The sequence below is a fragment of the Streptomyces sp. NPDC111516 genome (assembly GCF_055635345.1).
In genome coordinates, this window is sequence record NZ_JBVKBV010000020.1 from 57,502 (window position 1) to 114,601 (window position 57,100).

The 57,100-nt window shown below is 70.4% G+C and carries 49 protein-coding genes, 1 tRNA gene, 3 pseudogenes and 1 riboswitch (2 of these 54 running past the window's edge); of the genes and pseudogenes, 16 read left to right on the forward strand and 37 right to left on the reverse strand.

Annotation, left to right across the window (positions count from 1 at the left end; translation table 11 throughout):
- Positions 1-866, forward strand: partial view of an oligopeptide:H+ symporter gene (locus tag ACZ7L9_RS29130; RefSeq protein WP_471419762.1) — the 3' portion only. Its footprint begins 625 nt before the window's first position; 866 of the gene's 1,491 nt are visible here — the last part of the coding sequence; the start codon falls outside the window, past its left edge; it ends in the stop codon at positions 864-866.
- 124 nt (positions 867-990) lie between these two features.
- Here the strand turns inward: ACZ7L9_RS29130 and ACZ7L9_RS29135 are convergent, their stop codons facing one another.
- From ACZ7L9_RS29135 to ACZ7L9_RS29160, 6 genes are all read right to left on the reverse strand, one after another.
- Positions 991-2,316, reverse strand: a complete 1,326-nt coding sequence (locus tag ACZ7L9_RS29135; RefSeq protein ID WP_471419882.1) for a hypothetical protein — start codon at positions 2,314-2,316, stop codon at positions 991-993.
- Positions 2,317-2,354: 38 nt separating this feature from the next.
- Positions 2,355-3,494 (reverse strand): hypothetical protein, encoded by a 1,140-nt coding sequence (locus ACZ7L9_RS29140; RefSeq protein ID WP_471419764.1) that lies wholly within the window; start codon positions 3,492-3,494, stop codon positions 2,355-2,357.
- Positions 3,491-4,513, reverse strand: coding sequence for a hypothetical protein (locus ACZ7L9_RS29145; RefSeq protein ID WP_471419766.1), 1,023 nt, complete (start codon positions 4,511-4,513; stop codon positions 3,491-3,493). The genes ACZ7L9_RS29140 and ACZ7L9_RS29145 overlap by 4 nt, the downstream gene beginning before the upstream one ends.
- Positions 4,514-4,601: 88 nt before the next feature.
- A complete protein-coding gene (locus ACZ7L9_RS29150; protein WP_471419768.1) occupies positions 4,602-5,270 on the reverse strand; it encodes a peptidase in 669 nt (222 codons plus the stop codon).
- Positions 5,271-5,432: 162 nt separating this feature from the next.
- Entirely contained in the window at positions 5,433-5,948 is a 516-nt protein-coding gene (locus ACZ7L9_RS29155; protein WP_471419770.1) for an ATP-binding protein, read from the reverse strand.
- 204 nt (positions 5,949-6,152) lie between these two features.
- Positions 6,153-6,521 (reverse strand): STAS domain-containing protein, encoded by a 369-nt coding sequence (locus tag ACZ7L9_RS29160; protein WP_471419771.1) that lies wholly within the window; start codon positions 6,519-6,521, stop codon positions 6,153-6,155.
- Between the two features lie 303 nt (positions 6,522-6,824).
- Here ACZ7L9_RS29160 and ACZ7L9_RS29165 point away from each other — a divergent pair, with 303 nt between their 5' ends.
- Positions 6,825-7,829, forward strand: coding sequence for an RNA polymerase sigma factor SigF (locus ACZ7L9_RS29165; RefSeq protein ID WP_471419883.1), 1,005 nt, complete (start codon positions 6,825-6,827; stop codon positions 7,827-7,829).
- Between the two features lie 133 nt (positions 7,830-7,962).
- Here ACZ7L9_RS29165 and hutI read toward each other — a convergent pair whose 3' ends face one another.
- From hutI to hutU, 4 genes are all read right to left on the reverse strand, one after another.
- Positions 7,963-9,135, reverse strand: a complete 1,173-nt coding sequence (gene hutI / locus ACZ7L9_RS29170) for an imidazolonepropionase (protein ID WP_471419773.1) — start codon at positions 9,133-9,135, stop codon at positions 7,963-7,965.
- Between the two features lie 113 nt (positions 9,136-9,248).
- On the reverse strand, positions 9,249-10,634 hold the full coding sequence (locus tag ACZ7L9_RS29175) for a formimidoylglutamate deiminase (RefSeq protein ID WP_471419775.1): 1,386 nt from the start codon (positions 10,632-10,634) through the stop codon (positions 9,249-9,251).
- Positions 10,625-11,833, reverse strand: a complete 1,209-nt coding sequence (locus ACZ7L9_RS29180; RefSeq protein ID WP_471419885.1) for an allantoate amidohydrolase — start codon at positions 11,831-11,833, stop codon at positions 10,625-10,627. The genes ACZ7L9_RS29175 and ACZ7L9_RS29180 overlap by 10 nt, the downstream gene beginning before the upstream one ends.
- A 140-nt stretch (positions 11,834-11,973) precedes the next feature.
- A complete protein-coding gene (gene hutU / locus ACZ7L9_RS29185) occupies positions 11,974-13,632 on the reverse strand; it encodes a urocanate hydratase (protein WP_471419777.1) in 1,659 nt (552 codons plus the stop codon).
- A 248-nt stretch (positions 13,633-13,880) separates the two neighbouring features.
- On the opposite strand from hutU, the gene ACZ7L9_RS29190 reads away from it, so the two are divergent.
- The 4 genes from ACZ7L9_RS29190 to ACZ7L9_RS29205 all read left to right on the forward strand — a co-directional run bounded on the left by ACZ7L9_RS29190 (position 13,881) and on the right by ACZ7L9_RS29205 (position 16,023).
- Entirely contained in the window at positions 13,881-14,303 is a 423-nt protein-coding gene (locus ACZ7L9_RS29190) for a hypothetical protein (RefSeq protein WP_471419779.1), read from the forward strand.
- Positions 14,300-15,076 (forward strand): winged helix-turn-helix domain-containing protein, encoded by a 777-nt coding sequence (locus ACZ7L9_RS29195; protein ID WP_471419781.1) that lies wholly within the window; start codon positions 14,300-14,302, stop codon positions 15,074-15,076. The genes ACZ7L9_RS29190 and ACZ7L9_RS29195 overlap by 4 nt, the downstream gene beginning before the upstream one ends.
- A gap of 38 nt (positions 15,077-15,114) precedes the next feature.
- The gene (locus ACZ7L9_RS29200) at positions 15,115-15,579 is read left to right on the forward strand and encodes a roadblock/LC7 domain-containing protein (RefSeq protein WP_471419783.1); all 465 of its coding nucleotides are present in this window, start codon (positions 15,115-15,117) and stop codon (positions 15,577-15,579) included.
- Between the two features lie 69 nt (positions 15,580-15,648).
- Positions 15,649-16,023, forward strand: coding sequence for a hypothetical protein (locus ACZ7L9_RS29205; RefSeq protein ID WP_471419785.1), 375 nt, complete (start codon positions 15,649-15,651; stop codon positions 16,021-16,023).
- 10 nt (positions 16,024-16,033) lie between these two features.
- Here the strand turns inward: ACZ7L9_RS29205 and ACZ7L9_RS29210 are convergent, their stop codons facing one another.
- Positions 16,034-16,570, reverse strand: a complete 537-nt coding sequence (locus ACZ7L9_RS29210; protein ID WP_471419887.1) for a hypothetical protein — start codon at positions 16,568-16,570, stop codon at positions 16,034-16,036.
- 173 nt (positions 16,571-16,743) lie between these two features.
- Positions 16,744-17,595, reverse strand: a complete 852-nt coding sequence (locus ACZ7L9_RS29215; protein ID WP_471419787.1) for a MurR/RpiR family transcriptional regulator — start codon at positions 17,593-17,595, stop codon at positions 16,744-16,746.
- Positions 17,596-17,920: 325 nt separating this feature from the next.
- Between ACZ7L9_RS29215 and ACZ7L9_RS29220 the strand changes: the two genes are divergently transcribed.
- Positions 17,921-19,366, forward strand: coding sequence for a purine-cytosine permease family protein (locus tag ACZ7L9_RS29220; RefSeq protein ID WP_471419789.1), 1,446 nt, complete (start codon positions 17,921-17,923; stop codon positions 19,364-19,366).
- A gap of 61 nt (positions 19,367-19,427) precedes the next feature.
- The gene (locus tag ACZ7L9_RS29225; RefSeq protein WP_471419791.1) at positions 19,428-19,847 is read left to right on the forward strand and encodes a hypothetical protein; all 420 of its coding nucleotides are present in this window, start codon (positions 19,428-19,430) and stop codon (positions 19,845-19,847) included.
- A gap of 398 nt (positions 19,848-20,245) precedes the next feature.
- Here ACZ7L9_RS29225 and ACZ7L9_RS29230 read toward each other — a convergent pair whose 3' ends face one another.
- Positions 20,246-21,652 carry a cystathionine beta-synthase gene (locus ACZ7L9_RS29230; protein ID WP_471419793.1) on the reverse strand — a complete coding sequence of 469 codons (1,407 nt, stop codon included), beginning with the start codon at positions 21,650-21,652 and terminating at the stop codon, positions 20,246-20,248.
- A gap of 155 nt (positions 21,653-21,807) precedes the next feature.
- On the opposite strand from ACZ7L9_RS29230, the gene ACZ7L9_RS29235 reads away from it, so the two are divergent.
- From ACZ7L9_RS29235 to ACZ7L9_RS29245, 3 genes are all read left to right on the forward strand, one after another.
- A complete protein-coding gene (locus ACZ7L9_RS29235) occupies positions 21,808-22,914 on the forward strand; it encodes an SGNH/GDSL hydrolase family protein (RefSeq protein ID WP_471419889.1) in 1,107 nt (368 codons plus the stop codon).
- A 130-nt stretch (positions 22,915-23,044) separates the two neighbouring features.
- Positions 23,045-24,265, forward strand: a complete 1,221-nt coding sequence (locus tag ACZ7L9_RS29240) for an acetyl-CoA C-acetyltransferase (protein WP_471419795.1) — start codon at positions 23,045-23,047, stop codon at positions 24,263-24,265.
- 687 nt (positions 24,266-24,952) lie between these two features.
- Positions 24,953-25,783, forward strand: coding sequence for a hypothetical protein (locus tag ACZ7L9_RS29245; protein WP_471419890.1), 831 nt, complete (start codon positions 24,953-24,955; stop codon positions 25,781-25,783).
- An 80-nt stretch (positions 25,784-25,863) separates the two neighbouring features.
- Here ACZ7L9_RS29245 and ACZ7L9_RS29250 read toward each other — a convergent pair whose 3' ends face one another.
- Positions 25,864-26,181: a hypothetical protein gene (locus ACZ7L9_RS29250; protein ID WP_383979803.1), complete on the reverse strand. Its 318-nt coding sequence runs from the start codon at positions 26,179-26,181 to the stop codon at positions 25,864-25,866.
- Between the two features lie 100 nt (positions 26,182-26,281).
- Between ACZ7L9_RS29250 and ACZ7L9_RS29255 the strand changes: the two genes are divergently transcribed.
- Positions 26,282-26,509: a DUF4287 domain-containing protein gene (locus tag ACZ7L9_RS29255; protein ID WP_471419797.1), complete on the forward strand. Its 228-nt coding sequence runs from the start codon at positions 26,282-26,284 to the stop codon at positions 26,507-26,509.
- An 89-nt stretch (positions 26,510-26,598) separates the two neighbouring features.
- Here the strand turns inward: ACZ7L9_RS29255 and ACZ7L9_RS29260 are convergent, their stop codons facing one another.
- Entirely contained in the window at positions 26,599-27,486 is an 888-nt protein-coding gene (locus tag ACZ7L9_RS29260) for a Bax inhibitor-1/YccA family protein (protein ID WP_471419799.1), read from the reverse strand.
- A 465-nt stretch (positions 27,487-27,951) separates the two neighbouring features.
- Positions 27,952-28,037 (reverse strand) — tRNA-Leu (locus ACZ7L9_RS29265).
- A 482-nt stretch (positions 28,038-28,519) separates the two neighbouring features.
- On the opposite strand from ACZ7L9_RS29265, the gene ACZ7L9_RS29270 reads away from it, so the two are divergent.
- Both ACZ7L9_RS29270 and ACZ7L9_RS29275 read left to right on the forward strand, forming a co-directional pair.
- Positions 28,520-29,290 carry an ABC transporter ATP-binding protein gene (locus ACZ7L9_RS29270; protein WP_471419802.1) on the forward strand — a complete coding sequence of 257 codons (771 nt, stop codon included), beginning with the start codon at positions 28,520-28,522 and terminating at the stop codon, positions 29,288-29,290.
- Positions 29,291-29,348: 58 nt separating this feature from the next.
- Entirely contained in the window at positions 29,349-31,877 is a 2,529-nt protein-coding gene (locus tag ACZ7L9_RS29275; protein ID WP_471419803.1) for an ABC transporter permease, read from the forward strand.
- An 88-nt stretch (positions 31,878-31,965) separates the two neighbouring features.
- Here the strand turns inward: ACZ7L9_RS29275 and ACZ7L9_RS29280 are convergent, their stop codons facing one another.
- The 17 genes and pseudogenes from ACZ7L9_RS29280 to ACZ7L9_RS29360 form a co-directional block, all read right to left on the reverse strand.
- A complete protein-coding gene (locus ACZ7L9_RS29280) occupies positions 31,966-33,270 on the reverse strand; it encodes a class I SAM-dependent methyltransferase (RefSeq protein WP_471419805.1) in 1,305 nt (434 codons plus the stop codon).
- Positions 33,271-33,565: 295 nt separating this feature from the next.
- The gene (locus tag ACZ7L9_RS29285) at positions 33,566-34,951 is read right to left on the reverse strand and encodes an NAD(P)/FAD-dependent oxidoreductase (RefSeq protein ID WP_471419807.1); all 1,386 of its coding nucleotides are present in this window, start codon (positions 34,949-34,951) and stop codon (positions 33,566-33,568) included.
- Between the two features lie 671 nt (positions 34,952-35,622).
- Entirely contained in the window at positions 35,623-36,564 is a 942-nt protein-coding gene (locus ACZ7L9_RS29290; RefSeq protein ID WP_471419810.1) for a Ppx/GppA phosphatase family protein, read from the reverse strand.
- A 99-nt stretch (positions 36,565-36,663) separates the two neighbouring features.
- Complete coding sequence (locus ACZ7L9_RS29295; RefSeq protein WP_471419811.1) at positions 36,664-37,197, reverse strand: DUF501 domain-containing protein; 534 nt, start codon at positions 37,195-37,197, stop codon at positions 36,664-36,666.
- A gap of 69 nt (positions 37,198-37,266) precedes the next feature.
- The gene (locus ACZ7L9_RS29300; protein ID WP_471419813.1) at positions 37,267-37,737 is read right to left on the reverse strand and encodes an FtsB family cell division protein; all 471 of its coding nucleotides are present in this window, start codon (positions 37,735-37,737) and stop codon (positions 37,267-37,269) included.
- Positions 37,738-37,953: 216 nt separating this feature from the next.
- Positions 37,954-39,243, reverse strand: a complete 1,290-nt coding sequence (gene eno / locus ACZ7L9_RS29305) for a phosphopyruvate hydratase (RefSeq protein ID WP_406381940.1) — start codon at positions 39,241-39,243, stop codon at positions 37,954-37,956.
- A 303-nt stretch (positions 39,244-39,546) separates the two neighbouring features.
- A complete protein-coding gene (locus ACZ7L9_RS29310) occupies positions 39,547-40,275 on the reverse strand; it encodes a transglycosylase family protein (protein ID WP_471419816.1) in 729 nt (242 codons plus the stop codon).
- Positions 40,276-40,278: 3 nt separating this feature from the next.
- Positions 40,279-40,450: riboswitch (cyclic di-AMP (ydaO/yuaA leader) on the reverse strand.
- Positions 40,451-40,750: 300 nt separating this feature from the next.
- Entirely contained in the window at positions 40,751-41,716 is a 966-nt protein-coding gene (locus ACZ7L9_RS29315) for a transglycosylase family protein (RefSeq protein ID WP_471419818.1), read from the reverse strand.
- Positions 41,717-41,821: 105 nt separating this feature from the next.
- Positions 41,822-43,111: a cytochrome P450 family protein gene (locus tag ACZ7L9_RS29320; protein ID WP_471419819.1), complete on the reverse strand. Its 1,290-nt coding sequence runs from the start codon at positions 43,109-43,111 to the stop codon at positions 41,822-41,824.
- 9 nt (positions 43,112-43,120) lie between these two features.
- Positions 43,121-44,095 (reverse strand): nucleoside triphosphate pyrophosphohydrolase, encoded by a 975-nt coding sequence (locus ACZ7L9_RS29325; RefSeq protein ID WP_471419821.1) that lies wholly within the window; start codon positions 44,093-44,095, stop codon positions 43,121-43,123.
- 57 nt (positions 44,096-44,152) lie between these two features.
- On the reverse strand, positions 44,153-44,809 hold the full coding sequence (locus ACZ7L9_RS29330; RefSeq protein WP_471419823.1) for a SurA N-terminal domain-containing protein: 657 nt from the start codon (positions 44,807-44,809) through the stop codon (positions 44,153-44,155).
- A 191-nt stretch (positions 44,810-45,000) separates the two neighbouring features.
- Positions 45,001-45,249 (reverse strand): annotated as a pseudogene (locus ACZ7L9_RS29335) (glycoside hydrolase domain-containing protein); the annotation flags it as partial.
- 15 nt (positions 45,250-45,264) lie between these two features.
- A complete protein-coding gene (locus ACZ7L9_RS29340) occupies positions 45,265-46,893 on the reverse strand; it encodes an IS200/IS605 family accessory protein TnpB-related protein (protein ID WP_471419825.1) in 1,629 nt (542 codons plus the stop codon).
- A gap of 168 nt (positions 46,894-47,061) precedes the next feature.
- Positions 47,062-47,472: pseudogene (locus tag ACZ7L9_RS29345) on the reverse strand (glycoside hydrolase domain-containing protein); the annotation flags it as partial.
- A gap of 152 nt (positions 47,473-47,624) precedes the next feature.
- Positions 47,625-49,157 carry a protein kinase domain-containing protein gene (locus ACZ7L9_RS29350; RefSeq protein ID WP_471419827.1) on the reverse strand — a complete coding sequence of 511 codons (1,533 nt, stop codon included), beginning with the start codon at positions 49,155-49,157 and terminating at the stop codon, positions 47,625-47,627.
- Positions 49,154-49,837, reverse strand: coding sequence for a hypothetical protein (locus ACZ7L9_RS29355; protein WP_471419829.1), 684 nt, complete (start codon positions 49,835-49,837; stop codon positions 49,154-49,156). The genes ACZ7L9_RS29350 and ACZ7L9_RS29355 overlap by 4 nt, the downstream gene beginning before the upstream one ends.
- Before the next feature lie 114 nt (positions 49,838-49,951).
- A complete protein-coding gene (locus ACZ7L9_RS29360) occupies positions 49,952-52,048 on the reverse strand; it encodes an N-6 DNA methylase (protein ID WP_471419831.1) in 2,097 nt (698 codons plus the stop codon).
- A gap of 229 nt (positions 52,049-52,277) precedes the next feature.
- On the opposite strand from ACZ7L9_RS29360, the gene ACZ7L9_RS29365 reads away from it, so the two are divergent.
- Positions 52,278-53,117: a DUF4190 domain-containing protein gene (locus tag ACZ7L9_RS29365; RefSeq protein WP_471419833.1), complete on the forward strand. Its 840-nt coding sequence runs from the start codon at positions 52,278-52,280 to the stop codon at positions 53,115-53,117.
- Positions 53,099-53,899: a hypothetical protein gene (locus tag ACZ7L9_RS29370; RefSeq protein ID WP_471419834.1), complete on the forward strand. Its 801-nt coding sequence runs from the start codon at positions 53,099-53,101 to the stop codon at positions 53,897-53,899. Before ACZ7L9_RS29365 ends, ACZ7L9_RS29370 begins: the two co-directional genes overlap by 19 nt.
- Before the next feature lie 78 nt (positions 53,900-53,977).
- Here the strand turns inward: ACZ7L9_RS29370 and ACZ7L9_RS29375 are convergent, their stop codons facing one another.
- The 4 genes and pseudogenes from ACZ7L9_RS29375 to ACZ7L9_RS29390 all read right to left on the reverse strand — a co-directional run.
- Positions 53,978-54,727 carry an N-acetyltransferase gene (locus tag ACZ7L9_RS29375; RefSeq protein WP_471419836.1) on the reverse strand — a complete coding sequence of 250 codons (750 nt, stop codon included), beginning with the start codon at positions 54,725-54,727 and terminating at the stop codon, positions 53,978-53,980.
- Between the two features lie 138 nt (positions 54,728-54,865).
- A complete protein-coding gene (locus tag ACZ7L9_RS29380; RefSeq protein ID WP_471419838.1) occupies positions 54,866-55,636 on the reverse strand; it encodes an HNH endonuclease family protein in 771 nt (256 codons plus the stop codon).
- A gap of 145 nt (positions 55,637-55,781) precedes the next feature.
- A pseudogene (locus ACZ7L9_RS29385) lies at positions 55,782-56,126 on the reverse strand (UTRA domain-containing protein); the annotation flags it as partial.
- 46 nt (positions 56,127-56,172) lie between these two features.
- A protein-coding gene (locus tag ACZ7L9_RS29390) for an aldo/keto reductase (protein ID WP_471419840.1) crosses the window boundary here: on the reverse strand, positions 56,173-57,100 show its 3' portion. Its footprint extends 122 nt past the window's final position; the window shows 928 of its 1,050 coding nt (coding positions 123-1,050); its start codon lies off the right edge, out of view; it ends in the stop codon at positions 56,173-56,175.

A 57,100-nucleotide genomic window follows, 5' to 3' on the forward strand; every position in this document is an offset into this window, starting at 1 on the left:
ACGAGCGCAGCCTCGTCGTCCCGAAGCCGCTGTCCGCCGCCGAGCGGACGAGCACGCTGCGCAAGGGCATGATCTGGCTGGCCGTCGCGGCCGTCTTCTACATCGTCACGGTCGTCACCGGCGTCTACACGCTCAACTGGATCCTGGTCCCCATCACCATCGCGGGCCTGGTCATCCCGGTCGTCGTCCTGGCGCGCATCAAGCGCGACAAGGAGCTCAGCGCCACCGAGCAGTCGAAGATGTCCGGCTACATCTGGTTCTTCGTCGCCGCCGCCATCTTCTGGATGATCTACGACCAGGGCGGTTCGACGGTCGCGATCTTCGCCAAGTCCTCGGCCAACAACAGCGTCTTCGGCTGGGACTTCCCGGTCTCCTGGTACCAGTCGGTCAACCCGGTCCTGATCATGGCGCTGGCCCCGCTCTTCGCCGCCTTCTGGCTGTCGCTGAACCGCCGCGGCAAGGAGCCCAGCACGATCGTGAAGTTCAGCTCCGGCCTGGTCCTGGTCGGTGCGTCGTTCTTCCTCTTCCTGATGCCGCTGACGATAGCGACCGACGGCCACAAGGCCGCCGCGATGTGGCTGGTCGCGATCTACTTCGTCCAGACGGTCGCCGAGCTGACGCTCTCCCCGGTGGGTCTCTCCGTCACCACGAAGATGGCTCCGGCCAAGTACGCCAGCCAGATGATGGGTGTCTGGTTCCTGGCCGTCACCGCCGGTGACTGCACCACGGGTCTGCTCTCCACCGCGGGCGTGGAGCTCAACGGCACCGGCGTGGTCACCCTGGAGGCCTTCCTCGCCGTTGCCGCGGGTGTCGCGGTCTTCATGTACCGCGGCAAGGTCAAGAAGCTCATGGGCAGCGTGCACTGACGCACCCGACCCGGCTCCGCGAAGGGCCGCCGCACACCGACGCTTCGGTGTGCGGCGGCCCTTCGCGTACGTCGAGCCGTTCGCCTGCGTCCGGCCCTTCCCGTGCGTCGGTCCGGCGCTCAGCTCACCTGGTGCCGCGCAGCCTGCGCCACGGAGTTAGGGTGAACACGGCGCCGCCGAGAAGGATCGCCGTCCCCGCGACCAGGCCGAGTGCGCGCAGGGTGCCGGTGCCCTCGGCCCCGGTGGCGGCCAGTCCGCCGCCGGAGTCCGTGCCACCGGCGGAGGAGCCGGTGGTGCCCGTGGAGCCCGTGGTCGTGGAACCGGAGGCACCGCCCTGCTGGGCGGTGGTGTCGAGTTCCAGCGACGGGGTCACCGAGCCCTTGACCTTGCAAGGGATGTTGATCTTCGAGGCCCCCAGGGTGACATCGATCGTCAGGGTGCCGGGGCTGAGCGTGGACTTCCCGGACGCGCCCGGCTTGTAGGTGCCGGTCATGTCGGAGAGGTCGACGGGCTTGCCCTGCTCCAGCGGTTCGGCGTTGGCGGGGCCGGTGACCTTCACCGAGCCCTTGTCGGCGCCTCCGATGACGACATCCATGGACGGCTTGAGCGCACCGGCGGGCAGCGCGGCCGGGCTGTCCATCACGCCCTTGGCCGTCTTGACCGTGAGCGCGTAACTCCCGCCGCTCTTCTTGGCGTTGATCGTCACCTTGGAGGATATGTCGGCCGGTCCCGGGGACGTACAGGTGAAGTGGACGGCGACCTCCTTCCCGGGGAAGTCGGTCTGGCCGCCGCCGGAGCCGGAGGTCGTACCGCCCGCGGTCGTGGATCCGGAGGTGGCGGAGCCGGAGGTCGTGCCGCCCGCGGTGGTGGAACCACCCGTGGAGCCGCTTGTCGTACCGCCCGCCGTGGAACCGGAGGTCGTACCGCCCCCGGTCGTGGATCCGCCGCCGTCCGTGACCTTGATGGTCGCGCCGGTCTTCACCGTCTCCTTCGGGCTGCACTTGGTGTCCGTGGAGATCGGCTTGGAGACGTTGATGTTGTACGCGTCCGGCGTCAGCGTGATCTCGCCGGCCTTCTCCAGCTTCAGCGTGCCCTTCATGTCGGGCAGCACCATGGCGCTGTTCTTCGGGATCGGCGGGTTCTGCCGCGGCCCTTCCATCTGCAGGGTCCCCGTGGCCGCGCCGCCCACCTTGATGGTGCCGGTCGGCTTGACCGTGTCCTTGTCGAGATCGAGTACGTCGGGGTTCTTCGAAGCGGCCTGGACCGTCTTCCAGACCACCTCGATGGTGTCCCCGACCTTGGCCTCGGCGGGCGCGGTCAACTGCACCACGGTGGTGCCCTCCACGGGCGGCAGTCCGGAGATGGCGGGGGGTATGCACTCCGTCTTGTACGAGGTGTCGGCGGCCTGGGCCGGACTCGCGGCCAGCAGCATGCCCGCGCCGCCGAGCATCATCGCGACTCCCGCCGCGACCGTCCTCCGTTGCGTACTCACGAATGTCCCTTCGTCGTCGGTCTGTTCTCTGACGGTGCGGAATCCGGTGTGAACCACGGCAGGGCGGCCGTAGTGGTGGGCGGGGGCGCGGCCGCGGAGCTCCCGGCGGGCCCCGCCGCGCCGCGCAGCTTCGGGAGCCGGGCCGTCGCCCCGGCCGGTTGCGGGTGTCGGTGGCGCCTGGTGCGGACCGGGGTGCGCGAGGTGCGGGGCCGTACCCTGTCGACGATCGCCATGCCGATCCGGAACACGGCGGCCGGCACGACGACGCACAGCAGGATCCAGAAGAGGGTGACGCCCCAGGGGCGGCCGACCCCCCACGGCTGCTCGGCCAGCACCTTGCTGCCGTACTTCAGCGAGACCTGGTAGTCGCCGTGGGCGCCCGCGGTCAGTTCGACCGGCAGCTTGATCTGCGCCTTGTGGCCGGACTCAATGGTGCCGCGCCACTGCCGTTCCTCCCACTGCGGGGCGAGGACGCCGTGCGCGGTGCCGACCCGGAAGACCGGGTCCTTGACCGGAGCGGACCCCAAGTTACCTACGGTGAAGACAAGTTGACGGGAGGGCGGAGCGCCGAACCAGGTGAGAATTCCGCTGTCGCCCTCCAGCCGGGTGGTGGCCAGCACCGCGAGCCTGCCGCCCTCGGTCTCCTTCGGCAGCGCGGCGACCGGGTGGCCCGCGACGACGAACACGGCGTCCGCGGTGGCCTGTTCCCCGGTGACGGTGGCGACATGCACCACGCAGGGGCAGGGTGCGGGCGGCTCGGCGACCGGCATCTTCTTGCCGAAGTCGCCCTTGGTACCGGTGGTGACGGCACGGCCCTCGGCGTTGGCGCAGGAGTTGGTGCCGCCGATCACTCCGCGGTCCGGGGTGGCCTGTCCGCAGATCAGCATCATCAGGAGCGTGTTGGGGCGCCAGCCGCTGCCCTTGACGGTGATCTCGCCACCCTTGCCCGCCTGCTGCCTGGAAAGGGTGACCACGGGCTTGGCGTCCGCGGCTGTCGGCCCCGCCGCGCCGGCACCGGTCGCGGAGAGCATCAGCAGCGCGGGCAGCAGCGCACCGAGCAACGCGGCGAGCAGCGGCGCGGCGGCCCGCCGGTGGCTGCCGCCGCGGAGTGTTGCCGGTCCGGCCTGTCCAGTCACGATTCCGCTCCCGCCTTCGCCAAGTGCCTTCTCCTGGAGTGCTGTTGATCCGCCGGGGGCTGTCCGGGCGGGCCGCCGCCGTCGCCGTCGTCCGGTGGCCGGATGCGTGCGCTCCGGCGCCGGTAGGCGTACGCGGCGACAGCCGCCAGGAGCAGCAGCGCGCCACCGGTCACCGGAACCCACGGGACGAAGACCGCGTGGGCCGTCGCCTCGCCGTGCGCGCCGCCCGCCGCCATGACGCGCAGCCGTACGGTCACCGAGTCGAGCGCCGGGGCGCCCTGCCACGGTTCGCCGAGCCTGACGCGCTGTCCGGGCAGCAGCTCCACCGGCAGTGCGCGGGCCTCGCGCCGCAGCAGCCGCCGCCCGAGGACGCCGTCGGCGCCGACGGCGATCCGCGGGGTCAGGACCGTGTTGCCGCGGTTGACCAGCGTGTAGTGGATGGTCCGCCCGGACACGGTGACGTCCTCGACGGTGAGCGCACCCAACGTCGGCCCGCCGACCCGTAGCTGGATGCGCACGCCGACCGAGCGGTCACCGCTTTGCACGACGATGGCGCCAGGGTGGTCGCCGGGCGTCGCGCCCGTTGGCACCGTGACCGAGAACGGCACCTCGGCGCGGGTCCGGGCCGGCACGGTCACCTCGGCGGCGGCGGTCCGCAGCCAGGCTCCGGTCCCGGTGGAGCCCTTGTCGTCGCGTACCGCGAAGCCACCGTCCTCCGCGTTGTAAGCGTCCGCCCCGCGCAGCCGTACGGTGACCGGGGCCGTACCGGGGTTGGTGACGGAGAGCCGGTCCTGGAGGACGGTGCCGGGCGGGCCCTCCAGATAGAAGTACGGTCTGCCGCCGCCCGTACCGGAACCGCTCACCGCGGGCTGCGCCGTCCACGACGTGGTGCTTGCGGGCGGCGGCGTCCGGGCCTCGGCACCGGCCACCGGGGTCAGGGCGAAGGTGAACAGCAGTACGGCGAGGGCGAGTCGGCCGACAAGGGTGAGTCGGGCGGCGCGACCGGGCGGCGACGGCATGGGCGGCTCCCTGGTGCGTGACGGCGGCCGGCTCGTGGACTGGGACTCCTTCCGGATCCGGCCGGTCCGGAAGAAGCACCCTGACGCCCTATCGGCCCACCGCCCCCTGCCCGCGCCTGGTCAGCCAGAGCACCCCGGCCGCACCGGCGAGCAGCACCGTGCCGCCGAGCGTGCCGAGCGCCACCGCCGAGTCGAGCGGACCGGTCTTCGGCAGCTGCCCGCCGTTGTCCGGGGGGCTCTGCGCGTTGCCCGCGGCCGTCACGTCGAGCTGGAGCGACGGGCCGGGGTTGTTGGAGGGGGTACAGGTCGTGGTCGTACCGAGTGCCTTGATGGTGAGCACACCGGCGGTGAAGTCGACCTTGCCACTCTTCTTCGGGGTGTACGTACCCGACAGGTCACTGATCTTGATGGGGGTGTTGGCGGGTATGGCCGCGGAGTTCGGCGCACCGGAGACCTGGACCTGGCCCTGGTCGGCACCTCCCACCTTGATGACCGCGCTGGGGCTCATCGCGCCCTTGCCGAGTTCGACGGGGCTGGACGAGACGCCCTTCTGGAAGGACATCGTGAGCTTGTAGCCGCTGCCGCTCTTGACGCTCTTGATGTCGATGGGAGACACGGCGCCCTTGTCGCCGATCGGGGTCTTGCACTGGTAGTTGACGTCCACGACCGTGGCGTGGGCGGCGGGCGCGGCCATCAGCACCACCGCGCCCGCCAGCGCGGACGCCAGCGCGAGAGCTGTTCGCTTCTGGTAGGACACCTTGAGTTCCCCTCACCACTTTACTGACGACACATCAGATCGGGCGCTCAAGGTACGCCCGAGGCCTTGTGGAGGGAAGACAAAGAGCGCGCCGATCCGGCGCGCTCTTCAGCGGTGCACATGCGGGGCTCTTCAATGTCGCCCTGGAAACCGGACGCGGAACTACGCCGGGGCCGCCAGCTCCGCCCAGACGGTCTTGCCGGCCCGGCCCGTCACCCGCAGGACGCCCCAGTCCAGGCAGAGCCGTTGCACGATGAACATGCCGTGCCCGCCGGGCCGGCCGGCCCGGTGCGGGGTGCGCGGCGCGGGCTGCCCCGCACCCGAGTCGACGACCTCCACCCGCAGCACCTTCGCCGTGCAGGCGATGCGCAACTCCTCGGGGCCGTCCGCGTGCAGGCAGGCGTTGGTGACCAGTTCGGAGACGACCAGCAGGACGTCCTCGGCGGCGGCCCGTCCGTCGGCGCTCGTCGCGGGGAGCCAGCCCCAGTCGTGGAGCGCCTGACGGGCGAAGTCACGGGCCGTCGGCACGATGCCACCGACCCCCCGCAGCGACAATGTGCGCCACTGCCGCTCGACCGGCTCGGGGGAGGCCGCACCGGCGCCCGTGTCCGCGCCCGTGCCGGCGCCCTCCGGCTCGCGGCCGAGGTCGCCCGGCGGATGCTGCCGGGTGGTGCTCATCAGCGCTTCACCTCACCGATTCACCATGTCGCCATTGAACAGTTACAAGTACAGGTACACGTACAGCTACGAAGTGAGCGGCTCTTTCACGGTTCCGCCCGGTGTCTTCTGCCCGGCCGAATCGCGACAACACCCACTTCGCCTACGCGACTCGCGTGACACGGGCAACACATGAGGCCCCCGGGGTCGCGAAACGCGCCACGATCAGGTATTCAGGGCCGCTTCGAGGGAGTCATGGACGGTGAAGACCGCCTCGGCCCCGGTGATCTCGAAGACCCGCGCCACCACCGGCAGCATTCCGGCCAAATGGACCCCTCCCCCGGCCGCCTCCGCCTTGAGGCGGGCACCGAGCAGCACATTCAGCCCGGTGGAATCACAGAATTCGAGTCGCGAGCAGTCGACCACCAGGCGTACTCGCCCTTGCTCGACCGCGCTCTCCAGGGGTTCCCGCAGCAGATCCGCCGTGTGGTGATCCAGCTCACCCACCGGCGTCACGACTTCGCTGCGCCCCTCGGTTCGGGCCTCGACGTGAAGCCGACCCCGGTTCGCACTGCCGACCGTCCCGCGGTCCATGCCCGTCCCTCTTCGTCGTCACTGCTTGCATCACTGCCTGCGTCACTGCCTGCATCTCCGCGTGCGCAGATTCGTTGTAGCCGTCGCTGACGTTCTTGAAACAGTACGCGTTCCGTACGCCACGTGGTAGCCGAAGACCTCAACAAACCGGACATACAGCGACATTTAGCGCTTGTAACTGCCTGTCCGGACCGGGTAAGGGTAGGGGGACACCCAAAACACGGCCGGCTTCGGAGGCGCCGCTTCACCGCAGGAACACGTATGGGCATCGGCAGCCATATGCCGAGAACGATGGAGGAGACCATGTCACCCCGGCTCGACGAACCGCGTACCCACGACGCGACGTCAGCATGTCCTCAGGGACCGACCCACTCAGACTCCCCCGCCGGAAACGGCACGCGCACCAGCGACACCAGCACCGGCGCCACGGCCGGCACCACCCCGACCAGCACGATCAGCAGTACCGCCGACGGCACGGTCGACGGCCACGGTGTCACCGACGGTCTCGAAGGACTGCCCGAGATCCCGCCCTACGACGAAGTGGGGGCGCTGGATGCCAGGGCCCTGTCGAAGACGCTCTTCGAGCGGCTCGAATCCCTCGAAGAGGGCACCCACGAGTACTCGTACGTACGCAATACGCTCGTCGAACTGAACCTGGCCCTGGTCAAGTTCGCCGCCTCCCGGTTCCGCTCCCGCAGCGAGCCGATGGAGGACATCATCCAGGTCGGCACCATCGGCCTGATCAAGGCGATCGACCGCTTCGAACTCAGCCGGGGCGTGGAATTCCCGACGTTCGCGATGCCGACCATCGTCGGCGAGATCAAGCGCTTCTTCCGCGACACCAGTTGGTCCGTGCGCGTCCCGCGCCGACTGCAGGAGTTGCGGCTCGACCTGGCCAAGGCGGGCGACGAGCTCGCCCAGCAGCTGGATCGTTCACCCACCGTGGGCGAGCTCGCCGACCGCCTCGGCATCACCAACGACGAGGTCGTCGAAGGCATGGCCGCGAGCAACGCGTACACCGCGAGTTCGCTGGACGCCAAGCCCGAGGAGGACGACCACGAGGGCGCGCTGGCGGACCGGATCGGCTACGAGGACCACGGGCTCGAAGGCATCGAGTACGTCGAGTCCCTGAAGCCGCTGATCGCCTCGCTGCCGGGCCGGGACCGCACGATCCTCTCGCTCCGGTTCGTCGCCAACATGACGCAGTCGGAGATCGGTGAGGAACTGGGCATCTCACAGATGCACGTGTCGCGGCTGCTCTCCCGCACGCTGGTCAAGCTCCGGAAGGGCCTGACGCTGGAGGAGTGAACGGGCACCTCGCGCGCCCGCGGAACACCCGCCCGGCGCATCGCGAGCCCCTTGCGGAAGGACCTGCCCGGACGGCGGGCGGGTCCTTCCGCATGTGTGACGGCATGTCACGGGACGTCGGCGCCGTACCGGTTCAGGCGGCGCGTTCGCCGCGCTGCCAGACCGCGTGGACCAGCGGGACGCCCGGCCGGTAGGCGAGGTGGACATGGCTCGGTGCGTCGAGGAGAACCAGGTCCGCGCGGGCGCCGGGGGCGATGCGGCCGATGTCCGTACGGCGCAGGGCCGCAGCGCCGCCCGCGGTGGCGGACCAGAGGGCCTCGTCCGGGGTCATGCCCATGTCGCGTACGGCGAGGGCGATGCAGAAGGGCATGGAGGACGTGAACGACGAGCCCGGGTTGCAGTCGGTGGAAAGCGCGACGGTGGCGCCCGCGTCGAGGATGCGGCGGGCGTCGGGCCAGGTGGCGCGGGTGGAGAACTCGGCACCGGGGAGCAGGGTGGCGACGGTGTTGCCCTGGGCCAGGGCATCGATGTCCGCGTCGGTGAGGTGGGTGCAGTGGTCGGCGGAGGCGGCATCCAGTTCGACGGCGAGCTGGACGCCGGGGCCGTGGCCGAGCTGGTTGGCGTGGACGCGGGGGTGCAGGCCCTTGGCCCGGCCGGCGGTGAGGATGGCGCGGGCCTGGTCGCCGTCGAAGGCGCCCTTCTCGCAGAAGACGTCCACCCAACGGGCGTACGGGGCACAGGCGTCGAGCATCTCCCCGGTGACCAGGTCGACGTAGCCGGCCGGGTCGTCGGCGTAGTCCGGGGAGACGATGTGGGCGCCGAGGTATGTGACCTCTTCGGTGTGCTGGGCGGCGATGCGCAGGGCGCGGGCCTCGTCCTCGACGGTGAGGCCGTAGCCGGACTTGGTCTCGAAGGTGGTGGTGCCCTGGCGCAGCCCCTCGGCGAGGTATCGGGCGACGTTGGCGGAGAGTTCGTCGTCGGTGGCGGCGCGGGTGGCGGCGACCGTGGTCCTGATGCCGCCCGCGCTGTAGGCGCGGCCGGACATCCGGGCGTTGAACTCCTCGGTGCGGTCGCCCGCGAACAGGAGGTGGGAGTGGGAGTCGACGAAGCCGGGGATCACCGCCCGGCCGCCGGCGTCGACGGCGTTGTCAGTGGCGGGTGCTTTGCTTGACTCACCGGTCCAGACGACCCGGTCGCCCTCGATGACGACGGCCGCGTCCTGGATCAGGCCCAGGGGGGAATCCGCGTGCAGGGAGGGGTCGTTGGTGACCAGGCTGGCGATGTTGGTGATGGCGGTCGTCGTCATCGGGAGACTGCTCTCCTTGTATATCGGCTTGCGGGGCGGCGGTCCGCCGGTGGGCCTGCGGGGCGACGCCCGCGAGGATCCGGGGACCGGCCGACTCCGGTGCGGTGGGGTGGTCAGCGGTGGAGTGCGGCGATGGCCGAGGCGAGCGCTGCGGGGACGTCCCCGACCAGGGTGTGCTGCCCGTCGCGGACGATGTGCCGGCCTGCTACGACCGTGTGACGCACATCGGCTGCGGAGGCGGCGAATACGGCTGTTTCGGCAGCGAGCCGGGGTACCGGTCCCGCTGTTCTGACGGAGTCCAGGGCGACGGTCGCCAGATCGGCGGGCGCGCCGGGTTCGAGAATGCCCGCCTCGGGCCGGCCGAGCGCGGCATGTCCGTCGACCGTCGCGGCGCGCAGGAGGGCGGCCGCTGTCCAGTGACCGCGCGCCCGGGTGCGCAGGCGCTCGTTGAGCTCCATCGCCCGGGCCTCTTCGAAGAGGTCGATCACGGCGTGGCTGTCGCTGCCGAGGGAGAGCGGCGAGCCGGCGCGCTGGAGGGCGGGGGCGGGGCCGATTCCGTCGGCGAGGTCGCGTTCCGTGGTGGGGCACATGCAGGTGCCGGTCGCCGAGGAGCCGAGGAGCGTGATGTCCTCGCCGGTGAGGTGGGTGTTGTGGATGCCGGTGGTGCGCGGGCCGAGGACCCCGTGGTCGGCGAGGAGCCGGGTGGGGGTGCAGCCGTGGGCGGCGAGGCAGGCGTCGTTCTCCGCGGTCTGTTCGGAGAGGTGGACATGGAGCGGTGCCTGCCGTTCCTCGGCCCACGCGGCCACGGTGGCGAGCTGCGCGGCGGGGACGGCGCGCACGGAGTGGATGGCCGCGCCGATCAGGGCGTGGTCGCTGCTCTTGAGGAGGGAGGCGCGTTCGGCCCAGGCATCCGCAGTGGTGTCGGAGAAGCGCAGCTGGTGCTGGTCGGGCTGCTGGTACTGGGTGGGGCGCCGGCCGAATCCGGCGGAGAGGTAGGCGGTGTCCAGCAGCGTGATCCGGATACCGGCCTCGCCCGCGGCCGCGATCAGCGCCTCGCCCATCGCGTTGGGGTTGCTGTACGGGGTGCCGCCCGGTGCGTGGTGCAGATAGTGGAATTCGCCGACCGCGGTGATGCCGGCCAGGGCCATCTCGGCATACACGGCACGGGCGAGGTCGTAGTACGAGTCGGGGGTGAGCCGGGAAGCGACCTGATACATGGTCTCGCGCCAGGTCCAGAAGGTGCCGGAGCCGACCTGGACGGTGGAGCGCAGGGCCCGGTGGAAGGCGTGCGAGTGGGTGTTGGCGAGCCCGGGAAGGGTGAGCCCGCGCAGCACGGTGGCGCCCGGCGGCGGGGTGGCGACGCCGGTGCGGACGCCCGCGATGATCCCGCCGGACACGTCCAGGGCGACGCCCGGCTCGACATGGGTGCCGAGCCAGGCGTGGGACAACCAGTACGTCACGGTGACGGGCCGGCCCGTCGACTCCGTTGTCAGCTGCACGCGAGACCTTCCAGTACGTCGGCGAGTGCGGTCACCCCGGCCACGCAGTCGTCCTCGGCGGCGTGCTCGGCCGGCGAGTGCGAGATCCCGGTGGGGTTCCGTACGAACAGCATGGCGGTCGGGACCGAAGCGGACAAAATACCCGCATCGTGTCCGGCACCGGTGCCGAGGACGGGTACGGCGCGGTCGGCGTCGCCCCGGCCCGTCAGGATCTTGCCGAGCTCGTCGCGCAGGGCGTGCTCGAACTCCACGACGGGCGTGAAGGACTCCCGTACGACATCGAGGTCGATCCCGGCCCGCTCGGCGTGTTCCCGGGCGGCCCGCTCGATGCCGCCGACCACGGCGTCGAGGCGGTCCTGGTCGGCGGCGCGGGAGTCGAGCCAGCCACGGACGAGGGAGGGGATGGCATTGACCCCGTTCGGCTCGACGGCGATCTTGCCGAAGGTGGCGAGGGCGCCGACGAGCTCCGCCTCGCGGCGGGCGGCCAGCACGGTCTCGGCGTACGTGAGCATCGGGTCGCGCCGGTCGGCCAGCCGGGTGGTGCCGGCATGGTTGGCCTCGCCCCGGAAGTCGAACCTCCAGCGCCCGTGCGGCCAGATCGCGGAAGCGATGCCGACCGGGTCGCCGGTGAGGTCGAGGGCGCGCCCCTGCTCGACGTGGAGTTCCACGAACGCGCCGATACGCGCGAGGCGTTCGGGGTCGGGGCCGATGGCGTCGGGGTCGTAACCGGCTGCTTCCATGGCCCGCGGCAGCGTGATGCCGTCGGCGTCGGTGAGCCGGTGCGCCGCCTCGACGGTCAGCTGCCCGGCGGCGAGCCGGGAGCCCACACAGGCGAGCCCGAAGCGGGCCCCCTCCTCGTCGCCGAAGTTGCTGATGGCCAGCGGCCGGCTGAACCGCGCTTCCCTGCGACGGAGTTCATCGAGGGCGGCGAAGGAGGAGACCACACCGAGCGGCCCGTCGAAGGCGCCGCCGTCCGGTACGGAGTCGAGGTGCGATCCGGTGACGACGGCGTCCCCGGCGAGGGGGTCGCCGAGCCAGGCCCACTGATTGCCGTTCCGGTCGACCTCGTAGGTGAGCCCGCGCGCCTCGGCCTGCGCCCGGAACCAGGTACGGCAGTCGGCGTCGGCCCCGGTCCAGGCGTAGCGGCGGTAGCCGCCGCTGTCCTGATGCCGGCCGATGGGCGCGAGCTCCCGCCACATGGCCTGGAACGACGGCGTGCTGTGCCCGCCCCCGGACGGCCGGGCACCGGACCCGGTCGCGGCGCCGCCCCCGGCAGTGCCGACGGCTCCGGCGTGGTTCCCGGCCTGGTCGGCGGTCCCGGCCCCGTTCCTTTCCCCGGTCACTGCCCCTCCGTCATCGGCACGCGGACGCCCCTGTCCGCGGCGACCGACTCCGCGATGTCGTATCCGGCGTCGACGTGCCGGATGACGCCCATGCCCGGGTCGTTGGTGAGCACCCGGCGGATCTTCTCGCCCGCCAGCTTCGTACCGTCGGCGACGGTCACCTGCCCGGCGTGGATGGAGCGCCCCATGCCGACGCCGCCGCCGTGGTGGATGGAGACCCAGGAGGCCCCGGACGCCACATTGACCATGGCGTTCAGCAGCGGCCAGTCGGCGATCGCGTCGGAGCCGTCGAGCATGGCCTCGGTCTCCCGGTACGGGGAGGCCACGGAGCCGCAGTCCAGGTGGTCGCGCCCGATGGCCAGCGGGGCGGCCAGCTCGCCGGAGGCCACCATGTCGTTGAACCGCTCGCCGGCCCGGTCGCGCTCGCCGTAACCGAGCCAGCAGATCCGGGCGGGCAGTCCCTGGAAGTGGACGCGTTCACCGGCCATCTTGATCCAGCGGTGCAGTGACTCGTTCTCCGGGAAGAGTTCGAGCATCGCCCGGTCGGTCTTGTGGATGTCGGACGCCTCGCCGGAGAGCGCCGCCCAGCGGAACGGCCCCTTGCCCTCGCAGAAGAGCGGGCGGATGTACGCGGGCACGAACCCGGGGAAGTCGAACGCCCGGTCGTAGCCGGCGAGTTGCGCCTCGCCGCGGATGGAGTTGCCGTAGTCGAAGACCTCGGCCCCGGCGTCCATGAAGCCGACCATCGCCTCGACGTGCCTGGCCATCGACTCGCGTGCGCGCTGCGTGAAGTCGGCGGGCTTCTCGGCGGCGTACGAGGCCATGTCGTCGAAGTCGATGCCGAGCGGAAGGTACGAGAGCGGGTCGTGCGCGCTGGTCTGGTCGGTGACGATGTCGATCGGCGCGCCCTCGGCGAGCATCCGCGGCAGCAGCTCCGCCGCGTTGCCCAGCAGGCCGATGGAGAGCGGCTTGCGGGCGTCCCGGGCCTCGGTGGCGAGCTGGAGCGCGTGCTCCAGGGAGTCGGCGCGCACGTCCAGGTAGCGGTGCTCGATCCGGCGCTCGATGGCGCGCGGGTCGCAGTCGATACAGATCGCGACGCCGTCGTTCATGGTCACGGCGAGCGGCTGGGCGCCACCCATGCCGCCGAGTCCGGCGGTCAGGGTGATCGTGCCGGCCAGCGTCCCGTTGAACTTCTTGGCGGCGACGGCGGCGAACGTCTCGTAGGTGCCCTGCAGGATGCCCTGCGTGCCGATGTAGATCCACGATCCGGCGGTCATCTGGCCGTACATGGTGAGCCCGAGCGCCTCCAGGCGCCGGAACTCCTCCCAGTTCGCCCAGTCGCCCACCAGGTTGGAGTTGGCGATCAGGACGCGCGGGGCCCACTCGTGCGTCTGCATGACGCCGACCGGACGGCCGGACTGGACGATCATCGTCTCGTCCTGCTTGAGCGTCCGCAGCGTACGCACCATGGCATCGAACGAGCGCCAGTCGCGGGCCGCCTTTCCGGTGCCGCCGTAGACGACGAGCTTGTCGGGGTGTTCGGCGACCTCGGGGTCGAGGTTGTTCTGCAGCATGCGCAGGGCGGCCTCCTGCTGCCATCCCAGGGCGCTCAGTTCCGTACCGCGCGGTGCCCGTACGGGGCGGGGTCCTGACATGGCGATGCCTCCTCGCGAATTGTAAATCTTCTATTCACATCCTGATGGCCTGAATAGTCGTAGTCAACAGCTCTCTCGCACCGTTGTCCGGAATGGACACCCCCGGCCGCCCCGCGCACACCCCCCGCGCGCCGTCCACGTGCCCCCGGAGCATGTACCTGTGGAAAATGCCAGAACCCCCACCCGGAGCAGGCACGTTGCGTAGCCTCTGTGTCACAGCCGTACGCCACGTCGGGAGGGGAGTGCGCGTGCCCGGAATCGACGAGTGCCTGCTCGAAGTCATGAGGCTGCCCGGCGCCCGCGGCGCCGCGGTGGTCGACTGGACGAGCGGCCTCGCCCTCGGCACCATCGGCGAGTCACCCAACGGCGACCACGAGGCGACCGCCGCGGAGACGGCCGAGGTCGCACGGATGGCGGCCGAACAGCCCGCCTTCGCGCTGGAGGCCGGCGGACCGCCCACCGCGTTACCCGAAGGGGCAGTCGAGGGAGCGCCACCCCCGGTCGAAGACGTCATCGTCACCACCCGGGCCGGTTACCACATCCTCCGTTTCGTCGAGACCGCCTTCGACAGCAGCGTCTTCGTCCATCTCTGGCTCGATCGTGCGGAAGGCAATCTGGCGCTCGCCCGGATACGGCTGGGCGAGATGGCCCAGCGGCTGGTCCTGGCATGAGAACCGCCCCCGCCCCGGTCGCGCCCCTCTCCCCCATGCTGCAGCGCCTCGCCGCCGAGCATGCCACCGGCGCCCTGATGCGCGACCGCGGCACCCTCTACCTCGCCGAGGGCCAGGTGGTGCACGCCGAGAGCCCCGCGACACCCGGTATCGACGTCCTGCTCACCGCGGGCGGCGCCCTGCACCGCGACGGCTGGTGGGAGGCGGTAGCCAGGGCAGGTGCCGGGCAGCGGGTCGGCCGCTATCTGGTGGACAGCGGGCGGGTGCCGGGCGGGGCGCTGGAGCTGTGCCACCTGGGCGCGCTGTACGACGCGGCGTTCTTCGCGCTCGCCCCCACCCGGACCCCGGCCCGCTTCCGCTACGGGGTCTCCCACTGGATCGGCCCCGTCCGCCCCGTCCCCGTCGATGCCGTGCAGCGCGAGACGCTCCGGCGCCGGGAGCTGCTGGAGCGGATCTGGCCCGACGCGGCGGGCGACAGCGCACCGCTCGTACGGACGGACCGCTCCGTCGACGCACCCGTTCCGCCGGGCCGGCGCCGCGTACTCGATCTCGTGGACGGGGCACGTACCGCATCGGACATCGCCCAGGAGCTGGGCAGGCCGGCGTTCCATGTCCTGGTCGCTCTGCGACGCCTGGCCGCGGCCGGACTGGTCACAGCGGTACGGGAGCTGCCGGCCGCGGCCGACCCCGGCCGGATCGCGCTTCCGGAGGTCACGGCCGGCCCCGACGTCGCGCTGCTGCGCCGGCTCCGAGACGCATTGGAGGCCCTGTGATACGCGCGCTCAGACAGCGTGCCGGGAGGAGACAGCTGATGGTGCCCGAGGCCGAAGCGCAGGATGTGCTGGCCGAACTCCAGGGATTACGGGCCCGGGTCCCGCTCCTCTCCGGCGCCCTGGCGGCCAGCACCGACGGCCTCGTCCTGGCCCATGACACCCCGGGCGTGGCGGCGGAGGGCGTCGCCGCACTGACCGCGGCCGCGCTCGGCGTCGCGATCCGGATGGCGGACGCGACCGGCCGGGGCGGCTTCCGCGAACTTCTCGTGCGGGGCGCAACCGGCTACATCGCGACGTACGCAGCAGGCTCCTCGGCCGTCCTCACGCTGCTGGCCGAGGACCGGATCAACGTCGGCAGGCTCCATCTGGAGGGTCGCCGGGCAGGAGCCCGCATCGGCGAACTGATCGACACCGCGATGGAACGCACCGCACACCCGGCACCCCCGGCCCACGCCCCCGAACAGCCCACCCCGCAGCCCGGCCCGCTGCCGCGCCGCACGTAACACCAGATGCCCCGGAAAGAACCCAAGGATCCGGTCGACCCGGCCGGCCAGGAAAGGAAACGAGCACGCATGTCGAACACCGAAGCGTCACTCAAGGAAGCGATGACGTCCATCGAGGGCACCCTCGGTGTCGCCCTCGTCGACTACACCAGCGGAATGGCGCTGGGCACCCTCGGCGGCGGCAAGGACTTCAACCTGGAGGTCGCGGCCGCCGGCAACACCGATGTCGTACGCGCAAAGCTCCGCACCATGGAACACCTCGGCCTCCAGGACGAGATCGAGGACATCCTGATCACGCTCGGCAACCAGTACCACCTGATCCGGCTGCTCAAGGCCCGTGGCAGCAACGGCCTGTTCCTCTACCTGGTGCTGGACTCGGGCCGCGCCAACCTGGCGATGGCCCGCCACCAGCTGAAGCGGATCGAGGCCGAACTGGAGGTCTGACCCGGCGGCCTCAGCGCCGGCGCCGCGCCCCGCCGGGCGCGGCGTCACCCGCCATCGGCCCGGTCGTCCGGTACCCCTTCACCCGCTTGCCCGCGGGCCGCCCGTGCTCCACCCAGTCGGTCCGCACCCAGTACAGGGCGTCGTCCCGGCGCTCGCGCTGCCCGATCCGGACGGCCTTGATCCAGAGTCCGGCCCCCGCGCCCGCGAGCATCAGTCCGCCGGTCCCGGGCAGCAGGGACGCGCTCGCCACCGCCGCCAGGAACGCCCCGAGCAGCCACCACCGGTGCCCGCGCCGCCAGTTGCGTACGGTCACGGCGCGGTCCTGGAGGAAGTCGGACCGCCCGGCGCGGGTGGCGCCCCCGGCCAGTTCCGCGTATCGCCGGCCGCGTACGAGCGCCACCGCGGCCGCCGTGATCAGGAACAGCGCCGCCCCGGCCAGCAGCCCGATCCGGCGCCCGGCGATCCCCGGCACCATTGCGCCGATCGCCGCGGCGAGCAGCCCCGGCCACCACAGCAGTGCGGCTCCGGCCCGTACGATCACGGCCACCCTCGCCAACGACTGCGCTCCGCGCCCCACGTCCGTACCCCTCTCCACAGCTCCTTCTGATACTTCTGGGCCGGGAGATTAATAGCCGTAAATGAGCGGTGTCTGAGAATCGTCGAGGTTGGTGGGGCCGCCGCCCTCAGTACCTGATCACCATCAGGCCGTCGCCACCGCCGTCACTCGGCGAACAGCCCTCGCGCCGCGGCCCTCGCGTCGAACTCCTCCAGCCGCGCCTGCGCATCGGGCAGGTCGTCGCACATCGCCTCCAGCAGCACCCGCCCCAGCAGCATCGGCGCACACGCGGTATCGAAGGCGAGCCCGGTGCCGACGGCGGCCGGGATCAGCAGGTCGCTGTGGGTGGCCACCGGAGCGAACGCCGAATCGGCGACCGCCACCACGGTCAGGCCCTGTTCCCGGGCGTAGGCGAGAGCGTCCACGACCTCCTTCGGGTGCCGGGGCAGCGCGAAGCAGATCAGCGCGGTGGCGCCCGCCCGCCGCGCGGCGTCGATCCGGTCGTGCAGCATGCTGCCGCCCTCGTCGAGCACCCGGACATCGGGGTGGACCTTGGCCGCGAAGTAGCCGAACCCGCGCGCCTGCGAGGAGGCGGCCCGCAGTCCGAGCACCGGCAGCGGCCGGGAGGCCGCCAGCAGCCTGCCCGCACGTTCGACGGGTCCGGGGTCGGCGAGCAGCTCGGCCAGCTGCCGCAGATTCTCGATCTCGCCGAGGACGGCCTGCTGGTACTCGTTGTACGCGTCGTCTTCGCCGCCGCCCCCCGGTACGGACTCGGCGGGGGCGACCTCCCGCAGGTGTTTGCGGAGCGCCGGATAGCCGTCGAACCCGAGCGCCACGGCGAACCGGGTGACGGACGGCTGGCTGACCCCGGCGAGTTCGGCCAGCTCCACACTCGACAGAAACGGCACGTCCCCGGCCCTGCGCACCATCGAGTGCGCGATGCGCCGTTGTGTCGGTGTCAGCCGGCGCCCCTCGAAGAGCTGCTGCAGTCGTGCGGCAGGACTGCTCTCGTTCATACCGTCCCCCTCCAAAGTCCCGTGTACTGGTCGGGCAGTTCCTCGGCCGCGAAGTCCCTGAAGTCCCCGGAGTCCACCATGTGGGACGACATCATGCGCAAACTCCCCCCACCCAGGCACTTCGTCTCGCTTTTCGGGCCTCTGGAACCAGTGTTTTTCCCCAAAGTATTGACAACCTATTCAACAAGGAAGAACTCTGCATGACTATATGCAGCCGGGGCAAGGGACGACCGATGATCGGTTCGGCGCGGTGGCCAAGCGCTTCCCGAACGGCACTACGGCAGTTCACGACCTCAGCCTCAGCCTCAAGAAGGGAAGCCGACCCATGGCAGGCCTGCTCGAACAGCGCTCCATCGATGTCGTGCCGGACGACGAACGTCACGGCACCGCGTTCAGCCAGTTCACGCTCTGGCTCGGCGCGAATCTCCAGATCACCGCCGTCGTCACCGGCGCGCTCGCGGTCGTCTTCGGCGGCGGCGCGTTCTGGTCGGTCATCGGCCTGGCGCTGGGCAATCTGCTCGGCGGAGCCGTGATGGCCCTGCACTCCGCGCAGGGCCCGCGCCTGGGACTGCCGCAGATGATCCAGTCCCGTGCGCAGTTCGGGGTCAAGGGCGCAGTGGTCCCGCTGGCCCTGGTGATCGTGATGTACATCGGCTTCTTCGCCAGCGGCAGCGTGCTGGCCGGTCAGGCGGTCGGGGAGCTCACCCACCTCGGCGAGACGCCCGGCATCGTCATCTTCGCGCTGGTCACCGCCCTGATGGCAGCGATCGGTTACCGCGTCATCCATATGCTGGGCCGGGTCGCCGGCGTGATCTGCGCGGTCGCCTTCGTCTACCTCGGCATCCGGCTGCTGGACCGCATCGATCTCGGAGCCGTCCTCGCCGACCGCTCCTTCGATCTGCCGATGTTCCTGCTCGCGGTCTCGCTCGCCGCGTCCTGGCAGCTGGCGTTCGGCCCGTACGTCGCCGACTACTCCCGCTACCTGCCGCGCACGACCAGCGCCCGCGCCACCTTCTGGTGGACCCTCTCCGGCTCGGCGCTCGGCTCCCAGTGGTCCATGGTCTTCGGCGTGCTGGTCGCGGCCACCGCCGGGGACGCGTTCCTGGCGGGCCAGGTCAGCTACGTCGTCGCCCTGGGCGGGACCGGCCTCATCGCCTCGTTCCTGTACTTCGTGATCGCGCTCGGCAAACTGACCATCAATGTCCTCAACACCTACGGCGGCTTCATGTCGTTGGTGACCAGCATCAGCGGCTTCCGCGGCCAGAAGACCCTCTCCCCGCGCGGCCGGGCTCTCTACATCACGGGCATCATGGTCGTCGGCACCGTCGTGGCCCTGCTCGGCAAGGACAGCTTCCTCGCCTCCTTCAAAGACTTCCTGCTCTTCCTGCTGACCTTCTTCACCCCGTGGTCGGCGATCAACCTGGTCGACTACTACCTGATCTCACGGGAGCGGTACGACATCCCCGCCCTCGCCGATCCGCACGGACGGTACGGCGCATGGCGCCGGGACGCGCTGGTGGTGTACGGGATCGGGCTTCTCGCCCAGCTGCCGTTCCTGGCGACGCACTTCTACACCGGCCCGCTGGTCGCTCCGCTGGGCGGCGCCGACATCTCGTGGGTGGTCGGCCTGGTCGTACCTGCGCTGCTGTACTGGCTGATCGCCCGCCGCGACACCACGCACATTCCGGAGCACACGATCCTCCCCGCCCAGGCGACCGCGGGCGAGGACAGCGGGGCCGGGACCACCGGTACGGCGGCCGCCCGCGGGTAGCCGGAAAAGAGGGGGGGTAGCCCCACTGCCCCCGACGCCCCCGATTCGTACCGTGAACGACATGGATACCCGTGACCCTGAGCTGAAGAGCGAGCTCGATGCCACCCTGCATGCCCGTAGTGAGCTGGGTTCGGATTACGAGTCCGCGCTCGTCGAGTCGTTCCTGGAGAAGGTCGAGCAGCGCCTCGACACCACGCTCGACCGCCGCGTCCGGCGTCATCTCGCCGAGCAGCAGGTGAGCGTCGCCAGGGGTGCGCGTACACCGCAGCCCATGGGGAACTTCGGCGAGCGCTACGGCTTCGGGATCATCTCGCTGGTCCTGGCCATCCCGCTGTCGGCGATCGGCGCCGCGGCCGCCCATACCGGGGGCCTGGTCGTCGTCTGGCTCGGGATCGTCGGCGTCAACGCAGTGCACGCCGCCCGCAGTTGGCCCTGGTTCCAGCGCCGTTCCGGGCGCACGGGGTCCGACTGGGAGGACTGAGACCCGCGGGGCCGGGCCCGAGGACACGGGGCGCGCCAGGTGTCTCCTGGATCCGGCGGCGCGGGGCGGTACCCGGAGTGGGTGGCCGCGCCGGCCGGATGAGGCGCCGTGCGGGTGCATGTCGCGGGGACCGCCGCACCCCCGGTTTCCCAGGGGCGGGACGACGGCGGTCCCCGCGGGGGACACGGTCCGGGTCAGGGCCGGTCATCGTGTCCGGGCGACGGTGGAGGTCCGGGAGCCGCTCCGTAGTCCGTGTCGCCGTTCCGGGTGCCGGCGGGTTTCCCTGCCGACACCCCTCAATGTGCCGGACTCGTGTTAAGCCGGTGCTGCGTATACGTGTCACGCTCGTTCCGTTTCGGCGAAGCCCGGCGCCACAGTCCGCCTCGGGCCGCGGACCGTCACGGCTTGCCGGACCCCGCGTCCTTCGCGAGGAACGCCAGCAGGTCCTGCCTGCTGACCACGCCCTTCGGCTTGCCCTCGACCAGCACGATCGCCGCGTCCGCCGCGTTCGTGCCGCCGAGCACCGACATCAGGTCCTCGACCGGTTCACCGGAGCCGACCTGCGGCAGCGGCGGCGACATGTGCTTCTCCAGCGGGTCGGAGAGCGAGGCGCGCTGGGCGAACAGCGCGTTCAGCAGCTCCCGCTCCACCACCGAGCCGATGACCTCGGCGGCCATCACGTCCGGGTGGCCCGCGCCCGGCTTCACGATCGGCATCTGCGAGACGCCGTACTCGCGCAGCACGTCGATCGCCTCGCCGACGGTCTCCTCGGGGTGCATGTGCACGAGCGTCGGGATCGGGCCGTCCTTGTGGTCGAGTACGTCCCCGACGCGTGCGGACGTGCCGGTGTCCTCCAGGAAGCCGTAGTCGGCCATCCACTCGTCGTTGAAGATCTTGCTCAGGTAGCCGCGGCCGCTGTCGGGCAGCAGGACCACGACCACGTCGTCCGGGCCCAGTCGCTTCGCGACCTCCAGGGCGGCGACGACGGCCATGCCGCAGGAGCCGCCGACCAGCAGGCCCTCCTCCTTGGCGAGGCGGCGGGTCATCTGGAAGGAGTCCTTGTCGGACACGGCGACGATCTCGTCCGTGACCGTACGGTCGTAAGCGCTCGGCCAGAAGTCCTCGCCGACGCCCTCGACGAGGTACGGCCGCCCCGAGCCGCCGGAGTAGACCGAGCCCTCCGGGTCCGCGCCGACGACCGTGACCGAGCCGCCGCTGACCTCCTTCAGATAACGCCCGGTGCCGGTGATGGTGCCGCCGGTGCCGACGCCCGCGACGAAGTGGGTGATCTTCCCGTCCGTCTGCTCCCACAGTTCCGGACCGGTGGTCTCGTAGTGGGAGCGCGGGTTGTTCGGGTTGGAGTACTGGTCGGGCTTCCAGGCTCCGGGGGTCTCACGGACCAGCCGGTCCGAGACGTTGTAGTACGAGTCGGGGTGCTCGGGGTCAACGGCCGTCGGGCAGACGACGACCTCGGCACCGTAGGCGCGCAGCACATTGATCTTGTCCGTGGACACCTTGTCCGGGCAGACGAAGATGCACTTGTACCCCTTCTGCTGGGCGACGATCGCCAGTCCGACGCCCGTGTTGCCACTGGTCGGCTCGACGATCGTGCCGCCGGGCTGCAGCTCGCCGCTCTGTTCGGCGGCCTCGATCATCCGCAGGGCGATGCGGTCCTTGACCGAACCGCCGGGGTTGAAGTACTCGACCTTGGCCAGGACCGTCGCCTGGATGCCGGCCGTGACACTGCGCAGCCTCACCAGCGGGGTATTGCCTACGAGACTGATCAACGAATCGTGGTATCGCACCGTGTACTCCGGGGTCTCCGAGATGGTGCGGCAAGGGTATGCGTACGGACGCGGGATTGGGCGAAGCGATTGAGCGACGGTCACCGCGGGGCAGTTAGCTGTAGGTACGGCGGTACGGCAACGAGGAGGTGGACCGGACTGTGTCGAGGGCAAGGGTGGCACGGCGGATCGCGGCGGGTGCGGCCTACGGCGGCGGCAGCATCGGGCTGCTCGGCGCGGCGGCGGTGGGCGTACTGCTGGCGGAGGTCCAGCTGGCGAAACGGCACGTGGGCGGCGGTATCGCACCGGTTCCGCCGAGCGCGGACGGGCGGTACGGGGTGGCGTTCGCCGCCCCGGCCGAGCCGTTGCGGCTGGGATTGCTGGGTGACTCGACGGCGGCCGGACAGGGGGTGCGCCGGGCCGGGCAGACGCCGGGGGCGCTGCTCGCCTCGGGGCTGGCGGCGGTGTCCGAGCGGCCGGTGGATCTGCGCAATGTGGCGCAGCCGGGTGCCCGGTCGGACGACCTGGAAAGGCAGGTCTCGCTGCTGCTCGCCGATCCGTCCCATACGCCCGACGTCTGCGTGATCATGATCGGGGCGAACGATGTCACGCACCGGATGCCCGCCACCCAGTCCGTGCGCTGTCTGACCACCGCGGTGCGCAGGCTGCGTACGGCGGGCGCGGAGGTGGTGGTCGGCACGTGCCCGGATCTCGGCACGATCGAGCCGGTCTACCAGCCGCTGCGCTGGCTGGCCCGGCGGGTGAGCCGGCAGCTGGCGGCGGCCCAGACGATCGGCTCGGTGGAGCAGGGCGGGCGCACGGTGTCGCTGGGCGACCTGCTGGGGCCGGAGTTCGAGGCGAATCCGCGGGAGCTGTTCGGGCCGGACAACTACCACCCGTCGGCGGAGGGGTACGCCACTGCGGCAATGGCGGTCCTGCCCACGCTCTGTGCGGTACTGGGGCTGTGGCCGGAGTCCGACCGGCTGGACGGGGCCCGGCGCGAGGACATGCTGCCGGTGGCCGAGGCGGCCTCCCAGGCGGCCAGGGAGGCCGGTACGGAGGTCACGGCGGCCCGGGCGCCCTGGGCGCTCCTCAAGCACCGCAGGCGGCGGCGCCTGCCCGCGGCCACGGAGCCTCAGCCGCACCCGGAGACGGAACCTGCGACGCTCTCCGAACCGTACGGGGAGCCGCACGCGGAGCCGCACCCGGAGCCGCGCCAGGAGCCGCCCGAGGAACCGCACGGCGGGCCGCACGGGGAGTCGCGCAACCTCCCCGCCAATTGACCGGCTGAGCGGTCGCTTAGAAAAGAGGTCGGCGTCACATGCGCTGTCCGGTGACCCGGCAGCTACGTACAGGTAGCTTCCAAGTCAGCACCTGCCAGAACCCGCCTTCCAGCCCTCATGGAGCCGCGTGATGCCCGAAGCCGTGATCGTCTCTGCTGCCCGTTCCCCCATCGGCCGGGCCTTCAAGGGTTCGCTGAAGGATCTGCGTGCGGACGACCTGACCGCCACGATCATCCAGACCGCACTGGCCAAGGTTCCCGAGCTGGACCCGAAGGACATCGACGACCTGATGCTCGGCTGCGGCCTCCCCGGCGGCGAGCAGGGCAACAACCTGGGCCGCATCATCGCCGTACAGATGGGAATGGACCACCTTCCCGGCTGTACGGTCACCCGCTACTGCTCGTCCTCCCTCCAGACCAGCCGGATGGCGCTGCACGCCATCAAGGCCGGCGAGGGCGACGTCTTCATCTCGGCCGGTGTCGAGATGGTGTCCCGTTTCGTGAAGGGCAACTCCGACAGCCTGCCGGACACGCACAACCCGCTGTTCGCCGACGCCGAGGCCCGCACCGCGGCCCGCGCCGAGCAGGAGGGCGCCGACTGGCACGACCCGCGCGAGGACGGTCTCGCCCCGGACGCGTACATCGCGATGGGGCAGACCGCGGAGAACCTGGCCCGGTTCAAGGGCGTCACCCGCCAGGACATGGACGAATTCGGCGTCCGCTCGCAGAACCTCGCCGAGGAAGCCATCAAGAACGGCTTCTGGGAGCGTGAGATCACCCCGGTCACCACCCCGGAAGGCACGGTCGTCTCGAAGGACGACGGCCCGCGCGCGGGCGTCACCCTGGAGGGCGTGCAGGGCCTGAAGCCGGTCTTCCGCCCGGACGGCCTGGTCACCGCGGGCAACTGCTGCCCGCTCAACGACGGCGCCGCCGCACTCGTGATCATGTCCGACACCAAGGCGCGCGAGCTGGGCCTGACGCCGCTGGCCCGGATCGTCTCGACCGGTGTCTCCGGCCTCTCCCCCGAGATCATGGGGTACGGACCGGTGGAGGCCAGCAAGCAGGCGCTGAAGCGGGCCGGGCTGACCATCGACGACATCGACCTGGCCGAGATCAACGAGGCGTTCGCCGCCCAGGTGATCCCCTCCTACCGCGACCTCGGCCTGCCGCTGGAGAAGGTGAACGTCAACGGTGGCGCCATCGCCGTCGGCCACCCCTTCGGCATGACCGGAGCCCGGATCACCGGCACGCTGATCAACAGCCTGCAGTTCCACGACAAGCAGTTCGGCCTGGAGACCATGTGCGTGGGCGGCGGCCAGGGCATGGCGATGGTCATCGAGCGGCTGAGCTGAGCTGGAGCGGAGGATTGGCAACTGCTCGCCAAGGAGGGCGCCCGAGGTCGATCTAACTCGATCGTGTGATGGTCGGCTTCCGGGCTTGCGAGGTGCTGGGGCGGCCAGGGTAACGTCGCCGTGCGATCTGGGACGCCGGGTGCGGTGCCAGCGTGCGGGGCCCCTGCTCCACCAGCGTGATGGTTCAGGGCCTCCCCGTCGCCTCTGGCCGCACCCACATGGCCAGGTCGTGAGGGACTCCGCCCGCCCAGTTCGGACCACGGACAGGATCCGTGTCGCCGATCGGGATGCGAAAGCGGACGACCAGTGCGCCCAAGACCGTTCGGGGCGTGCCAGTGCGCGGACTCACCCCCGCTCACTGCTCAGGAACGGTAGGGGTCGCCTGAGGTACCGACGGTGAGCCGATCGACGCCCGGAACCACTGAGCTGGCCTCTTCCGCCAGCGACATTGCCGGTTCCGAGCCCCCGCCGTGACCGAATCTCCCCCAGGATGTGACCTATGTCCTGGGGGAGAGTCATTCCCGCAGGTCACACCAGCACCAGGGTTAAACACCGGGCCCAAAGACCTGTCCAATTCGTGACGTAATGCACTGACACCAGGCACAGGTAGAGGACAAGCTGAGGTAGGAAGTCGGGGGATCGATTGAAACCGGGAGTATGTCAGTGAGCGCCATGCCTCTTGCCCTGTTGCTGACCACCGCCGCTGCCACGGTCGTGGGCGTCGCCGCTCTGTACGCTGCTCACGGGCTGCGCAAGCAGATCACCGCCCTTCGTACGGAACTGGCAACGACCCGCGTCGGCGGCGCCGCCGTGCCCGCGCAGAGCCGCAACGAAGCCACCCCGGCCGACGAGATACGCGCGGCCGTCGCCGAAGCGCTCGCCGAGGAGCGGGAGCGCGAGCTCGCCGAGGCCCGTGCCTTCTGGGCCACCCAGGAAGCGCGCGATGCCGCCGACGCCCCGTCCCTGCTGGGCGGTCTGACCGGGATCGGCGAGGAGGCACCGTTCTTCCTGCCGCGCCAGGCCGACTTCGCGGGTCTGGAGGCGATGGACTTCGACGCCACCGAGGCGCTCGAAGAGCTGACGGAACTGGTCGAGCTGGCGGACGTGACCGAGCTGCCCGAGACGGCGGATTTCGCCGAGGACTCCCCCGAGCTGGCCGCGGCCCGTCGCCGCCACCCTTCGCACCCCGACTTCGTACCCGTGCAGACCCCGGTCGTCACCGATCACGAGCGCACCGTGAACCGCCTCGAAGAGCTCGCCGACAGCCGTACGGAACTCGCCGACGTGCGCCCCGGCCCGCTCGGCACCCTCGATGTGTATGTCTTCGCCGACGGCACCACGCTCTGCATGACGCCCGGTCACCGCGAGACGGCCGAGCGCCTGGCCGAGGCGCTGCTCGCGGGTGAGCACCCGGTGCTGCTGGGCGGTTCCGGCGTCTCCGGTGCGTACGCCCTGACCTTCTCCTGCGGCAAGGAGAACGTCTACATCCTCGCCGACCGCGTCATCGCCTCGTTCTAGCCCCGCGTTCCAGCCCCCGCGGCATCCGGGCGGAGCGGCTCTCCCGCCGGCCACCGCCCCCGCGTCACCGCCCGCCGCCGCTACGCGAACGCCCGCGCAGCCGCCTCCGTCACGAATTGCACGGCCTCGTCCAGCTCGGCCGACGGGGCCGTTTCCAGTGCCACCGCCAAGTCACGCCCCGCTACGGCGAGTTGGTCGCCGATCGCGAAGATCCCGGCGTCCGGCATGATCCGCGGCTCCCGGTCCGGCGCCTCGATGCGCTGGGCGCGCAGCGCCAATTCCCTGGCCGTGGCCAGACCTTCGGCAGCCGCTCCGCGCTGCAGACGGCTCTGCGGGGCGGCACGCAGCCGGTCGGCGAATCGGTCCACGGCGGTGATCAGCGGGGTCGTATCGAGCACTCCGCGACCCTACGCGCCCTCCCTGGATGGTTGCCAACGGGCCGATGCTCGGGCACGGTGTCGGGAAGGACCAGCAACGCGCAATGCGTCGGAGGCGCCGATGTCCCAAGTCTTCTCCGAAGAGACCCATCGCAATCTGCTCTCCCGAATCCCCCGCTGCACCGGTCGTGAAGTCTCCGACTGGCTCCGCACCGTCGAGGAAGGCCCCGCTCTCCGCTTCGAGGAGAAGGTCAGCTGGCTGCGGAGCGAACACGGCCTCGCCTATGGACACGCGAAGGCGCTCATTCACGAGTACGACCTCAGAAGGGCCGCGCGCAAGCTGCTCTAGGCAAGTGAGCGGGAAACGGAGCGGCCCGCAGGCACATGTGCCTGCGGGCCGCTCCGTTTCCCGCTCCGTTCCCGGCGCGGGGCCGCGCGTCAGTCGTCGCCGCTGAGGATGGAGAGCAGACGCAGCATCTCCAGGTAGATCCAGACCAGGGTCATGGTCAGGCCGAAGGCCGCCAGCCAGGACTCCTCGCGGGGGGCGCCGTAGGCGATGCCGTCCTCGACCTGCTTGAAGTCCAGGGCCAGGAAGCACGCGCCGAGGATGATCCCGATGACGCCGAAGAGGATGCCGAGGCCGCCGCTGCGGAAGCCCAGGCCGTCGCCGCCGCCGAAGACGGCGAACAGCAGGTTGACCACCATCAGGAGCATGAAGCCCATGGCAGCGGCCATCACGAAGCCGTAGAAGCGGCGGGTGACGCGGATCCAGCGCATCTTGTACGCGAGAAGCACACCGGCGAAGACACACATGGTGCCCATCACCGCCTGCATCACGACGCCCGGCCCGATGTACGTACTGACCGCGCTGGAGATCACTCCGAGGAAGACGCCCTCGAAGGCCGCGTACGACACGATCAGCGCCGGGGACGGCCTGCGCTTGAAGGACTGGACGAGCGACAGGACGAACGCCACCAGGGCGGCGCCGATCGCGATGCCGTAGGACTTGCCGAGGTTGGCCGCGTCGACCGGCAGCAGGGCCCAGGCGAACACGGCGCCGAGCACCACGGTGCCCAGCGTGATCGCGGTGCGCGTGACCACGTCGTCGATCGTCATCGCACCGGAGCGCGCCGGTGCCTGCGGAACGCCGTACTGGGTGTCCTGCTGGGCGTAGGGGTTGGTGGCGTACGGGTTGGCGGCGGTGCCCTGCGCATACGGGTTGGCGCCCGCTACGGGGGCCCCGGCCTGCGGCGCCGCGTTGAAGCCCGCATATCCGTTGTCGCGGCTGAAGCCCCGTCGCGAGAAGACCGGGTTGCTGCTCCTCATCTCACTCCTCCATGGCCACCGTGCGCGGCCTTCCCACAAGAGTAATGGGTAGGCAAAAGAATCAGACTAGTGCTTGGGGAGGATCTTTGGGGACCGGATGGGTGACCGTCCTCCCCGCCCGGCGGCCACCCGCTCACGGCCTGTCCGGGTCGGTGGCACGCAGATCGGCCGGCAGTTCGTCCTGGCCGGCCGGCCAGGACCCGGGACGGAATGGTCCTGGCAACCTTGAAGAGCTCCGCCACCCGCGCAAGGGCCAGGGAGTAGTACACGCCGGAGCCCTCCCGGCGCGCGGCGACCCGATTCGCCCGCCGCAACACGGCCGGTTCGCAGAATGCGAGCTGCGCTGCTGATGACGGTTCGTCAATACGGGGCCCCACGGGATCGGCCCCCGCGCCGCGACAACCCCGGTCGGTCGGCAGGGCCGCCGTACGGCACTCTGCCCACTCGGCCGCCGTGCGCGCGAGGTGGTGCCCGGAACCGGACTCGAACCGGTACGCCCCCGAGGGGCAGCGAGGTTTAAGCTCGCCGTGTCTGCATTCCACCATCCGGGCCTGGCGCGCGGCTCCGCGTTGGCACATGACCCTATCCGGGGACTTCCTCCGATCAGCGGATCAGTGGCGCGATGTTGTCTTATTTTATTGACCGTTTGAGGGGTCGTCAGCACTCGCGAGGGGGCATCGTCACATGCCTGGGCGGGGTAGCGCGCGCGGCGGCCGGCAATCCGGATTGACGTAAAGTCGCCGCACCCGGACGGCGCATTCCTCAGGCGTATTCGCCAGGCGCGCGCCAGTGATCGCCAAGGGCGCACCACCCGGTCGGGCGCACGCCCTCAGGGTCGGTGTCATACCGGAGGAGGACGCAGGGGCCCCTCGGTGCGACTCAAGACGGCCCCGGGAACGGGCATGGGGACTGACGAACCGCGGCGGTACGGCGGCGACGATGGAGAGGTTCCCAGGCAACCGGACTTCACCGGTCGCAGCCGAAACGCACCCCGGACGAGACCTCGGCCGGAGCCCCGAATCAGGAGATTCCCGTGACCACCACTTCCACCGCACACCGCGTCACCACGGTGGCTGCCCGCGCCACGGATCTGTCGAAGGTCTATGGAGAGGGCGAGACCAGGGTCACGGCCCTGGACCGGGTCTCCGTGGACTTCCCGCAGGGCGAGTTCACCGCGATCATGGGCCCGTCCGGCTCCGGCAAGTCCACGCTGATGCACTGCGTGGCCGGTCTGGACAGCTTCAGCAGCGGTTCGGTGCGGATCGGTGAGACGGAGCTGGGCTCACTCAAGGACAAGCAGCTCACCCAGCTCCGCAGGGACAAGATCGGCTTCATCTTCCAGGCGTTCAACCTGCTGCCGACCCTGACGGCGCAGGAGAACATCACGCTCCCCATGGACATCGCGGGCCGCAAGCCCGACGCCGAGTGGGTGCGCCGGGTCATCGACATGGTGGGCCTGTCCGACCGGCTGACGCACCGGCCGACCGAACTCTCCGGCGGCCAGCAGCAGCGCGTCGCGGTGGCCCGCGCCCTGGCCTCGCAGCCGGAGATCATCTTCGGTGACGAGCCGACCGGGAACCTGGACTCCCGCTCCGGCGCCGAGGTCCTCGGCTTCCTGCGCAACTCGGTGCGCGAGCTGGGGCAGACCGTGGTGATGGTGACCCACGACCCGGCGGCGGCCTCCTACGCCGACCGGGTCATCTTCCTCGCGGACGGCCGGATCGTCGACCAGATGATGCACCCCACCGCGGACGGGGTCCTCGACCGGATGAAGGCGTTCGACGCCAAGGGCCGCACCAGCTGACGCCCGGTCTTCTCCGCGCCCTCCTCCGGAACCCCTCCCCATCCCAGGACTGACAGACATGTTCCGTACCGCCCTGCGCAATGTGCTCGCGCACAAGGCCAGGCTGCTGATGACCGTGCTCGCCGTGATGCTCGGCGTGGCCTTCGTATCCGGCACCCTGGTCTTCACCGACACCCTCGGCAACGCCTTCCGTAACCAGTCGGCCAAGAGCTACGACGACGTCGCCGTCGCCGTCACCACCTATGCCGACCAGCGCGACGACAAGACGCCCGGTCTCACCGCCGCCACCCTGAAGAAGATGCAGGGCCTGGACGGCGTGGACACCGTCACCGGCCGGGTCTCCGGCTTCGCCGGGGTCGCCGACCCCGACGGCAAGCTGATCGGCAACGGCTGGTCCAACACCGGCTCGAACTTCTTCCCCGGCAAGGACGGCAAGGACTCCGCGTACACCTTCGTCGACGGCAAGGGTCCGGACGCGGCCGACCGGATCGCGCTCGACGAGCACACTGCCAAGAAGGGCGAGTACCACGTCGGCGACCGGGTCCGGGTCGCCACGAACGGGCCGGTGAAGGAGTACACCCTCTCCGGTGTCTTCACCACCGAGGACGGCGCGGTCAACGCGGGCGGCAGCCTGGTCCTCTTCGACACCCCGGTCGCCCAGAAGCTGTACCTCAGGGCCGGTGAGTTCCGCGACGCCACCCTCTCCGCCGCGGCCGGCGCCTCGGACGAGAAGCTGCTCGCCGCGGTGAAGCCGCTGCTTCCCGAGAACGCGGAGGCCAAGACCGGCACGGCCCTCGCCGATGAGCAGGCCAAGCAGATCGAGGACGGTCTCAGCAGCCTCAACACCATGCTGCTCGCCTTCGCGGCGATCGCCCTCTTCGTGGGCATCTTCCTGATCGCCAACACCTTCACCATGCTGGTCGCCCAGCGCACCAAGGAACTGGCGCTGATGCGCGCCGTCGGCGCCTCCCGCCGCCAGGTCAAGCGCTCCGTGCTCCTGGAGGCGGCGGTGGTCGGCGTGATCGCGTCGGTCGTCGGTTTCCTGCTCGGCCTCGGTCTCGCCACCGGGCTGCGCTCCGCGATGAGCCTGATGGGCGGCAAGATCCCGGCCGGTCCGCTGATCATCTCGCCCACCGCGGTCGCCGCCGCGTTCGGCGTCGGTGTGCTGATCACCGTGCTGGCCGCCTGGCTGCCCGCCCGCCGGGCCGCGAAGATCCCGCCGGTTGCCGCCATGAGCAGCGTCCACGCGGTGGCGACCGTCAAGTCCCTGGTACTGCGCAACTCGATCGGTGGCGTGCTCACCCTGCTCGGCGCCGCAGCGATCGTGGGCGGTGCGGCCCAGGCCGGAACCAACGGCCGCTGGCTCGTCGGCCTCGGCGCGTTCCTCGCGCTGATCGGTGTGATCGTGCTCATTCCGCTGCTGTCGCGGCCGGTGATCGCGCTGGTCCGCCCCCTGCTGAAGCGGCTGTTCGGGGTCTCCGGCAAGCTGGCCGCGCAGAACGCGGTCCGCAACCCGCGGCGTACCGGAGCCACCGCCTCGGCGCTGGCGATCGGACTCACCCTGGTCACCGGCATCTCGGTGCTGGGCGTCACTCTCGGCCAGGCGATCGAGCGGGCGACGACGGACAACATCAAGGCCGACTACATGGTCTCGATGGCGAGCGGCAGCCCGCTCGACGAGTCGGCGCTCACCGCCCTGGCGAAGGCCCCCGGTGTCACCGCGGTCTCCCCCCAGCAGGCCGCCTCCATAACGGTCAAGGGCGACTACCAGTCGGTCTCCGGGGTCACGCCGGGCGACGTCCAGAAGGTCTTCGCCGTGAACACGGTCTCCGGTTCGCTGGACTCGCTGGGCAAGGGCGAGATCGCCGTCGGCGACAAGACCGCGAAGTCGAACGGCTGGAAGACCGGCGACACCCTGCCGGTGACGTACGAGGACGACAAGAAGGGCACCCTGAAGGTCGGCGCGGTCTACGAGGAGAACGAGTTCCTCTCACCGGTCCTGATGCCCAAGAACATCGTGGACGCGCACCAGAGCCGCCCGGAGATCCGCGAGATCTGGCTGAAGACGGACGGCGGCGCGTCGAAGGCCAATGAGCAGGCCCTGATCGACGCCCTGGGAGACAACCCGGCGATGTCCGTCATGGACCAGAAGGACATCAGGGAGACGTTCGGCGGCTTCATCAACCAGGCCCTGAACATCATGTACGGACTGCTGGCGATGGCTCTGATCATCGCGGTGCTCGGAGTCGTCAACACGCTGGCCATGTCGGTCTTCGAACGCCAGCAGGAGATCGGCATGCTGCGGGCGATCGGCCTGGACCGGCGCCGGGTCAAGCGCATGATCCGGCTGGAGGCCGTGGTCATCTCGCTCTTCGGCGCGGTGGTCGGCGTCGCGCTCGGTACGTTCCTCGGCTGGGCGATCGGGCAGACCCTGAAGTCCGATATCCCGGACTACGCCCTCGTCATCCCGTGGGACCGGATCGGAATCTTCCTGGTGCTCGCCGCACTGGTCGGCGTGCTGGCCTCGCTCTGGCCGGCCCGCAGCGCCGCGAAGCTGAACATGCTGACGGCGATCAAGACCGAGTAGCGGCGTCCCGGCGAGCCGGGACGGTACGGCCGGGGGCCGGTACGCGCAGTGCGGAGCTGCGCGTACCGGCCCCCGGCCCGTCCCGGTGTCAGCCGGTCGCCGACGCCCCCCAGGCGCGGGCCCTCAGCGGCATGCGGGAGGCCCCGCCCTGCGCCGGGCGCACCACGAGGATCTGGTTGACACCGATCTTGTTGTGCTCGAAGGACAGGGCGGAGGCGGCCATGTAGAGGCGCCATACCCTGGCCCGTCCGGGCGAGGTCATCCGGACCGCTCGGTCCCAGTGCTTCTCCAGGTTGGCGACCCAGCTGCGCAGGGTCAGTGCGTAGTGTTCGCGGATCGACTCGACGTCACGGGCCTCGAAGCCGGCTTCTTCGAGGGTGGTCACGGTCCGGCCCACCGGGGCCAGTTCGCCGTCCGGGAAGACGTAGGCGTCGATGAACTCGTCCACGTGGTACGCGGACTCGTCCTTCTCGGGGCGGCGGGCGATCTGGTGGTTGAGCAGCCGGCCGCCGGGCTCGAGGAGTGCGTAGAGGTCGTCCGCGTACTCGCGGAAGCGGACCGAGCCGACGTGTTCCGCCATGCCGATGGACGAGATGGCGTCGTACGGGCCGTCCCTTACGTCCCGGTAGTCCTGGACCCGGATCTCGATCCGGTCGGTCAGGCCCTCGTCCGCGATGCGCTTCCTGGCGTAGGCGGCCTGTTCGACGGAGAGGGTCACTCCGGTGACCCGGGCGCCGTACTCGCGGGCCGCGTGGAGGGCCATGGAGCCCCAGCCGCAGCCGACGTCGAGGAGCCGGTCGCCCTCCTTCAGCGCGAGCTTGCGGCAGACCAGGTCGAGCTTGTCGCGTTGGGCGTCCTCAAGGCTTCCGTCGTCCTCCCAGTAGGCGCAGGAGTAGACCATGGAGGGGCCGAGGACCAGTTCGTAGAAGTCATTGCCCACGTCGTAGTGGTGACTGATGGCCTCCTTGTCGCGCCGCTTGGTGTGGAGGGTGCCGGTGCGGCGCCGTACCTCCTCGGGCGGCGGGGTCGGCGGGAGCCAGGGGCCGCCGAGCTGCAACAGCCCTCCGGCGAAGGCCCGCACCTTCGGGTCGCGGACCGGGTGGACGCTGTCCTTGGCCTCCGCGCCACGGTCCCAGATCAGCGAGGCCATCAGGTCCAGGGCCTCGTACAGATCGCCTTCGATATCGAGTTCGCCCGCCACCCATGCGCGGGCCAGGCCCAGTTCACCCGGCTTCCAGAGCAGCCTGCGCAGCGCGCGGCGGTTCCGGACGACGAGGACGGGGGCACCGGGCGGTCCTGATTCGCTGCCGTCCCAGGCCCTGATACGGACCGGCAGCTTCTCTCCCAGCAACTCCTCGGCGAGAGCGGTCAGCCGCAATGCGGCGTCTGCCATGGCGCACACCTCCGTGATGGTGTTCCCAATGTGCCCAAACATGCCCAAACATGCCTGCAACCACGCCGAGTACTCACGACGCCACGGCGAGGTACATCCCCGTCAACAGTCTGCGGAGCGCGCGCCATCCCGCTACCGGGCAACGGAAAGCAAAATACCTGTACTGCGCACTTATCCCTGGGTCGCTTCGGCCGGGGGCGTGGATACGCCGAAGGGGCCGCCCGCACCACGGATGGCGGACGGCCCCTTCGGGCGTTGTGCACGTACTGCGCGGGCGAGTGGGCCCGCGAGTGGGCTAGGAGGCCTTGGCCTTCTCGCCCACGGCCTTGGCGGCGGCCGGTGCCGGGGCCGGCTTGGCGGCCTCGTAGAACTCCTCGCGCGGCGTCTCCATGGCGCCGAGCGAGACGACCTCACGCTTGAGGAACATACCGAGGGTCCAGTCGGCGAAGATCCGGATCTTACGGTTCCAGGTCGGCATCGCCATGCCGTGGTAGCCACGGTGCATGTACCAGGCGAGACGTCCCTTGAGCTTGATCTTCATCTTGCCCATGACGATCATCGCGACGCCCTTGTGCAGCCCCAGACCGGCGACCGCACCCTTGTTGGCGTGGCTGTACTCCTTCTGCGGGAAGCCGCGCATCCCGGAGATGACGTTGTCGCCGAGGACCTTGGCCTGACGCAGCGCGTGCTGGGCGTTCGGCGGGCACCAGGCGTTCGGGTTGCCGGCCCGGCGGCCGACCATGTCCGGGACCTGGGCGTTGTCGCCCGCGGCCCAGATGTAGTCGGTGCCCTGCACCTGGAGCTTCTCGGAGGTGTCCACGTGACCGCGCGGACCGAGCGGCAGACCGAAACGGGCCAGCGCCGGGTTCGGCTTCACACCGGCCGTCCACACGATCGTGTTGGAGTCGACCTCCAGGCCGTTCTTCAGCACGACATGACCGTCGACGCAGGAGTCCATGGAGGTCGAGAGGAAGACCTCGACACCACGGGACTCAAGGTGCTCCCGGCCCCAGGTGCCCAGCTTCGGGCCGACCTCGGGAAGGATCTTGTCGGCGGCGTCGACGAGGATGAAGCGCATGTCCTCGCGCTTCACGTTCGTGTAGTACTTCGCCGCGTCGCGGGCCATGTCCTCGACCTCGCCGATGGTCTCCGCACCGGCGAACCCGCCGCCCACGAAGACGAACGTCAACGCCCTGCGGCGGACGTCCTCATCGGTCGTCGAGTCGGCCTTGTCCAGCTGCTCGAGGACGTGGTTGCGCAGGCCGATGGCCTCCTCGATGCCCTTCATGCCGATGCCCTGCTCGGCGAGGCCGGGGATCGGGAAGGTGCGGGAGACCGCGCCCATCGCGATGACCAGGTAGTCGAAGGGCAGCTCGTAGGCCTCGCCGACGAGCGGCGCGACCGTGGCGACCTTACGGTCCTGATCGATGGTCGTGACGCGACCGGTGAGAACCTCGGCCTTCGGCAGTACGCGTCGCAGCGGGACGACGACATGCCGAGGCGAGATGCTGCCGGCGGCGGCTTCGGGGAGGAAGGGCTGGTAGGTCATGTACGACCGGGGGTCGACGACCGTGACGGTCGCCTCGCCGTAGCGCATCTTCTTCAGGATGCGCCGAGCTGCGTACAGGCCTACGTACCCACCGCCTACTACGAGGATCCTGGGACGCTCCGTGGTGCTCATGCCATCGAGTATCCACCCCCCTCGGGGGGCGGCCTCGTGAGCCCCTTCACAAGGTCTCCCCCACCCTCTGCTACACTTCGCCGCCCACGTGACCGAGGTCATGGCCCCGGAGGGGAACCACGGCGTGGCGGCGAACGTTGCCCACCGCCTGTGAGCTGGCCCTTGAGCCTCCGGACCGGGTGAACCACCGCCCCTGTCCACACGCCGGCAACGTGCCCGGAACAATCCCGTACCGGCACGGAACGACCCCGCGAGCGGCCCTGGATGCCTGTACGGACCAGAACTGCCCTCCACGGGGCCGAATTCCTTGTGAAGAAGTTCACGAACTTCGTCGCGACGTGTCTCGCGGAGCCCCCCTCGGGTGGCCCACACCAGCTCAGAGGTGCAGGCCGGAATGCGCATGAGCGCCGTTTCGGCACCCTGCGGGAGGCCGGTGTGCACGGCCGCTCACGGTCGCCGCGCGGGCAGGCCCTGGGGCCTTTCGTTTGGATCAGGCCGGATCAGGGAGCGGGGTCCGGTGCCGTGCATCGCAAGGCGGAGGAAGGAGCCATGGCGGAGCCAATGGGGTCTCCCCTGCTCGAGCGGAGCCGAGCGCTTGGGGAAGGCTGACGACAACGCGGCGAGGTGCGGTGCCGGGGCACGCGAGCCCGGCATGATCCAAACGAGAGACCCTACGCGACCGACCAGCCGATTCCGTCGAGGATGTCGTGCTCGCTGACGACGACTTCACGGGCCCCGGTCCGCTTCATCACGGCGAGCAGGATCAGCGCCCCGGAGGTGATCACGTCGACCCGCCCCGGATGCATCGCGCCGATCGCGGCACGCTCGGCGTGAGTGGAGGCGAGGAGGCGTCCGGTGATCTCATGGACCTGGTCGAGGGAGATCCGGGAGTGGTGGATCGCCTCGGAGTCGTACGCGTCGAGCCCCAGGGCGATCGCCGCGACCGTGGTGACCGTCCCGGCCAGGCCGACGAGGGTGGCGGCCCCGGTGAGCGGGACGCTCTCCTCGGCGAGGTCGAGGGCCGCGTCGATGTCGGCGCGGATCGCGGTGATCTCATCGAGGGTCGGCGGATCGCTCACGACGCCGTCGTGCACGAGGTGCCGCTCGGTCATCCGGACGCACCCTATGTCCACGGAGCGCGCGGCCCGCACATGGTCGTCGCCGACGACGAACTCGGTGGAGCCGCCGCCGATGTCCACGACGAGATACGGCTTCTCGAAGTGGTCGCGGCCCGCCAGCTCCTTGGTGGCGCCGATGAAGGAGAACTCCGCCTCCTCGTCACCACTGATCACCTCGGGCTCGACGCCCAGGATGTCCAGCACACCGCGGACGAACTCGTCCCTGTTCTCCGCGTCGCGGGAGGCGGAGGTGGCGACGAAGCGGATCTTCCGCGCGCCGTGCTCCTTGATCACCTCGGCGTACCGGCGGCAGGCGGCGAAGGTCCGCTCGAGGGCCTCGGGCGCGAGCCGGCCGGTGCGGTCGACGCCCTGCCCGAGGCGGACGATCTCCATCCGCCGGTCGAGCTCGACGAGCTCACCGGTGGACGGGTCCGCATCGGCGACGAGCAGACGGATGGAGTTGGTACCGCAGTCGATGGCGGCCACGCGGGTCATGGGTGCTCCTAGAAATTCAGGCCCCTCCGCCCCCGTTCGAGCCCCTCCGGCGATTGAGGAGCGGGGGTCCGGGGGCGAAGCCCCCGGAGGGGGGAACGGTCAGTCCTCGTCCGGCACGCCGCACGGCGAAACGCACGGCCCCTTGCGCCACCACTCCGGCAGCATCGCGATCGCCTCGTCGCCCAGCGGGTTCACCCCGGGCCCCGCGGCCAGCGAATGCCCGACCAGCACGTGCAGGCACTTCACCCGGTCCGGCATGCCCCCCGCACTCGGGAAGCCCTCCAGCACCTCGATGGCGTCGCGCCGGGCGATGTAGTCCTCGTGCGCGGCCCGGTACGCGGCGGCCAGCTCGGGGTCCGTACCCAGGCGCTCGGTCATCTCCTTCATGACGCCGTTCGCCTCCAGCGTGCCGATCGCGGACGCGGCGCGCGGGCACGTCAGGTAGTACGTCGTCGGGAACGGCGTACCGTCCTCCAGCCGGGGCTGCGTCTCGACCACGTCCGGGTTGCCGCACGGGCAGCGGTGCGCGATCGCGCGCAGCCCGCGTGGCGGGCGGCCCAGCTGCTGCTGGAACGCGGCGATGTCCGCCTCGGTGGGGGCGGTGGACTCGGTCTGCGGAGGGGGGGTTTCCATGCCTGCCTAGGTTCTGATCGGGCTGCTCGAACTGCGGTTCTGCAGAGGGATGAAGGAGAACGAGGAGAGTCAGTCGCGGTCGGCGCTGTCGACGCCGTCCCAGAGGTTGGAGTGCCACGGCCGGTCGGAATCATCCGTCTCGCCGTTGCGCTCCTTGACCGCGTCGGGGTCGATCACCGTATAACCGGTCTCCCCGGGAAAAAGGTAGTGCAGGTGCTTGCGGGCCAGCTGCCTGACGTACGCGTCGTCCTGGAGGCGCGCCTTTTCGTCGCGCAGCTCCTCGGTGCGGGCGCCGGCCTCCTGCGCCAGGCGCTCCTGGTCGGCGATCTCGTCCCGCTGCGAGACGTACTGCCGCATCGGGTACGCGAGCGCCACCACCAGGGAGCAGACGACGAGAGCGAGGAAGGCCGCCCGGCCGGTGAGCCGGGAGCGGCGGGCCTGACGGCGGTTCTGCGACCGGTAGACACGGGCGGCGGTCTGCTCGCCGAGCAGCCGCAGCCGGGTCGCGGTGGAGAACCGGTCCCGGTCCTTCGCGGCCATGTCTCCGCCTCCCCATTACGCACGTCCGTCCCCGCACACGGTACGGGACCGAGTGCGGGGACGGACGGAAGCCGATTCCTTCGGCCGAAGGGGCCGGTGCTCAGCCCTTGCTGTGCCTACTGGTTCGCAGAGCGGCTGTGCCTACCAGCTTGCAGAGCGGCTGTGCCTACTGGTTCGCAGAGCCGCTGTGCCTACTGGTTCGCAGAGCGGCTGTGCCTACTGGTTCGCAGAGCGAAACCGGGGGAACGCCGAGCGGCCCGCGTACACCGCGGCGTCGTCGAGGATCTCCTCGATGCGCAGCAGCTGGTTGTACTTGGCGACGCGGTCCGAGCGGGCCGGGGCGCCGGTCTTGATCTGGCCGCAGTTCACCGCGACGGCGAGGTCCGCGATGGTGACGTCCTCGGTCTCGCCGGAGCGGTGGGACATCATGCACTTGAAGCCGTTGCGCTGGGCGAGCTCGACGGCGTCCAGGGTCTCGGTCAGCGAACCGATCTGGTTGACCTTGACGAGCAGGGCGTTGGCGGAGCCCTCCTCGATGCCGCGGGCCAGGCGCTCCGGGTTGGTGACGAAGAGGTCGTCGCCGACGATCTGCACCTTGGCGCCGAGCCTGTCGGTGATGACCTTCCAGCCGGCCCAGTCGTCCTCGTACAGCGGGTCCTCGATGGAGACCAGCGGGTAGGCGGAGACGAGCTCCTCGTAGTACTCCGTCATCTCGGCGGCCGAGCGGGACTTGCCCTCGAACTCGTACGTGCCGTCCTTGTAGAACTCGGACGCGGCGACGTCGAGCGCGAGCGCGATGTCCTTGCCCGGGACGTAGCCGGCTTCCTTGATGGCCTCGACGATGAGGTCGAGGGCGGCGCGGTTCGACTCCAGGTTCGGCGCGAAGCCGCCCTCGTCGCCGAGACCGGTCGAAAGTCCCTTGGTCTTCAGGACCTTCTTCAGCGTGTGGTAGACCTCGGCACCCCAGCGCAGGGCCTCGGAGAAGGACTCCGCGCCGATCGGGGCGATCATGAACTCCTGGATGTCCACGTTGGAGTCGGCGTGCGACCCGCCGTTGAGGATGTTCATCATCGGAACGGGCAGCAGGTGCGCGTTCGGGCCGCCGAGGTAGCGGAAGAGCGGCAGGTCCGAGGCCTCGGAGGCGGCGTGGGCCACGGCCAGCGAGACGCCGAGGATGGCGTTGGCGCCGAGCGAGCCCTTGTTCTCGGTGGCGTCCAGGTCGAACATCGCCTGGTCGATCAGCCGCTGCTCGGTCGCGTCGTAACCGACGAGCTCCGGGCCGATCTGCTCGATCACGGCGAGGACGGCCTTCTCCACGCCCTTGCCCTGGTAGCGGTTGGGGTCACCGTCGCGAAGCTCAATGGCCTCGAACGCACCGGTGGAGGCGCCGGACGGCACGGCAGCACGGCCCGTGCTGCCGTCGTCGAGGCCAACCTCGACCTCGACCGTGGGGTTCCCCCGGGAGTCGAGGATTTCCCGGGCTACGACGACGTCGATGGACGGCACGAGGCATCTCCTTCTGGGATATGACACTGGTTGTGCAGGGTCACTTTGGCCTTGCGACAAGAGCCTAACCGGCCCGGCCCGATCAGTCGGACGACCGCCCGACCCCTGGGACGAAAAACGACCCAAGGGCGCGCACCGCCGGACAAACCGTCAGAATTTTACTGGTCAGTAACTACAACAGTTGAACGATCACACAGAGGTGAAGCGTCACGCAGGGGTGGCGCGCGACACAGGAAACCCCGGCCCGGCGCATACGGGGGAATGCGCGCCGGGCCGGGGTGCTCGGGGAGGAGAGGTCCTGGACTACTTGGTCAGGTGCAGCTGCTGACCCGGGTAGATCAGGTCCGCGTCCTTGACGATGTCCTTGTTCAGCTCGAACAGCCGCTGCCAGCCGCCCTCGACCTTGTGGTCGGCGGCGATCTTGCTCAGGGAGTCGCCGGAGGCGACCTTGTACTCGCCGTCACCCTTCTTGACCTTCTGGCCGGTCGGGGTGGTGACGGTCTTCTTCGACTCGGCCTGCGGGGCGGCGGAGCGGTCCGAGCGGGTGGCGGCGGGGGCCTCGGTGCGCTCGGCCCGCTTCGGTGCGGCCGGGGCGCTCTGCTGCTTGGTGGCGCCGGAGTTCGAGGAGGAGCCGGTGTCGACGCCCGGGTTCACACCGTCGTTGGTCAGGTTGCCGGCTCCGGCACAGCCCCAGGCGCCCGGACCCTGCATGGCGAGGAGCTTCTCTGCGGTGGCGATCTGCTGGGCCTTGGTGGCCAGGTCGGCACGGGGGGCGTACTGCGTACCGCCGGCGGCGGCCCAGCTGGACTGCGAGAACTGCAGACCGCCGTAGTAGCCATTGCCGGTGTTGATGGACCAGTTACCACCCGACTCGCACTGGGCAACGGCGTCCCAGGTGGCGACGGAGGCGGCGGAGGCGCCGGTCGCACCCATCAGCGGAACGGCCACGGCGGCACCGGCGACACCGGCGAGCGTGGCGACACGGACAGCCTTGGACGGGCGGCGGTGCTTGCCCTTGCTGGAAAGCAGCATGGAACTTCTCCTCACCGACGCCTACGAGGTGAGCTGTCGGGTTCGGGCCAAGTGAGTTGCCCGGTCGCACGTCCTAGCACGCGACTTCACCCCAAGCCGGTCCTGATGCGTCCTTCGACGATCGGGCCCGGCGCCTACCTGGGTCCCCCGCTCCTGCCTACGGCGCTTTACGCGTCTGTTCCCTTCGACCGACGGCAGGATTCGGCGTGACGGTCGACGGGGCCCGCGGTGCGAGCGGTTCCGACCGTAAACATAGGCAACCCCCACTTTCAAAGACGGACACATCAGACAATCAGCCCTTACTTGCATGTGAGGAACCGTCGTTTTCGCAGGTGGGGGGCGATACGACAGGACTCCCCGGGCGCGACACGCCAATTGACACAAAGAGACCCATGTCTCACTTACGCATAAGCGGACATAGGCCTCTGAACTACCCCGATTTTTGGGGCTCTTTTAGCCGATTTTCAGACCGCCCTCACTCGGCCTTCACGCCGAGATCGAGACGCTGGCCGGGGAGGACGAGGTCCGGGTCGGAGCCGACGGCACCTCTGTTGGTCTCATAGAGCGCAGGCCAGCCACCAGGAACTTTCTGTGCGTCAGCAATCGCCCAGAGGTTGTCGCCGGGGCGGACGGTGTACGTGCCATCGGCGGCCGACGCGCCCGCATCGCGTGTGTCACCGTCGCCACGGGAGGCGTGGCGACCCGACTCACGATCGAGGCTGCCGTCCGCGCCCCGACTCCCCTCGGGGGCCGGTGCGCCGCGGTGTTTGCCACCCGTACGGCCGGAGGAATCGGATGAATCTCGCGTATCGGGTAGTTCGGGCGCGTCGGAGGACGGGGCGGCCGACTCGGTGGCCGAACGCTTCGCGGGGGTCCCGGTCCGGCCAGCCGACCCGTGGGCACCGTCCGAGCGCTTCGAACCGCCCGTCCTGTCCGTGGCGCCCGAGGCCCTGTCCGACGGCGTGGCGTCATCGGACGGGGACGCCGACGCGCCGTCAGCCGGCTTCGTGCTCCGCGTCGGCTCGGAGGAGGGCGCGACCCCGGGATCGACGCCTGGCAGCGTCCCGTCCTCCGCGAGGCCGGAGATGACCGCGCAGCTGGGCCAGGCCCGCGGACCCTGGTCCTCCAGGACCTTCTCGGCCACGGCTATCTGCTGCGCGCGGCTGGCGAGGTCGGCGCGCTCGGCGTACGCCTCACCGCCGTACGCCTTCCAGGTCTCCTGTGAGAACTGCAGGCCGCCGTAGAAGCCGTTGCCGAGGTCGGCGCTCCACATGCCGCCGCTCTCGCACTCGGCCACCCGGTCCCAGGTCGTGGCGTCGGCCGCGTGCGCGCCGGCCGCGCCGAGCAGTGGGATGGCGATGGCCGATCCCGTCACGCCCGCGGCGACGACGATGGCGGGTGCCTGACGAGGGCGACGGTGTCTGCCGTTCGCGGAGCCCATGGGGATGCCTTCCGTGTGACTGACGAGTGACTGGTGAGTCGAACGGTGAACCTAGCGGGACTCGAACGCGCGTCACAAGTCGATGCAGCGCAGATCACGTGAAAGTCACAGGGTTGACTCAGTGTCACCTTGCGTCGAGGCACACCCCGGCCGGAACTCCACGGGCAGCGTGCGCAGTCCGCGCATGATGAGCCCGCCACGCCACCGCAAATCGGTAGCTTCCACCGCAAGTCGCAGGTCAGGAAGGCGCCTCAGGAGCGTGGCAAGCGCGGTCTGTCCCTCCAGCCGGGCGAGCGGCGCTCCCAGGCAGTAGTGGATGCCGTGCCCGTATCCGAGGTGCTGATTGTCACTCCGTGCGAGGTCGAGCGTGTCGGGGTCCTCGAAGCGTTCCGGGTCGCGGTCGGCGGCGGCGAGGACGACGAGTACGGGGTCGCCGGCCGCGATCTCCTGCCCGCCGAGCGTCAGCGGCTCGGTGGCGAACCGCCAGGTCGCCAGCTCCACCGGACCGTCGTACCGCAGCAGTTCCTCGACCCCGGTCTCCAGCAGCCGGCTCTCCTCCGCGTCGAGGGAGAGTTGCAGCCGCTCGCGCTGTGCGGGGTTGCGCAGCAGGGCGTACACCCCGTTGCCGATGAGATTGACCGTCGTCTCGAATCCGGCGAAGAGGAGGATGAAGGCCATGGCCGCGGCCTCGTTCTCGGTGAGGTGCTCGCCGTGGTCGCTGGCCCGGATCAGCCCCGAGATCAGATCGTCCCCCGGGTTCTCCCTCTTACGGTGGATCAGTTCGGCGAGATAGCCGCGCATCTTCTTCACCGACCTGGCCACCCCGCCGCGCGGGCCGCCGCCGTGCCGGATCATCATGCCCGCCCAGTCCCGGAAGTCGTCCTGGTCCTCGGGCGGGACGCCGAGCAGATCGCAGATCGCGTAGATGGGGAGAGGGAACGCGAAGTCGTGGATGAGGTCCGCCTTCCCCTCCGCGATGAAGCGGTCGATGAGGCGGTCCGTCAGTTCCTGCACGCGCGGGGCGAACTCGGCGACCCGGCGCGGGGTGAACGCCTTGGAGACGAGGCGGCGCAGCCGGGTGTGGTCGGGCGGGTCGATGTTCAGCAGATGCGTCATCAGCTCCGCCTTGCGCTCGCCCGGGATGCCCGTCTTCCCCTTGGCGTGCGCCGGCTCGGCGTGGTGCGCCGGGTTCTTGGAGAGCCGGGTGTCGGCGAGGGCCTGCCGGGCATCCGCGTACCGGGTCACGAGCCAGGCCTCGACGCCGCTGGGCAGTGCGGTGCGGTGCACGGGGCTGTGCTCGCGCAGCCAGGCGTAGGCCGGATACGGGTCGGTGGCGAACTCCCACGTGAAGAGTTCGGGTGCGTCGGGTGGGCGGGCGGCGGGGCTGTGGTTCACCCCCCGACGTTATCCGTTGCCCTCCGCCGCCCGGATGGCGTCCCGGTAGGCGCGGCCCGCAGCCCGTAGTGCGGCCTCGGGGTCGATGCCGTCGCGTTCGGCGCGTACGGCGAGGGCGAGGAGCTCGTAACCGATGCCGCCGCCCGTGGGGAGCGCCACGTCGAGCCCCGCGGTACGGACCCGGCCGGCCAGTTTCGCCGCCAGGGCCAGCCCGGGCTGGCCGAGTGGCACGCCGTCGGTGACCGAGTCGCGCTGCTTCTCGACGGCCTTGGTCCGCAGCCAGTGCGCGTGGACGTCCTCCGGGGTCTCGGCAGTCTCGTCGCCGAAGACGTGCGGGTGGCGGTGGATCAGCTTCTCGACGAGGGTCGCGGCCACGTCGTCGACGGAGAACGGTTCCGACCCGTCCTCAGGGCGGCCGTCCTCCGCGATCCGCGCGTGGAAGACAACCTGGAGCAGTACGTCCCCGAGCTCCTCGCGCAGCTCGTCGCGGTCGCCTTCCTCGATCGCCTCGACGAGTTCGTACGCCTCCTCGATGGCGTACTTGGCGAGGCCCTTGTGGGTCTTCTTCGAGGTCCAGGGGCATTCGATCCGGATCCGGTCCATGACCTGGACCACATCGAGGAGCCTGGCACCCGGCAGATCGTACGAACCGGGCAGCAGCTCCAGGTCCGGCATCTGCACCCGCCCCGAACCGGCCAGCCGGGCGAGCCCGTCGGTCAGCGGCTGATTTCCTTCGCCGCCCGTGAGGACGACGACGCTCCGGCCACCCGCGCAGGCGTCGACGAGTTCCTGCGCGGTGGGCGCGGACCGCTCGACAGCGACGCCCGCCTCACGCAGATACGGCAGCTGCGGATTGTCCTGCTCGGCGCAGAGCACCCGGTCGGCGGCGTGCAGCGCCTGCCAGGCGGGCCAGGACAGGAGCCCGGGCGCGACGCGGTGACTGGCGGTGAGCAGGATGATACGGCCCGGATCTTCAGCGTTCACCGTTCGAATCTACTCCGGTCGGCCCGGTCGCCGTTTCCGCTAGGTGTACGAGAGGCTCTAGGCACCGGACTCGGCGCCCGCGCCGGCGGGCTTGGTGACCTGTTTGATCCAGGGCGCCTTGTAGTTGGCGAGTTGGGTCTGCTTGTCGTCCCAGGCGCCGTAGCGCGGATTGACGTCGACCTTCAGTTCCTTCGACGCCTTGCTGAGCGCATCGCCGACGGCCTTCTGCCCCTCGGGCTGCTGCAGGTCGGCGCCGAGCGCCTGGGCCAGCTTCGTCAGCTGGACCTGCTCCCGCAGGACGGCATCGATCTGGTCGGGGGCCACCCAGCTCTGCTGGAGCATCGCCGTCCGCAGCTGTGCCTCTCCCCCGGACTGGGCTGCCGCCGCCTTCCGCATCTGCTGGATCTCGTCGCGGTTGACGGTCACGCCCGCGTCCCGCGCGGCCCGGTCCAGGACCCGGTCGAAGATCATGCCGTGCAGTTTGGCCCGGCTGAGCTGCCCGGACTTGTCGATGAGCAGCGAGGCGTCCTTCGAGTCGCGCTGGGCCTCCCGTACCGCCGCCACCTGGCCCTGCAGCGTGGACACCTCGATCCGGTCCCCGCCGACGAGGGCCGCGGCGCCCGGGTGGGCCTGGCTGCCGCAGGCGGCCAGGAGTGGGGCTCCGGCCAGCAGGGCGACGGAGACGGTGAGCGCGGTGCGACGGCGGCGGTGCAAAGGAACCTCCCGGGGAGAGTTTGTGCATCAGTGCACAAGACCTTGCGGTGATCGATGTTAGGCAGTGGATGTGGTTGAGGCCACTGGTTCGACCAACGATTCGGAAGGAGTTGCGGTTGTGGGGCCCCTCGCGGGCCCCCGCGGCGTTCAGGAAACACGCTCGGCCGGGACCCCGCTCCCGGGGACAGCCCTCAGCCCACGATCGCGACCGGGGCGTTCCGGTCGATCGTGAGCGTGCCGCCGGTGTGCGTCACCTTCTTGTTGACGGCGTACTGGTGGCCGCGGCGGTGCCCGGTGTACAGCGTCGAGGCGTACGGGAAGCCCTTGGTGGTGGAGTACACGTCGTCGTAGCGGGCGTACCAGAGGATCTCCGGCAGGTCCGTGCGGTTCGTGGCGTTGGCCACGACGGCGGCGCTGGAGTTGCTGAAGCCGTAGAAGCCGGACCAGTACCGTTCCTAGCCAGTGTGCAGGAGTGAGTCCTGGACCCACTGTTGCGTACTGGGCGCATCCCGAACGGTTTTGGATGCACTGGGTTCCCGCTTTCGCTTCCCACGCGGCGACGACCCTCCAGGGGGCCGGTCCGTTGCGGGTGGGCGGGTTCCCTCACGCCCCCGGTCACCTCGTACAGCCTGGACGGTCCGATGCCCCGCACGATCACTCCGGTCGTGCGGGGGCGGTGCCGTCCGACGCCGGACCGGGTGTCCGAGGGCGCGTCGTCCGATCGCGATACCGGCGGCATCATGACGGGACATCTTTCGATGCGCGGCGGCCAGCGGTTTCTGCCAGTGCTGGGCACCCCACAAAGTGGTGTAGGCGGGGTCGACCGCGACAATACTCAGGCCCTGTTCGGCGGCCATGGAGACGAGCCGGGCCTTGAGCTTTCCGGTCGGGATGCCGGAGATGAGCTGGCGGAACCGCTTCCTGCGGCCGTGCTTCTCCCGTGTCTTCTCGGTGGTGAAGTCGAGGTCCTCGATGGCGATCGCGGCGACACCGGCCTGCTTGGCCCAGTTGATCAGCCGGGTCAGGGCGTGGCGGATCTGCGCGTCGCGGTGAGCAGTGTTGCCGGACAGGTCGTAGCCGAAGCGGTGCGGGTCGCCGATGGGGTTGCCGTGCCGGTCCAGGTGATAGGCAGCGAAGTGGTCGGCGTTGGTGTCAACGCCGACCATGCCCCGGGCGCGGGCGGTCTCCAACGGGATGGTCTGCACAACGGGGCATTGCCAGGAGGCAGTGAGATACCAACGGTTACGCTCCATGTCGAGATGGATGCGGTAGGCGACGGCCCGGTCCGCGGCGATGCGGTCGGCCCACTCCACGCCCCGGTGCGCAAACGCCACGGTCGAGGTGAAGGTGTACCGGCCGTGCTGGGCATTGGCCAGGTGCGCGAGCGGGGCGGGCAGCTTGATGGACACTTCACCGTCCGCGGTGACACGGATCGTCTCGTTCCCGAACCGCTTCCCCGACTCACCGTCAGTAGCGATGAACCAGCGCTCCGCCTCCCAGCGCTTGCGCCACTGGTCTTCTGTGAACCCGGCCTGGGTGAGGTGGTGGCGGGTGTTGAGGAGACGTTTTCCACCCCGTACCACCCGCACCCGTCCGGCCTGCCAGTCGGCGACAACGGCTGCATGCCGCGCCTCCAGCACCGCTAGGCGGCGGGACTTGTGGAACCACTCCCTCCGGGAGCGGTAGCCTCCTGCGGCCCGCTTCGTTCCGGGCGCCCCGACCGGGAGGGACAGACGGTGCCGCAGCGTCCTGATCCCAGCCTCCAGACTCCGGATGTGTGCTGCCTGACAACGGCGCGCGAGCGCCCACTGATCGTGCGTGGCCTTGGTGATCGCACCGGCGATCCGCGACGACGACTGCGCCGTCAGCTCCCGCTTACGCGTGGCCCACGTCTGAGCGCTGTGATCGCGGCCGTCCGCGCAGCGAGCCTTGAGATCACGGGAAGCGAGCGCACCCTGATGCTCACCGACAGCGCGCAGGACTTCCTCGTCGTGCGGCGTGAGGTGCTTGAGACGGTCCCGGATCGCCACCCCAGCAGGCCCCGGCACCACGAAGGACGCCGTCAACTCCCTCAGCCCACCCACCACACCACCCCCTCCCACGAGACCGGACACCTGCCAACCAGCCAACGAGCACCAGCCGCCAAGGTCACCCATTCGGCCCCAGAACCCCCGTTCCCACCCCAGGAACCCGCCGACAGGCCCCACTCCCGCACACCACAACTCACTTCAGTGCAGCAAACCGGCAGCAGCTCGCAACCCCTTGGCCTTGACGGTCTTGTCGAACGACCGAGTGCAGGCGAGCACCGTGTTCACACAGGAAGTGTTCTTCGGGTCGAAGTACTCCATGTCGAGGTAGACCGGACTCCCCGGCTTCATGCCGAGTGCGGCCTCTTTCGCCACGGCGTCGTTGGCGTCGGTGACGGCCAGTGAGGTGGCGTTGGCGGCGGTCATCTTCTCCGGGTTGGCGCTCGTCTGGCACGGCGGCTGCGCGCCGACGTACAGCGGGACCAGCCTCCAGCCGATGGCACTGACGGACTTCACCCAGGAGGCGGTGAGGTTGGGCTGCGCGCAGCCGCGGTTCTTCCCGCCGACGTACACGGCGCTCGGCAGTGCTCGAACGAAGTGTGAGGCCGGCGGGGCAGGCGTGTCGTCAGCCGCCCCGGCGGCAGATCACGGTCTCACGCCGCGACCGGCCTTGGTCTCCGGCTGCGGCCTCCGAGGCAATCCATTGCAGAACTTTGGCGTGTCCATTACTCGGCTGTCCATTACTCGGCTGCTCACCCCGTCGCGCCCTGTCCGGCCCTGTCGCCCCGTCAGCCGCCGCGCACCTCCACCTGCCGGTCGAGCCGGCGGCGCAGCTCCACCGGCAGTGGATGATGCGGTCCGTAGGCCCGCTCCGTGTCGTACAGCAGCCCCTGCAGCTGTACACGCGCCGCCACGTGGTCGCCGACCGCGAGCAGCAGGTGCCCGATGCGGTTGCGGATCTCGAAGGAGCGGGCCGGGTCGTTGCCCGTGGCGTGGTGGTTCTCGTAGTAGGGGAGAACGGCGCGGTACTCCGCGAGCGCGGCGGCCGGTTCGCCGAGCTGTTCCAGGCACTGGGCCGCGTCGTAGCGGAACTGCAGTGTCTGGGCGTCGGCCGGGCCGGCCTCCGCGGCGCGGTCGTCGGCGAGGCGGCGCAGTTCGGGCAGGGCGCGGCGGTACTGGCCGTCGTCCATCAGCGTCGCCGCGTACTGCTTGCGCAGGATGCGGACCACGGCGGAGTCCTCGCCGTGCTGTTCGGCCGCGACCGGGAGAATCGAGCCGAGGATGTCCACGGCCTGGGTGATGCGGCCCTCTCCGAGCAGCTTCTTGACGTCGTCGACGGCGGCTGCGACATCGGGCCGGGCAGCTGTCGGTGCGGGCGGGGCCGGGGGCGGTGCGGTGGCGCGGTCGGGCCAGGGGGCGTGCGGGCGCAGGAAGGGACGGGTCGGGTCGAGCGGCCCGATGGGCAGCCCGTTGCCCCGGGAGGGGAGCAGCGGGGCGAGGTGTTCGTACACCTCCTGGGCACCGGACGGGCGGTGCCGCGGATCCTTGGCCAGCAGCCGCAGCACCAGCGCTTCGAGCGGCTCGGGGATGTCGGGCCGAATCCGGCGGACCGGGAGCGGCGGCTCGTAGAGGTGGCGGTGCAGCACTCCGAGGGCGGTCGATCCCGCGAACGGCACGTCGCCGCTGAGGAGTTCGTGGAGGAGCACGCCGAGTGCGTACAGATCGGTGTACGGACCGACGGCTCCGCCCATCGCCTGCTCGGGCGCCATGTAGGCCGGGGAGCCGATCGGCGAACCGGTGTGGGTGAGGCGGGTGGTGTCGTTGTCCAGGACGGAGGCGACGCCCAGGTCGAGGACGGTGACAGTGCCGTCCGGACGCACCATCACGTTGCGGGGCTTGAGGTCGCGGTGGACGATCGGCACCGCGTGCACGGCGGACAGGACGGCGCAGAGCTGGGCGGCGACCGCGACGGACCACTGCCAGGGGTACGGGTCGTGCTCGGCGAGATGGTCGGCGAGGTCGGCGCCCTCGACGTACTGCATGACGAGGAACAGGTCGTCGCCGTCGCTCCCCGCGTCGTGGACCGTGACCAGGCCCGGGTGGTCGACCTGGGCGGTGACGCGGCACTCGCGGACGAAGCGGCGACGCAGTTCGTCCGCCGCCTCGCTGCCGACGGGGCCGGTGACCCGGTCGGGGCGGAGCAGCTTCACCGCGACCCGGCGGTCCAGGCGCTGGTCGTACGCCGTCCAGACCTGGCCCATGCCGCCCTGGCCGAGGACGGTCGCCAGCTGGTACCGCCCGCCGATGACGCGTCCGCTCACCGGTTCTCCTCCTTGGGGAGGTCGTCGCCCTTGCGGAGCTGGTCGCCGCGGAGGTAGTCGCTCAACTCGTCGAGCTCGGCGCGGACCTGGTCGATGCGCTGGGGCTGCGGGTGGGAATGCGGGTTCCAGGGGTGCGGTCGGGAGTCGGCCGCGAGCTGCGGCTGGGGCTGCTGGTACGGCTGTGGTGGTGCGGCGGGCGGCTGTTGGACGGGCGCGGCGGCCGGCGGGGTGGGGAGCGGCGCGGCGGGTGCCGGTTCGGGCGCGGGCATCGGCACCGTGGCCGCGTATCCGTACCCCGGTGCCAAGGGCGCGTACCCGCCCATGACGCTCCGCTTCGTGAGCTGTTCGTAGTGGCGGACGTCCCCGACCAGGTAGTAGGCGGGAGCGGCCACCATCACCACCAGCAGTAGCGGTATGAGGACGTTGTCGATGCCGGAGGGCTCGTCGCTGCCGTCCCTGCCGATGATCGGCAGGAGCACGCAGACGAGCACGAAACCGGCCCCGGTCAGCCACCAGTCGGACGCCCGGCGGCGCACGATCGCGAGACGGAGGAGCGGACTCCACAGCAGCAGTCCGAGCGAGCACACCGGAAGCAGCACGAACAGCACACGCATCGAGACGATCCAGGCCCGGCTGGAAACCCGGCGCGGTGGCGTCGGCGGATGACCCGGGGCGTACATGGCTGCTCCTGGAGACCTGGTCGTTGAAGGTCCACGCACACGCTCGATGCACGCAGATCCGAGCGTAAACGGCGACACCGACAACCCGCCCCGGGTTGTACGGAGTGGTTCAGCTCACTGCGGTGTGACCGTGCCGTCCGTCAACCCGTCGTACATCCCCTGGACCAGCTGCCCGCCGAGTCGCCCGGCCAGCCGGAGCGCGTCCTCGAACTCGGCGAGGGCGCGGAACCGTTCTCCGTACCTCCGCTGTTCCGCGAGCGGCAGCCGGGGCAGTTGGAGACGGCGGGCGTCCAGCCGGGTGGCGGTGGAGGCGTAGCTGCTGGCCTGGCGGTTGTTGGCGGTGCCGCGCAGGAAGCCGGCGAGGAACCAGGGGTCGAGGGCGGACGGATCGGGGCGCAGCAGCTGGAGGTTGCGGCCCAGCGCGGCACCCGCGGTGGACGCGTCGATGACGCGGGTGACGGAACCGCCGCCGAGCACGGGGACGACGACATCGCCCGGTTCGACGAGGACGGGCTCCTCGGGGGGCCCGTCGACGGGGAGGCTTCCCGAAGGGGCGGTGGAGCCGAGGACGTCGTGTTCCGTGAGGACGGGTGCCGGGCCGGTGCCGGAGCCGCCGGTGCGGAGCTGGAGTGCGCCGGCGCGGGCGAGTTCACCGACGGTGGTGAGCGGCCAGCGGGCCGGCTCGGAGGGGGTCACGGCCGGCGGGGTGAGGGTGCCGGTGATTCCGAGCGTCTCGGTGAGCCGTTCCCGTACGCGGATCAGCTCGGCCGGCCCGCCCGCGGCGGCCGGGGGCGGCAGATGGCGGGCGGGGGCCAGGTCCACGTCGTCGTCGAGGAGTTCGATGACGGGGACGGCGCTCGTGCCTGCACCGTTGGCCACGCCCTCGCGCGCGCCCTCGAACCACCGCCAGGCGTCGAGCACGGCGCTGCGCACCGCCTGCCAGTCGAGCCGGTCGCGCCCACCGGACGGAGCGGCGGCCGCCAAGCCCGCCGGGTGCGATTCGGCAGGTTCGGCGGTGTCGACGAGCAGCAGCTCGGGCGAGGGCTGCAGGCCGGTTCCGGGCTTGCGCAGCACCCAGAGGTGGAGCGGGATGCCGTACGGGGGTGCGGCACCGGCCGGGAGCGCGATGACGGCGCGCAGGGCGCCGCGGCGCAGCAGATCCGCGCGGATCCGGCGACCGGAGCGGCGCGAAGCCGCGGCCGGGGGCATCAGGAGTACGGCGGTGCCGCCCTCGCGCAGATGGGCCAGGGCGTGCTGGACCCAGGCGAGTTCGGACTCCGTACGGGCCGGGAACCCGTACTCCCAGCGCGGGTCGTAGGCGAGTTCGTCGTGGCCCCAGTTGCGTTCGTTGAACGGCGGGTGGCAGAGCACGGCGTCGGCGGCGACCTGCGGGAAGGCATCGGCACGCAGGGTGTCGCCGGCCCGCGCCGCGACGGCGCAGCTGTTGTCGGGGTCGGTGTGCAGGGCGAGACGCAGTGCGGTGAGCGCGGCGAGGTCGGGGTCGGCCTCCTGCGCGTACAGGGCAGTCGGGCTGCCGACGGCGCGCAGCAGGGCGCCGGTGCCCGCTGCGGGGTCGAGGACGGTGCGGGCGGGCTGCTTCCCGGTCTCCACCAGTGCGGCCATGAGTTCGGCGAGTCCGGTCGGCGTGAGTGTGTACTGGCGTGGGTTGGCGTCCAGTTGGCGGCCGAGCAGGAACTCGAAGGTTTCCCGGGCCCCGGTCTCGGCGGCGAGCTCCGCGGCGCCGCGGAGCAGCGGAATGAACGGAAGCAGTTCGGCGCGGCCGGGAGTGTGAACAGCCCGTCCGGCTACCGTGGCGGGCCCGAAGCGGTCGGCGAGCAGGTCATCGAGAGCGCGGGACAGCACACCGGCCATCGCCTCGTCCGACACAGCGGTGATCTCCCGCCAGGCTGTGGGGCTGTTCCGTCGGAGCAGCAGGGCGCAGCCCGTGTGGACCAGGGCGGAAATCGCGCCGGCCGGGTGTCCGGCGAGCTGCTGCCAGACCCGTTCACGGAGGGGGACCTCGGCGAGTTTCCCCTGGTCACGCAGCCACCGCTCGACCTCGGGCAGGGCGAAGGACGGGCTCGTCTCGGTGCCGCCGACGGGCTTGGGGAAGTCGGCGTGGCGGCGGCGCCAGTTGCTGACGGCGGCCCGCCCCACGCCCGCGAGCCGGGCGATCCCCGCCGCGGTCACCTCTGTCGAGTTCTCCGGCACTGACTGTCTCCCTGGTCCTGGCACTGGCTGTCCCGGCAGTGGCCTTCGTGCGGTGCTGGCGAGCATACCGATCTCGGTTACGGGTCGCCGATTCACAGCGTGCATCAACACCTTCAGCGTGAACCATGTTGACTCGGTTCACAAGCTCTGCTGTTATTGCCCCATCGCTACAGGAGCGATGCACAGAACCGCTCACCACCCATCTCTGCATTCGCCGGAGGGCACAGCCATGTCCCAGTTCACGCAGCCGCCGCAGTCCCCGCAGCCCCAGCAGCCGTACACTCCCGCCCAGATGCCGGGCGCGCGCCCGGCCCGTAACGGACTGGGCATCTCCGCCCTCGTCCTGGGCGTCATCGGCGCGGTGTCGGGGCTGATCCCGTTCTTCTTCTGGCTGGCGGGCATTCTCGGCGTCATCGCCCTGATCCTGGGTCTGGTGGGCCGGGGCCGGGCCAAGCGCGGCGAGGCCACCAACAAGGGCATGGCCACCTTCGGCGCCGTCCTCGGCCTGATCTCGCTGATCCTCTCGGTGGTGGGCGCGGTGATCACCTTCAAGGCGGTGGACGACGCGGTGAACGACCTGAACAAGGCGGTGTCGGACACCACGGCCTCCGCGAAGCCGAAGCCCGGCGGCGACGGTTCCGCCAAGGACGGTGGATCCGACAAGAAGAAGGACACCGGAAAGGCGCTGGAGGCCGGCGACTCGGCCGTGTACGACGACGATCTGACGGTCACGGTCGGCGACGCCACCTCGTACACCCCGGACGCGTACGCCGCCGGGCACACCAAGGGCAACAAGGCCTACCGGGTCGCCGTCGTCATCGAGAACGCGGGCAAGGAGAAGTTCGACTCCGCGCTCGTCAGCGTCACGGCCCGCGACGGCCAGGAGGGCGCGGACGCCGAGCAGATCTTCGACGGCAAGGTCGGCGAGGGCTTCAGCGGAACGATCCTGCCGGGCAAGAAGATCACCGTCCAGTTCGCCTTCGACGCCCCCGCGGACGCCAAGAGCCTGACGGTCGAGGTCAACCCCGGGTTTACGTACGACGCCACCCAGTGGGACCTGAAGCTCTGACCCTTCTCTCCCGACCGGAGCCGACCGTCATGCGCCCGCTCGCCCGCACCACGGCAGCCTCTCTCAGCACCGTGACAGCCCTCGCCCTCACGGCGGCCTGCGGCACGCTCATCGACGAGGAGCGGACCGCCGCGCCCTATGCGCGGCTGACCGGCCCCGAGGTCGTCAGCAAGGCCCTCGCGGCGACCCGGAGCGCCAAGTCGGTCCGCATGGCGGTGGAGACGACTTCCGCCGAGGGCCCGGTCAGTGCGTTCGTCGCCACGGATGTCAGGGGCGCGTGCACGGTCACGCTCTCCATGGGCGCGGCAGGCACGCTGGAACTGGTGCGGATGGAAGGCACGGTCTACACCCGGTCCGACGCCGCGATGCTGAAGGAGGCCGTCGCCAAGGAGGGCCCGCGCAAGAACACCGCCGCCGACATCGAGAAGCTCACCGGCCGCTGGGTGAAGGCCCCCATCGGCGACCCGCACGCAAAGCTGGCCGAGCGCTACTGCGACCGGGAGACGTTCCTCGGCATCCTCGCCCGGAAGAGCGGGACGGCCCGCAAGGGAAAGACGACGGCACCCGGCCCCGACTCCACCTCCGGCGTCACCACCCTGACCGTCAACGGCAGGACGGACGAGGGGACATGGACGGCAAGCATCGCCTCCGAGGGCAGGCCCTACCTGCTGAGAACGCGTCTGCCGGACGACGCCGGAGGCACCGGCCGCCCCCTCACCGTCGAATTCTCCGGATTCAACAAGCCGTTCCCGGTGAAGAAGCCGCAGATCTCAGGTTCTTGAGCCGCCCGGCATCACGGAACCCTTGGCCGGTCGGACACCACGGAACCCGCCCCACCCGGGCGGGTTCCGTCAGCGCGTTCAGAGCCGATGCCGCACCCACACATGGGGCTCCTCGTACACCGCGAACCCCCTCCGCACCGAACAGCGCACCGGCACCAGCGCCCCCGGCACCTCCACCTCGCCCGCCACGTCGAACGGCAGCCCGGTCCACCGCCGCCACTGAGTGAGCGACCCGGTCACCCGCACGGATTCTGCCGTGATGCCCACGGTCTCTCCGCCCGCCCTCGCATGAGCGCGCAACCACGGGTCGTGCGGCAGCCCGTCCTCCCGGATCCGGTACGCGTAGTCCTCGATCGCCACCCGCGTCTCCAGGTGCTTGGCGCTCGGCCGCACGGGAGCGAGGACCTCACCGAACCCCAGCCGCCGGGCGTTCTCCAGCATCGCGGTGAGCATCCGGCCGGAGATCCCCCGCCCCCGGCGGTCCGCCACCACGGCGATCTCCATCGCGCCGACCGTGTCCGGCACCCGCCCGTCCCGCAGGTCCACGAAGGCCCACAGCAACACCTGCACCCAGCCGGCTTCGGGCAGTTCCTCACGTACCTGATCGGCCGCCTTCAGCGCGAGCGGCACGCTGAGCGCCCGCGCGACGACCGCGCCGTCCGGTTCGGTCGCGACGAGCGAGTACTCCGGCAGTTCGGCGGTGATCCGCCCGAAGTACTGTCGCCCCACCGGGTCGTGCCGTATGAACTCCGGCCAGGGATCGGACATTCCGGCCACCGCGTCGGTCAACTCCGGCCGCTCGGCGAGCGTGGTGATGGTCAGCTCCATCCCGCACACGCTAGTGCGGTGACGGCGAAGGGCCCACCGGATCCTTCCGGCACCGTCTCGTCAGAGGCTGCGCCCCGGGCGGCTCGGGCCCGGCGCATCCGGGTCCGCGGCACCGGGGGCACCTTCAGTGCGACCTGCTCATCCGCCGCACTGCGCCAGCATCGCCTGCTTGTCCGCGGTCGTCACCGGCAGGTCGTACTTCAGCGAGACCTGCGCGAACCGCACCGCGTACGAGCAGCGGACCGGCTTGTACGGCGGCAGCCAGGACGCCGGCCCCGAGTCACTCTTGGCGTTGTTGGCCGGGCCGTCCACCGGGAGGAGGTTGAGCGGGTCGTTGGCGATCTGCTGCCGTTTGGCGTCGTTCCAGCGGGCGGCGCCCATCTGCCAGTCGTACGAGAGCGGCATGACGTGGTCGATCTGGACCTTCGTCGCCTGCTCCTTGCGCCAGTCGATGGTCGAGCCGGTGTATGGGTCCTTGAGGGTCATCGACACCACCACGCAGTCCGAACCGGACCGGAACTTCACGTCCTTGCCGTCCCTGGCGAGGAGGTCGTTCCGGGTGTCGCAGCCGTTCCGCGCGAGCGGTATACCGTCGACCGAGTCCTTCCACGCGTAGCCGAACTTGTCGCGCGCGTACCCGGTCTTCGGGCCCCGCCCCTTCGTCGCCACCTTCTCGATGACCTTCCGGCCGGCTGCCCGGTCCGCCTCGGAGGTGAGCGGCGCGAGGCCCGGCTTCGTACCGTCGGCGTTGTCGAGCGGGCTGGCCCCGAACCCGGTGACGGCAGCCTGTCCACCGCCCTGCTGCCCGGCCCCGGAGGACGTCTGCTCGGGGTCGCAGCCGGCCAGGGCCAGCACCGCCGCCACGCTGAGGGCGGGCAGCATCACTCGGTACGTGCGGGGAGGTATCACTTGAAGCCGTCCTGACGGGGAGAAAGCCGAACCCGGGAATCCTACGGAGGTCTTCCCCCGTGAGGCGTGTCCATGACTACGGATGGAGCCGGATGCGGCCCGAATCACACGTCTCCGGCTGACCGGCGGGAACAGAGCGCCCGACTCACTCGGCCGTGAACTCGTACTGCAACTCGTACTGCACTTCGTGCAGATGGCCCGCCTTGACCGCGCCGGTCGCTTCGACGGGCCGCTCGTCGTCGCTGTAGATCACACGCGGCGTCCGCAGAACCGACAGCCCGCCGGGCAACCACAGTGCCTGGTACCGGTCTTGGGTGGGCAACCGCGCCGAGACCCGGTCCACGCCGAGTCGCGGCCGGTAGCCCAGCTCCGCGAACAGGGTCGGCGTGCCGCCGGGGATCTTTCGGCGCTCCGCCATCGCCGTGCCTCGGGCGATCTCCAGCGGGTGGTACGAGCAGACCAGCTCGGCGGGTTCGTCGTCGATCGCGACGCTCATGCCGCCCCAATGAGGAACCCGTTCACCACGATCACGTCACTCAGGCCGCGGCGCGTTCGGCGAGTGGGCGGCGCCGCAAGGCGGTGTCGGTCAGTGATCGCGGAGGGAAGGAGGCGCTGGGGTTGTACCGGTTGATCCCGGCCGGCACGATTTCGTCGATCCGGTCGAGGGCCGCGTCATCCAGGGTGAGCGCGGCGCCTTTGAGCAGATCCTCCAGCTGCCGCATGGTCCGCGGTCCGATGATCGCGGAGGTGACGGCGGGGTGGGCCACGGTGAAGGCTACGGCGAGCTGCGGGAGGGTGCAGCCGATGCCTGCCGCGAGTTCGATGAGCTGTTCGACGGCGTCGAGCTTGGCGGCGTTTTCGGCGATCGCGGGATCGAAGAATGCCGGTCGAAGAGCGGCGCGGCCGGTTGCCAGGTCGATGGGCCGGTCCTTGCGGTGCTTGCCGGTGAGGAATCCGAAGGCGAGGGGGCTCCAGACCAGTACCCCCATTCCGTAGCGCTCGCAGACGGGCAGGAGCGAGGCCTCGATACCGCGGGCCAGAATCGAGTAGGGCGGCTGGGCGGAGCGGAAGCGCCCGAGGCCGCGCCGCTCGGAGACGTGGTGTGCCTCGACGATCTCCTCGGCCGGGAAGTTCGAGCAACCGAAGGCGCGGATCTTCCCCTGGCGCACGAGGTCACTGAGCACCGAGAGCGTCTCCTCGATGTCGGTGGAGTGGTCGGGGAAGTGGACCTGGTAGAGGTCGATCCAGTCGGTGTTCAGACGCCTGAGGCTGTCCTCGACCGCCTTGAGTATCCAACGCCGTGAGTTGCCACTGCGGTTGCGGCCTTCGCCCATCTGGAAGTGGACCTTGGTGGCGAGTACGACGTCGTCACGGCGCCCTCGCAGCGCCTTTCCCACGATTTCCTCGGACTCCCCCTGTCCGTACATGTCGGCGGTGTCGACGAAGTTGATCCCCTGGTCGAGG

What these genes read in the sequence shown, in the direction of transcription:
- ACZ7L9_RS29285 (WP_471419807.1), bottom strand. Translation starts at nt 34,951, where the DNA reads ATGAGCACCACGGAGCGTCCCAGGATCCTCGTAGTAGGCGGTGGGTAC.
- hutI (WP_471419773.1), bottom strand. Translation starts at nt 9,135, where the DNA reads ATGACGACGACCGCCATCACCAACATCGCCAGCCTGGTCACCAACGAC.
- ACZ7L9_RS29195 (WP_471419781.1), top strand. Translation starts at nt 14,300, where the DNA reads ATGAGAACCGCCCCCGCCCCGGTCGCGCCCCTCTCCCCCATGCTGCAG.
- ACZ7L9_RS29200 (WP_471419783.1), top strand. Translation starts at nt 15,115, where the DNA reads ATGGTGCCCGAGGCCGAAGCGCAGGATGTGCTGGCCGAACTCCAGGGA.
- ACZ7L9_RS29215 (WP_471419787.1), bottom strand. Translation starts at nt 17,595, where the DNA reads ATGAACGAGAGCAGTCCTGCCGCACGACTGCAGCAGCTCTTCGAGGGG.
- ACZ7L9_RS29135 (WP_471419882.1), bottom strand. Translation starts at nt 2,316, where the DNA reads ATGCTCGGCGGCGCGGGCATGCTGCTGGCCGCGAGTCCGGCCCAGGCC.
- ACZ7L9_RS29365 (WP_471419833.1), top strand. Translation starts at nt 52,278, where the DNA reads ATGTCCCAGTTCACGCAGCCGCCGCAGTCCCCGCAGCCCCAGCAGCCG.
- ACZ7L9_RS29355 (WP_471419829.1), bottom strand. Translation starts at nt 49,837, where the DNA reads ATGTACGCCCCGGGTCATCCGCCGACGCCACCGCGCCGGGTTTCCAGC.
- ACZ7L9_RS29145 (WP_471419766.1), bottom strand. Translation starts at nt 4,513, where the DNA reads ATGCCGTCGCCGCCCGGTCGCGCCGCCCGACTCACCCTTGTCGGCCGA.
- ACZ7L9_RS29240 (WP_471419795.1), top strand. Translation starts at nt 23,045, where the DNA reads ATGCCCGAAGCCGTGATCGTCTCTGCTGCCCGTTCCCCCATCGGCCGG.
- ACZ7L9_RS29225 (WP_471419791.1), top strand. Translation starts at nt 19,428, where the DNA reads ATGGATACCCGTGACCCTGAGCTGAAGAGCGAGCTCGATGCCACCCTG.
- ACZ7L9_RS29220 (WP_471419789.1), top strand. Translation starts at nt 17,921, where the DNA reads ATGGCAGGCCTGCTCGAACAGCGCTCCATCGATGTCGTGCCGGACGAC.
- ACZ7L9_RS29295 (WP_471419811.1), bottom strand. Translation starts at nt 37,197, where the DNA reads ATGGAAACCCCCCCTCCGCAGACCGAGTCCACCGCCCCCACCGAGGCG.
- ACZ7L9_RS29280 (WP_471419805.1), bottom strand. Translation starts at nt 33,270, where the DNA reads ATGGCAGACGCCGCATTGCGGCTGACCGCTCTCGCCGAGGAGTTGCTG.
- ACZ7L9_RS29160 (WP_471419771.1), bottom strand. Translation starts at nt 6,521, where the DNA reads ATGGACCGCGGGACGGTCGGCAGTGCGAACCGGGGTCGGCTTCACGTC.
- hutU (WP_471419777.1), bottom strand. Translation starts at nt 13,632, where the DNA reads ATGTCAGGACCCCGCCCCGTACGGGCACCGCGCGGTACGGAACTGAGC.
- ACZ7L9_RS29290 (WP_471419810.1), bottom strand. Translation starts at nt 36,564, where the DNA reads ATGACCCGCGTGGCCGCCATCGACTGCGGTACCAACTCCATCCGTCTG.
- ACZ7L9_RS29205 (WP_471419785.1), top strand. Translation starts at nt 15,649, where the DNA reads ATGTCGAACACCGAAGCGTCACTCAAGGAAGCGATGACGTCCATCGAG.
- ACZ7L9_RS29375 (WP_471419836.1), bottom strand. Translation starts at nt 54,727, where the DNA reads ATGGAGCTGACCATCACCACGCTCGCCGAGCGGCCGGAGTTGACCGAC.
- ACZ7L9_RS29155 (WP_471419770.1), bottom strand. Translation starts at nt 5,948, where the DNA reads ATGAGCACCACCCGGCAGCATCCGCCGGGCGACCTCGGCCGCGAGCCG.
- ACZ7L9_RS29260 (WP_471419799.1), bottom strand. Translation starts at nt 27,486, where the DNA reads ATGAGGAGCAGCAACCCGGTCTTCTCGCGACGGGGCTTCAGCCGCGAC.
- ACZ7L9_RS29310 (WP_471419816.1), bottom strand. Translation starts at nt 40,275, where the DNA reads ATGCTGCTTTCCAGCAAGGGCAAGCACCGCCGCCCGTCCAAGGCTGTC.
- ACZ7L9_RS29300 (WP_471419813.1), bottom strand. Translation starts at nt 37,737, where the DNA reads ATGGCCGCGAAGGACCGGGACCGGTTCTCCACCGCGACCCGGCTGCGG.
- ACZ7L9_RS29315 (WP_471419818.1), bottom strand. Translation starts at nt 41,716, where the DNA reads ATGGGCTCCGCGAACGGCAGACACCGTCGCCCTCGTCAGGCACCCGCC.
- ACZ7L9_RS29255 (WP_471419797.1), top strand. Translation starts at nt 26,282, where the DNA reads ATGTCCCAAGTCTTCTCCGAAGAGACCCATCGCAATCTGCTCTCCCGA.
- ACZ7L9_RS29180 (WP_471419885.1), bottom strand. Translation starts at nt 11,833, where the DNA reads ATGTGGCGGGAGCTCGCGCCCATCGGCCGGCATCAGGACAGCGGCGGC.
- ACZ7L9_RS29275 (WP_471419803.1), top strand. Translation starts at nt 29,349, where the DNA reads ATGTTCCGTACCGCCCTGCGCAATGTGCTCGCGCACAAGGCCAGGCTG.
- ACZ7L9_RS29165 (WP_471419883.1), top strand. Translation starts at nt 6,825, where the DNA reads ATGTCACCCCGGCTCGACGAACCGCGTACCCACGACGCGACGTCAGCA.